Annotated in this window: 42 protein-coding genes and 2 pseudogenes; 22 read left to right on the forward strand and 22 right to left on the reverse strand. The window is 60.1% G+C overall.

Annotation, left to right across the window (positions count from 1 at the left end):
• Window positions 1–198: 198 nt before the first annotated feature.
• Complete coding sequence (gene htpX, locus BB029_RS16355; protein WP_065939969.1) at window positions 199–1,086, forward strand: protease HtpX; 888 nt, start codon at window positions 199–201, stop codon at window positions 1,084–1,086.
• Window positions 1,087–1,140: 54 nt separating this feature from the next.
• On the opposite strand, the gene BB029_RS16360 is transcribed toward htpX, so the two are convergent.
• Window positions 1,141–1,797: a thiopurine S-methyltransferase gene (locus tag BB029_RS16360; RefSeq protein WP_065939970.1), complete on the reverse strand. Its 657-nt coding sequence runs from the start codon at window positions 1,795–1,797 to the stop codon at window positions 1,141–1,143.
• A gap of 105 nt (window positions 1,798–1,902) precedes the next feature.
• Between BB029_RS16360 and BB029_RS16365 the strand changes: the two genes are divergently transcribed.
• On the forward strand, window positions 1,903–2,670 hold the full coding sequence (locus BB029_RS16365; protein ID WP_065939971.1) for a class III extradiol ring-cleavage dioxygenase: 768 nt from the start codon (window positions 1,903–1,905) through the stop codon (window positions 2,668–2,670).
• 69 nt (window positions 2,671–2,739) lie between these two features.
• Here the strand turns inward: BB029_RS16365 and BB029_RS16370 are convergent, their stop codons facing one another.
• A complete protein-coding gene (locus BB029_RS16370; protein WP_017136163.1) occupies window positions 2,740–4,413 on the reverse strand; it encodes a DEAD/DEAH box helicase in 1,674 nt (557 codons plus the stop codon).
• Window positions 4,414–4,835: 422 nt separating this feature from the next.
• Here BB029_RS16370 and BB029_RS16375 point away from each other — a divergent pair, with 422 nt between their 5' ends.
• Window positions 4,836–5,627, forward strand: a complete 792-nt coding sequence (locus BB029_RS16375; protein WP_065924442.1) for a crotonase/enoyl-CoA hydratase family protein — start codon at window positions 4,836–4,838, stop codon at window positions 5,625–5,627.
• 1 nt (window position 5,628) lies between these two features.
• On the opposite strand, the gene BB029_RS16380 is transcribed toward BB029_RS16375, so the two are convergent.
• Window positions 5,629–6,384, reverse strand: a complete 756-nt coding sequence (locus BB029_RS16380) for a spermidine synthase (protein WP_065939972.1) — start codon at window positions 6,382–6,384, stop codon at window positions 5,629–5,631.
• A 124-nt stretch (window positions 6,385–6,508) separates the two neighbouring features.
• On the opposite strand from BB029_RS16380, the gene BB029_RS16385 reads away from it, so the two are divergent.
• The gene (locus BB029_RS16385; protein ID WP_027606994.1) at window positions 6,509–7,855 is read left to right on the forward strand and encodes a class II 3-deoxy-7-phosphoheptulonate synthase; all 1,347 of its coding nucleotides are present in this window, start codon (window positions 6,509–6,511) and stop codon (window positions 7,853–7,855) included.
• Between the two features lie 61 nt (window positions 7,856–7,916).
• Here BB029_RS16385 and BB029_RS16390 read toward each other — a convergent pair whose 3' ends face one another.
• Both BB029_RS16390 and BB029_RS16395 read right to left on the reverse strand, forming a co-directional pair.
• Complete coding sequence (locus BB029_RS16390; protein ID WP_065939973.1) at window positions 7,917–9,137, reverse strand: winged helix-turn-helix domain-containing protein; 1,221 nt, start codon at window positions 9,135–9,137, stop codon at window positions 7,917–7,919.
• A gap of 45 nt (window positions 9,138–9,182) precedes the next feature.
• The gene (locus BB029_RS16395; protein WP_065924439.1) at window positions 9,183–9,389 is read right to left on the reverse strand and encodes a DUF1127 domain-containing protein; all 207 of its coding nucleotides are present in this window, start codon (window positions 9,387–9,389) and stop codon (window positions 9,183–9,185) included.
• Window positions 9,390–9,459: 70 nt separating this feature from the next.
• Between BB029_RS16395 and BB029_RS16400 the strand changes: the two genes are divergently transcribed.
• Complete coding sequence (locus BB029_RS16400; RefSeq protein ID WP_043293698.1) at window positions 9,460–10,341, forward strand: LysR family transcriptional regulator; 882 nt, start codon at window positions 9,460–9,462, stop codon at window positions 10,339–10,341.
• Here BB029_RS16400 and BB029_RS16405 read toward each other — a convergent pair.
• Window positions 10,331–11,080, reverse strand: a complete 750-nt coding sequence (locus tag BB029_RS16405; RefSeq protein WP_027606990.1) for a sulfite exporter TauE/SafE family protein — start codon at window positions 11,078–11,080, stop codon at window positions 10,331–10,333. The two genes, BB029_RS16400 and BB029_RS16405, sit on opposite strands and share 11 nt — an antisense overlap.
• Before the next feature lie 108 nt (window positions 11,081–11,188).
• Here BB029_RS16405 and BB029_RS16410 point away from each other — a divergent pair, with 108 nt between their 5' ends.
• The 4 genes from BB029_RS16410 (at window position 11,189) to BB029_RS16425 (ending at window position 14,370) form a co-directional block, all read left to right on the forward strand.
• Window positions 11,189–12,139: a LysR family transcriptional regulator gene (locus BB029_RS16410; RefSeq protein WP_065924436.1), complete on the forward strand. Its 951-nt coding sequence runs from the start codon at window positions 11,189–11,191 to the stop codon at window positions 12,137–12,139.
• Between the two features lie 79 nt (window positions 12,140–12,218).
• Window positions 12,219–12,671 carry a MarR family winged helix-turn-helix transcriptional regulator gene (locus BB029_RS16415; RefSeq protein ID WP_065939974.1) on the forward strand — a complete coding sequence of 151 codons (453 nt, stop codon included), beginning with the start codon at window positions 12,219–12,221 and terminating at the stop codon, window positions 12,669–12,671.
• Window positions 12,672–12,906: 235 nt separating this feature from the next.
• Window positions 12,907–13,326 (forward strand): organic hydroperoxide resistance protein, encoded by a 420-nt coding sequence (locus BB029_RS16420; RefSeq protein ID WP_065939975.1) that lies wholly within the window; start codon window positions 12,907–12,909, stop codon window positions 13,324–13,326.
• Between the two features lie 27 nt (window positions 13,327–13,353).
• Window positions 13,354–14,370 (forward strand): alpha/beta hydrolase, encoded by a 1,017-nt coding sequence (locus tag BB029_RS16425; protein WP_065939976.1) that lies wholly within the window; start codon window positions 13,354–13,356, stop codon window positions 14,368–14,370.
• 64 nt (window positions 14,371–14,434) lie between these two features.
• Here BB029_RS16425 and BB029_RS16430 read toward each other — a convergent pair whose 3' ends face one another.
• Both BB029_RS16430 and earP read right to left on the reverse strand, forming a co-directional pair.
• Window positions 14,435–15,007 carry an elongation factor P gene (locus tag BB029_RS16430; protein ID WP_003172723.1) on the reverse strand — a complete coding sequence of 191 codons (573 nt, stop codon included), beginning with the start codon at window positions 15,005–15,007 and terminating at the stop codon, window positions 14,435–14,437.
• 48 nt (window positions 15,008–15,055) lie between these two features.
• Window positions 15,056–16,189, reverse strand: a complete 1,134-nt coding sequence (gene earP, locus BB029_RS16435) for an elongation factor P maturation arginine rhamnosyltransferase EarP (RefSeq protein ID WP_065939977.1) — start codon at window positions 16,187–16,189, stop codon at window positions 15,056–15,058.
• A gap of 132 nt (window positions 16,190–16,321) precedes the next feature.
• On the opposite strand from earP, the gene BB029_RS16440 reads away from it, so the two are divergent.
• Window positions 16,322–16,690 carry a hypothetical protein gene (locus tag BB029_RS16440; RefSeq protein WP_065939978.1) on the forward strand — a complete coding sequence of 123 codons (369 nt, stop codon included), beginning with the start codon at window positions 16,322–16,324 and terminating at the stop codon, window positions 16,688–16,690.
• Between the two features lie 5 nt (window positions 16,691–16,695).
• The gene (locus BB029_RS16445) at window positions 16,696–17,178 is read left to right on the forward strand and encodes a GreA/GreB family elongation factor (RefSeq protein ID WP_065940003.1); all 483 of its coding nucleotides are present in this window, start codon (window positions 16,696–16,698) and stop codon (window positions 17,176–17,178) included.
• 3 nt (window positions 17,179–17,181) lie between these two features.
• Here the strand turns inward: BB029_RS16445 and cysB are convergent, their stop codons facing one another.
• The 5 genes from cysB to BB029_RS16470 form a co-directional block, all read right to left on the reverse strand.
• On the reverse strand, window positions 17,182–18,156 hold the full coding sequence (cysB, locus tag BB029_RS16450) for an HTH-type transcriptional regulator CysB (protein ID WP_003189876.1): 975 nt from the start codon (window positions 18,154–18,156) through the stop codon (window positions 17,182–17,184).
• 104 nt (window positions 18,157–18,260) lie between these two features.
• On the reverse strand, window positions 18,261–18,761 hold the full coding sequence (locus tag BB029_RS16455) for a universal stress protein (RefSeq protein ID WP_027606982.1): 501 nt from the start codon (window positions 18,759–18,761) through the stop codon (window positions 18,261–18,263).
• 53 nt (window positions 18,762–18,814) lie between these two features.
• Window positions 18,815–19,732: a 5'-nucleotidase gene (locus BB029_RS16460; protein WP_065939979.1), complete on the reverse strand. Its 918-nt coding sequence runs from the start codon at window positions 19,730–19,732 to the stop codon at window positions 18,815–18,817.
• A gap of 15 nt (window positions 19,733–19,747) precedes the next feature.
• Entirely contained in the window at window positions 19,748–20,701 is a 954-nt protein-coding gene (locus BB029_RS16465; RefSeq protein ID WP_065939980.1) for a putative 2-dehydropantoate 2-reductase, read from the reverse strand.
• Entirely contained in the window at window positions 20,698–21,084 is a 387-nt protein-coding gene (locus BB029_RS16470; protein ID WP_027606979.1) for a co-chaperone YbbN, read from the reverse strand. Before BB029_RS16470 ends, BB029_RS16465 begins: the two co-directional genes overlap by 4 nt.
• Here BB029_RS16470 and BB029_RS16475 point away from each other — a divergent pair.
• On the forward strand, window positions 21,083–21,517 hold the full coding sequence (locus tag BB029_RS16475; protein ID WP_065939981.1) for a PilZ domain-containing protein: 435 nt from the start codon (window positions 21,083–21,085) through the stop codon (window positions 21,515–21,517). The genes BB029_RS16470 and BB029_RS16475 overlap by 2 nt on opposite strands.
• Window positions 21,518–21,647: 130 nt before the next feature.
• Window positions 21,648–22,724 carry a 3-deoxy-7-phosphoheptulonate synthase gene (locus BB029_RS16480; RefSeq protein WP_065939982.1) on the forward strand — a complete coding sequence of 359 codons (1,077 nt, stop codon included), beginning with the start codon at window positions 21,648–21,650 and terminating at the stop codon, window positions 22,722–22,724.
• 77 nt (window positions 22,725–22,801) lie between these two features.
• On the opposite strand, the gene BB029_RS16485 is transcribed toward BB029_RS16480, so the two are convergent.
• Window positions 22,802–23,083: a GNAT family N-acetyltransferase gene (locus tag BB029_RS16485; RefSeq protein WP_027606976.1), complete on the reverse strand. Its 282-nt coding sequence runs from the start codon at window positions 23,081–23,083 to the stop codon at window positions 22,802–22,804.
• Between the two features lie 611 nt (window positions 23,084–23,694).
• Between BB029_RS16485 and oprI the strand changes: the two genes are divergently transcribed.
• On the forward strand, window positions 23,695–23,946 hold the full coding sequence (oprI, locus tag BB029_RS16490) for an outer membrane lipoprotei OprI (protein ID WP_003172710.1): 252 nt from the start codon (window positions 23,695–23,697) through the stop codon (window positions 23,944–23,946).
• Window positions 23,947–24,084: 138 nt separating this feature from the next.
• Here oprI and BB029_RS16495 read toward each other — a convergent pair whose 3' ends face one another.
• From BB029_RS16495 to BB029_RS16505, 3 genes are all read right to left on the reverse strand, one after another.
• Entirely contained in the window at window positions 24,085–25,053 is a 969-nt protein-coding gene (locus tag BB029_RS16495; protein WP_027606975.1) for a L,D-transpeptidase family protein, read from the reverse strand.
• Between the two features lie 73 nt (window positions 25,054–25,126).
• Window positions 25,127–25,420 (reverse strand): hypothetical protein, encoded by a 294-nt coding sequence (locus BB029_RS16500; protein ID WP_003172705.1) that lies wholly within the window; start codon window positions 25,418–25,420, stop codon window positions 25,127–25,129.
• A gap of 58 nt (window positions 25,421–25,478) precedes the next feature.
• Window positions 25,479–26,084 carry an arylesterase gene (locus BB029_RS16505; RefSeq protein ID WP_065939983.1) on the reverse strand — a complete coding sequence of 202 codons (606 nt, stop codon included), beginning with the start codon at window positions 26,082–26,084 and terminating at the stop codon, window positions 25,479–25,481.
• 10 nt (window positions 26,085–26,094) lie between these two features.
• Here BB029_RS16505 and BB029_RS16510 point away from each other — a divergent pair, with 10 nt between their 5' ends.
• Window positions 26,095–26,778, forward strand: a complete 684-nt coding sequence (locus BB029_RS16510) for an ABC transporter ATP-binding protein (RefSeq protein WP_059397119.1) — start codon at window positions 26,095–26,097, stop codon at window positions 26,776–26,778.
• Window positions 26,778–29,288: an ABC transporter permease gene (locus BB029_RS16515; RefSeq protein ID WP_065939984.1), complete on the forward strand. Its 2,511-nt coding sequence runs from the start codon at window positions 26,778–26,780 to the stop codon at window positions 29,286–29,288. The genes BB029_RS16510 and BB029_RS16515 overlap by 1 nt, the downstream gene beginning before the upstream one ends.
• Before the next feature lie 45 nt (window positions 29,289–29,333).
• On the opposite strand, the gene greB is transcribed toward BB029_RS16515, so the two are convergent.
• Both greB and BB029_RS16525 read right to left on the reverse strand, forming a co-directional pair.
• Complete coding sequence (gene greB, locus BB029_RS16520) at window positions 29,334–29,807, reverse strand: transcription elongation factor GreB (protein WP_027606972.1); 474 nt, start codon at window positions 29,805–29,807, stop codon at window positions 29,334–29,336.
• Window positions 29,808–29,918: 111 nt separating this feature from the next.
• Complete coding sequence (locus BB029_RS16525) at window positions 29,919–30,881, reverse strand: hypothetical protein (RefSeq protein ID WP_065939985.1); 963 nt, start codon at window positions 30,879–30,881, stop codon at window positions 29,919–29,921.
• Between the two features lie 212 nt (window positions 30,882–31,093).
• On the opposite strand from BB029_RS16525, the gene BB029_RS16530 reads away from it, so the two are divergent.
• The 3 genes and pseudogenes from BB029_RS16530 to BB029_RS16540 all read left to right on the forward strand — a co-directional run bounded on the left by BB029_RS16530 (window position 31,094) and on the right by BB029_RS16540 (window position 34,503).
• Entirely contained in the window at window positions 31,094–32,020 is a 927-nt protein-coding gene (locus BB029_RS16530) for an ATP-binding cassette domain-containing protein (protein WP_065939986.1), read from the forward strand.
• Complete coding sequence (locus tag BB029_RS16535) at window positions 32,017–32,742, forward strand: ABC transporter permease (protein WP_065939987.1); 726 nt, start codon at window positions 32,017–32,019, stop codon at window positions 32,740–32,742. The genes BB029_RS16530 and BB029_RS16535 overlap by 4 nt, the downstream gene beginning before the upstream one ends.
• A gap of 15 nt (window positions 32,743–32,757) precedes the next feature.
• Window positions 32,758–34,503, forward strand: a pseudogene (locus BB029_RS16540) (Gldg family protein).
• Between the two features lie 4 nt (window positions 34,504–34,507).
• On the opposite strand, the gene BB029_RS16545 reads toward BB029_RS16540, so the two are convergent.
• The 3 genes from BB029_RS16545 to BB029_RS16555 form a co-directional block, all read right to left on the reverse strand.
• The gene (locus tag BB029_RS16545) at window positions 34,508–34,816 is read right to left on the reverse strand and encodes a hypothetical protein (protein ID WP_065924423.1); all 309 of its coding nucleotides are present in this window, start codon (window positions 34,814–34,816) and stop codon (window positions 34,508–34,510) included.
• A gap of 261 nt (window positions 34,817–35,077) precedes the next feature.
• A complete protein-coding gene (locus BB029_RS16550) occupies window positions 35,078–35,512 on the reverse strand; it encodes a DoxX family protein (RefSeq protein WP_027606966.1) in 435 nt (144 codons plus the stop codon).
• A 103-nt stretch (window positions 35,513–35,615) separates the two neighbouring features.
• A complete protein-coding gene (locus tag BB029_RS16555) occupies window positions 35,616–37,037 on the reverse strand; it encodes a transglycosylase SLT domain-containing protein (RefSeq protein ID WP_065939988.1) in 1,422 nt (473 codons plus the stop codon).
• Window positions 37,038–37,272: 235 nt separating this feature from the next.
• Between BB029_RS16555 and BB029_RS16560 the strand changes: the two genes are divergently transcribed.
• The 3 genes and pseudogenes from BB029_RS16560 to BB029_RS16570 form a co-directional block, all read left to right on the forward strand.
• Complete coding sequence (locus tag BB029_RS16560; protein WP_065939989.1) at window positions 37,273–38,079, forward strand: TatD family hydrolase; 807 nt, start codon at window positions 37,273–37,275, stop codon at window positions 38,077–38,079.
• 96 nt (window positions 38,080–38,175) lie between these two features.
• Window positions 38,176–39,657, forward strand: a complete 1,482-nt coding sequence (locus BB029_RS16565; RefSeq protein ID WP_065939990.1) for a methyl-accepting chemotaxis protein — start codon at window positions 38,176–38,178, stop codon at window positions 39,655–39,657.
• A gap of 198 nt (window positions 39,658–39,855) precedes the next feature.
• Window positions 39,856–43,266 (forward strand): annotated as a pseudogene (locus BB029_RS16570) (DUF6531 domain-containing protein); the annotation flags it as partial.

The raw sequence follows: 43,266 nt of genomic DNA on the forward strand, positions 1-43,266 counted from the left end.
AAGCCCCTGTAGTTACGGGGCCGCAAGGCAAAAAGTGGCTTTTCACGGGTAGTATTCATCATCGGAAAATCCCTTCAAGGCTCTACATTCAGGCTGTAGGACACAGTTTGAAATAGTCGCTCGGTTGAATCACCCCAAGCCGCACCTTATATACCCCGCAGTACGCGACATATTAAGCATGAGGAGAACTCTACAACCATGATGCGCATCCTGCTGTTCTTGGCCACCAACCTGGCGGTCGTGCTGATTGCCAGCATCACCCTGAGCCTTTTTGGCTTCAACGGGTTCATGGCGGCCAACGGGGTTGATCTGAACCTCAATCAGCTGCTGATTTTCTGTGCGGTCTTTGGTTTTGCCGGTTCGCTGTTCTCGCTGTTCATCTCCAAGTGGATGGCGAAGATGAGCACCAGCACCCAGGTCATCACTCAACCACGCACCCGCCATGAACAATGGCTGATGCAGACCGTGGAGCAGTTGTCTCAGGAAGCAGGTATAAAAATGCCCGAGGTCGGGATTTTCCCTGCTTACGAGGCCAACGCCTTTGCGACGGGCTGGAACAAGAACGACGCCCTTGTGGCGGTCAGCCAAGGGCTGCTCGAGCGATTCTCTCCCGATGAGGTGAAGGCGGTCCTCGCGCACGAGATCGGCCACGTAGCCAACGGCGACATGATTACCCTTGCGCTGGTGCAGGGCGTGGTGAACACCTTCGTGATGTTCTTTGCGCGGATCATCGGCAACTTTGTCGACAAGGTGATCTTCAAGAACGAAGGCGGCCGCGGGATCGCCTACTTCGTAGCGACCATCTTTGCCGAAGTGGTACTGGGCTTCCTGGCCAGCGCGATTGTGATGTGGTTCTCGCGCAAACGAGAGTTCCGTGCAGACGAAGCCGGCGCACGCCTGGCTGGCACCAGTGCAATGATCAGTGCGCTGCAGCGCCTGCGCTCCGAACAGGGCCTGCCGGTGCATATGCCCGACAGCCTGACCGCCTTTGGCATCAACGGTGGTGTCAAGCAGGGCCTGGCTCGCATGTTCATGAGCCACCCGCCGCTGGAAGAGCGTATCGACGCGCTGCGTCGTCGGGGCTGATACCCGGTAATGCAAAAGGGGCGATTGGATCGCCCCTTTTTTTGTGCGCGGGTTTTACACCTTGATGAGTCGATAAACGCGCTCTTCAAGGCACGTAACACCGTCCTGCACGAACTTCCAGCTCTCACCCAGGATATCCTGGGCTTCGAGCACCTCCAGGCTCCACTGCAAACCCAGCAGCACCCTCACCTCATCATCCGGCACCGCAAAGGGCGGGCCGGCTTTTTGCGTCTGGTCGTAGTCCAGGGTGATCAGCAACCCCTGGCAGCCTGGCCGCAGCAGGCTATTCAACTGCTCGGTGTACTGCGCACGCATCAACGGCGGCAGGGCGATCAGTGCGGCACGGTCGTAGAGCGCAGTGCAGTCGGCCAGTGCCCCGGCGTCCAAGGCAAAGAAATCGCCGCACCATATTTCGATCAAATCAGCCTGGTACACCTTGAACACGCCGTGCCGAGTGATGCGCGGCTTCAGGTTCTGCTCGCCGAAAAAGGCTTCCACGGCCTGCTCCGACAGTTCAACGCCGAGTACGTGATAGCCGTTGCTGGCCAGCCACATCAGGTCCAGGCTTTTACCACACAGCGGCACCAGCACCTTGGCGCCCTGGGCAAGGCCCAGCGCAGGCCAATACCGCAACAGGTAAGGATTGACCTCGGGCAGGTGAAAGCCGATCTGATTGCGCGCCCAGCGCTCCTGCCAAAATTTGGGCTCCATGGAATCACCTCCGAAAATTCGATCAAAAACCGCTAAAACTTATATTAGATTTAGATCAATGATCTGATTGAAGATGGGCCCATGTTAACCCTCAGGACCTTCCTTATGTTGCCCAGCCTGTTTATCTCCCACGGATCGCCCATGCTTGCCCTGCAACCCGGCGCCAGCGGCCCCGCCCTGAAGCGCCTGGCCGCTGAACTGCCACGGCCGAAGGCAATTGTGGTGGTGTCGGCACATTGGGAAAGCCAGGAACTGCTGGTCAGCGGCAGTGCTGCGCCCGAGACCTGGCACGACTTCGGCGGTTTCCCCCGGGAGCTGTTCGCCGTGCAGTACCCGGCACCGGGCGACCCGCAATTGGCCGGCGAAATTGTCGAACTGCTTCATGCCGACGGCTTGAATGCGCGAATCGATGAGCGCCGCCCTTTTGACCATGGCACCTGGGTGCCGCTCTCGCTGATGTACCCGGCAGCGGATATCCCAGTGGTGCAAGTCTCCTTGCCCAGTCACATGGGCCCTGCCCTGCAAACCCGCGTCGGGCATGCCTTGGCCAGCTTGCGCGAACAGGGCGTGCTGTTGATCGGCTCCGGCAGCATCACCCATAACCTGGGCGAGCTGAACTGGCAGGCCGGACCTGAGAGTATCGAGCCTTGGGCACGCGACTTCCGTGACTGGATGGTGGAGACACTCGCCGCCAACGACGAGGCGGCCTTGCATGATTACCGTCGCCAGGCGCCCCACGCCGTACGCAGCCATCCCAGCGACGAACATTTGTTGCCGCTGTACTTTGCGCGCGGCGCAGGGGGTGACTTCAGCGTTGCACACCAGGGGTTCACCATGGGCGCGCTGGGTATGGACATCTACCGCTTCGGTTAACCGCGGACAAAAAAAATCCCCGAACCAGTCGGGGATTTTTTATGTGCGATCAATCAGCCCGAGGGCGGATCAATCTTCGCGGTAGCGACGCAGCTTCAATTGCTTGCCGGCAACGCGGGTGTCTTTCAGCTTGGCCAGCAGTTTTTCCAGACCGTCTTCCGGCAGCTCCACCAGGGAGAAGCTGTCACGGACCTGGATGCGACCGATGGCTTCACGTGCCAGGCCACCCTCGTTGAGGATAGCGCCCAGCAGGTTCTTGGCAGCGATACCATCCCGCGCGCCCAGCGCGGTACGGCAACGGGCACGGCCTTCAGCCAATGGAACCGGAGCGCGACGCTCACGGTCACCACGGTCCGGACGGTCGCCGGTACGTTCTGGACGATCACCGCGTGGCGCGTTGTTCGGCACCAGTGGGCGCTCTTTCTCGATGGCTGCCAGGGTCAGGGCCTGACCGTTGGTAGCCTTGCGCAGCAGGGCTGCAGCCAGGGCACGCGGGGTGCAACCGATATCGGCGGTCAGGCGGTCCAGCAGGTCGCCGTGGGTCGATTCAGCGTCAGCCACCAGGGGCGACAGGCTGTTGGTCAGTTTCTTGATGCGGGCATCGAGAACGGCCTGGGCATCCGGCAGGCGGACTTCGGCGACTTTCTGACCGGTTACACGCTCGATCACTTGCAGCATGCGGCGCTCACGTGGCGTCACCAGCAGCAGTGCACGACCTTCGCGACCGGCACGGCCGGTACGGCCGATACGGTGAACGTAGGATTCCGGATCGTAAGGCATGTCAACGTTGAACACGTGGGTGATACGCGGAACGTCGAGACCACGGGCCGCTACGTCGGTCGCCACAACGATGTCCAGGCGGCCATCCTTGAGGGAGTCGATCACGCGCTCACGTTGGTTCTGGGCAATGTCACCGTTCAGCGCAGCGGCTTTGTAGCCTTTGGCTTCCAGGGCACTGGCCAGGTCCAGGGTCGCTTGCTTGGTACGCACGAACATGATCAGGGCATCGAAGTCTTCGACTTCCAGCAGGCTCAATACAGCCGAGGTCTTCTGGTCAGCGTGAACCAACAGGTGAGCCTGTTCGATCGCGGTAACGGTCTGAGTCTTGGTCTGGATCTTCACGTGTTGCGGATCGCGCAGATGGCGTTCGGCAATGGCACGGATCGACTGTGGCAGGGTAGCCGAGAACAGGACGGTCTGACGGGTCGGTGGCAGTGCCTTGAAGATGACTTCCAGGTCATCCATGAAGCCCAGCTTCAACATTTCGTCGGCTTCGTCCAGAACCAGGTGGTTCACGGTCGACAGGACTTTTTCGTCGCGACGCAGGTGGTCGCACAGACGGCCCGGGGTGGCCACGACGATCTGAGCGCCATTACGGATGGCTTTTAGTTGCGGGCCCATCGGCGCGCCGCCGTAGACGGCAACAACGGTAACGCCTGGCATTTGCTTGGCGTAGGTTTCAAAAGCGGTTGCTACTTGCAGCGCCAACTCACGCGTTGGCGCCAGGATCAGGGCTTGCGGCTCGCGCTTGGCAGGATCGATGCAGTGCAGGATAGGCAGGGCGAACGCGGCGGTTTTACCGGTACCGGTTTGCGCCTGGCCAATCATGTCCTGGCCGGCCATGATGATCGGGATCGATTGCTGCTGAATCGCCGAAGGTTCTTCGTAGCCGGTCGCGATGACGGCAGCGAGAATGTTCGGGTTAAGATTAAAAGCGGCGAAGCCGCCGGTTTCCTGGGTCATGGGTCTGCCTCTAAGTGCATCCGCAAAGACCCATGCTCCAAAGCTGCGCATGCCGTGTTGAGACTCAAGAGTCGCCCTGGCTGCTTTGTCGGCGGGGATTTGCGAAAACGAATGAATGAAAAAGATTCGTCAAGGGAGAGTCCGCTGTGCGGACGTGCAGCCGAAGCTGACTTCGGGGAATTGCGCTACCTAAACGCGGCCCGGTTAAAGGCCGGCGCGCACTATACCGGAAATACCTGAAAAAGGGAGCTTTTTTTATCGCCAGGCGCCGATAAACCGCGCTGCATCACAGTCTTTGCAGATAAGCGCGGCAGGGTCTATTTTTCAAAGGCCCGGCCCTGCTGGTCATAACGCTTAAACGGTTCACCTTGCATCGAGACCCTTTGGTCTGAAACCCTTCATTGCGCCCGAGGGAACACCCGATGAATCAAGCCAGCAGCAGCCGCGTCAGCCGTGAACTCCAGGGCCATGTCCTGCTGTTGGGCCTGGATCGGGTCGCCAAGCGCAACGCCTTTGACCTGGACTTGCTCAATGAGCTGAGCCTGGCTTATGGCGAATTTGATCGAAATGACGAAGCACGGGTGGCCGTAGTATTTGCCCACGGCGACCACTTCACCGCGGGCCTGGACCTGGCCAATGTCAGCGCCGTGATGGCTGGAGGCTGGCAACCGCCCCTGGGCGGTTGCGATCCCTGGGGCGTTTTCGCCGGCCCCAGGGTCAGCAAACCGGTGATCGTCGCGGCCCAGGGCTACTGCCTGACCATCGGTATCGAGTTGATGCTCGCGGCGGATATCAACCTGTGCGCGAGCAATACCCGCTTTGCGCAGATGGAAGTGCAACGTGGGATTTTTCCGTTTGGAGGCGCGACATTGCGCTTTCATCAGATCGCCGGCTGGGGCAACGCCATGCGCTGGCTGCTCACCGGCGATGAGTTCGACGCCCACGAAGCCCTGCGCCTGGGCCTGGTGCAGGAAGTCATGGCCAGTGAAGACCTGCTGCCCCGTGCCATCGAACTCGCCAGCCGCATCGCGCGCCAGGCGCCGCTTGGCGTCCAGGCCACCTTGATGTCGGCCCGCCTGGCACACATGGAAGGCGAAACCGTTGCCGCCGCCGCGCTGCCGCCGATGGTGGATAAATTGCTGAACAGCGAGGATGCCAAGGAAGGCGTGCGGGCGATGGTCGAGAAACGGCCAGGGGTGTTCAAGGGCATCTAGCTTATGTAGCCGGACGAATCGCCTTGATCAACGGCTGCAACGAATAGCCCAGACGCGGCGCCAACAACTCAGCCCGAGTAGAAAGCGCATCCAGATCCAGAGCCTGGTCCAGCTCCGAAGGCACCAACAGGATCACATTGCCCTCCTTCACCGGCAGTTCCCAATAATGCCGGTGGTACAAACCACGCAGCAGCGCCGCGCCCAAGGGTTTGCCATCATCGGTCGCCCACTGGTTGATCACCAGCCAACCGCCGGGGTTGAGTTTCTTCTGGCAGTTTTCCAGGAAGGTCCAGGCCAGGTGTCCGACGCCGGGACCGACATCCGTGTAGAGGTCGACGAAAATCAGGTCCGCCGATTCAGCGCTCTCCAACAATTCCAAGGCGTCGCCGATGCGGATATACAGGCGCGGATCATCATCCAGCCCCAGGTATTCGATGGCCAGGCGCGGCACATCGGGGCGCAGCTCGATGGCTTCGACATCCTCCAGCGGCAGGAACTTGAGGCACGCCTGTGTCAAGGTGCCAGCTCCCAGGCCGAGGAACAGTGCGCTCTCCGGCTGCTCATGGCACAACGCACCGATCAGCATCGCGCGGGTGTAGTCGTACTCCAGCCAGCTCGGGTCAGCGGTGAACACGCAGCTTTGCTCGATGGCGTCGCCAAACTCGAGAAACCGGTAATCGGCCACCTCGAGTACACGAATCATGCCGAAATCATCATGGACTTCGGCCAGCAGGCGCTCGACACGCTCCTCGCTCATCACTACTCCTAAAGGGTCTACCCCACGGCAAAGGCGCGATTGTCGGCCAACCGGCGGCAACAGGTCACGCACTAATTGCTGATAACATTGGCGCCCGACCGTCAACCACCCAATCGAGTTCATGATGAGCCAACCCTGGAGCCCCGACAGCTGGCGCGCCCTGCCAATCCAGCAACAACCCCAGTACCCGGACGCTGCGCACTTGTTGCAAGTGGAGCAGAGCCTGGCCAGCTATCCGCCGTTGGTGTTTGCCGGGGAAGCCCGCGAGTTGCGCCGTCAGTTTGCCGAGGTGACCCAGGGTCGCGCGTTCCTGCTGCAAGGTGGCGACTGCGCCGAGAGCTTTGCAGAGTTCTCCGCCGCAAAAATCCGCGACACCTTCAAGGTGCTGCTGCAGATGGCCATCGTGATGACCTTCGCTGCCGGCTGCCCGGTGGTGAAAGTCGGGCGCATGGCCGGCCAGTTCGCCAAGCCGCGCTCGGCCAACGATGAGACCCTCGACGGCATCACCCTGCCCGCCTACCGTGGCGACATCGTCAACGGCATCGGTTTCGACGAAAAAAGCCGCGTGCCGGACCCGGACCGCCTGCTGCAGTCCTACCACCAGTCCACCGCCACCCTCAACCTGCTGCGCGCCTTTGCCCAGGGCGGTTTTGCCGACCTGCACCAGGTGCACAAGTGGAACCTGGACTTTATCGCCAACTCCGCCCTCGCGGAAAAATACAGCCAGTTGGCCGACCGCATCGACGAAACCCTGGCCTTCATGCGCGCCTGCGGCATGGACAGCTCGCCACAGTTGCGCGAAACCAGCTTTTTCACCGCCCATGAAGCGCTGCTGCTCAACTACGAACAAGCCTTCGTGCGCCGCGACAGCCTGACCAACGACTACTACGACTGCTCGGCCCACATGCTGTGGATCGGCGACCGCACCCGTCAGTTGGATGGCGCCCATGTCGAATTCCTGCGCGGGGTGAACAACCCAATCGGCGTGAAGGTCGGCCCGAGCATGAACCCGGACGACCTGATCCGCCTGATCGACATCCTCAACCCCGACAACGACCCCGGCCGCCTCAACCTGATCGCGCGCATGGGCGCAGGCAAAGTCGGCGACCACCTGCCCAAGCTGATTCGCGCGGTGCAGCGCGAAGGCAAGCAGGTGCTGTGGAGCTCCGATCCGATGCACGGCAACACCATCAAGGCCAGCAGCGGCTACAAGACCCGCGACTTTGCGCAGATCCTCGGCGAGGTCAAGGAGTTCTTCCAGGTGCACCAGGCCGAGGGCACGTATGCCGGCGGGATTCATATCGAGATGACCGGGCAGAACGTCACCGAGTGCATCGGCGGCGCGCGGCCGATCACCGAAGATGGCTTGTCGGACCGTTACCACACCCACTGCGACCCAAGGATGAACGCCGATCAGTCGCTGGAGTTGGCGTTCCTGATTGCCGAAACGTTGAAGCAGGTCAAACGCTAGCAGACGTTTGGAAAATAGGGCTTGTTGTGGCAAGCCCGCTCGCCACGCAAGTACCTTCCTCCTACACGTGCAGCATGGCTAACCGCAACCGGTCGGCACTCGGCCGCTGGCAATTGAGCTGCACCTGTTCCAGCCCCAGCCAGTCGGCCATTTGCCGCAGGTTCAGGGCCAGCGCCTGCATCCCCTCATCATCCAGCCCCGGCTCCTCTTCGTGCACCCCATGCACGGCCAGGCGCCCGTTGGCGCGCTCGGCCCGCAGGTCGATACGTGCAGCGATCCGCTCGTTGTGCAAAAACGGCAGCACGTAGTAGCCGTACACCCGTTTGTGTTGCGGGGTGTAGATCTCCAGGCGGTAGCGGAAATCGAACAGGCGCTCGGTGCGGCTACGCTCCCAGACCAGCGAGTCGAAGGGCGACAGCAGTGCGCTGGCCGACACCTTGCGTGGCACTTTGGGCTCGGGCAGGCAGTATGCTGCCTGCTTCCAGCCTTGCACCTGGCACACCTGCAATTGCCCGTCCTCGACCAACTCCGCCAGGCGACTGCGACTGTCGGCGGGGTCAAGGCGGAAGTAGTCGCGCAGGTCTTTTTCGGTGCCTACACCCAGGGCGATGGCGCTGTGCAGCAACAGGCCACGCTGGGCCTCGGCCTCGGTCAATGGCGTCTGCTGGAGGATGTCAGCCGGGATGACGCGCTCGGGCAAGTCATACAGCCTCTCGAAACCACGCCTGCCGGCAACGGTCACCAGGCCGGCGGCGAACAGCCACTCCAGCGCATGCTTTTCATCGCTCCAGTCCCACCAGGGTCCGGCTCGCTCTTCGCGGGTCGACAAACTGCCCGCGCCCAGCGCGCCCTGCTGTTCGACAGTCTGCAAAACACGCTGGATCGTGGCCTGTTGCTCACGACCGAAGCGCGCCATCTGCGAATAGATGCCCCGTCCCTGCTGCGCCCGCTCCATACGCCAACGCATCAAGGGATACAACGCCATCGGCAGCAACGAGGCCTCGTGCCCCCAATACTCAAACAGCGAACGCCGCCGGCCCTGGCTCCAGGCCGCCTGTTCAAGCATCAACGGCGAGTAACCGCCCAGGCGGGAAAACAGCGGCAAGTAATGAGAGCGCACCAGCGCATTGACCGAGTCAATCTGCAACACGCCCAAGCGCTGGATCACGCGGTTGATGTGCGCAGCTTTTATCAGTACGGGCGCCTGGCGCCCGGAAAATCCCTGGGCCGCCAGCGCCATGCGCCGAGCTTGCTTGAGGGAAAAAGACAGGTCGGCGGCCATGAGGTTCTCCATGTGGGCTCGCCAACCACCCTACTGCATCCGGGGTCATTTTCGCAGCGGGTCTTGCCAGAAATGCAGATGGCGATCCTGCTCAACGTCGCCGCGATTGAGCCCGATGTCCTTGAGCGCATCATCGCTCAAGCTGGCCAGGACCTGACGCTCCCCATGCAGCGCCTGCCAACGGGCAATCCTGTGAAACAGCCCGGAAAACGGACGTTTTGCCATCAACACAAAGCCTCTTTGACCTTTCATCTTCTCGCCCTCCAATGGGGATGACGCGAGTGTGAGCCTGGCCTTATGATCAATCCAACGAATGTTTCTTATGCAATACATCTCGGAGATTGATCAATTGTCCGACTACCCGAGCATCGACACTGAAGTGCTGCGCACCTTCGTCGCCATCGCCGACCAGGGCGGTTTCACCCGCGCCGGTGAACGGGTCAACCGCACCCAATCGGCGGTGAGCATGCAGATGAAGCGCCTGGAAGAAGACGTGCTGCAGCGCAAACTGTTCGAGCGCGATGGCCGGCAAGTGCGGCTTACCCCCGAGGGCCAAGTGCTGCTGGGCTACGCGCGGCGCATCCTGAAATTGCACAGCGAAGTGTTCAACACCCTGCGCGAGCCGCATATGGTGGGGCTGGTACGCATCGGTACACCGGATGACTACGTGATGCGCTTCCTGCCGGGGATTCTCCAGCGGTTTTCCAAGGCATACCCGCTGATCCAGATTGAGATGCACTGTGAGGCGTCCACGGTGCTGATGCAGCGCCGGGACCTGGCCCTGACCGTGATCAGCCGAGAGCCCGGGAATGATGTCGGGGAACTGTTGCGTTCCGAACGCATGGTATGGGCCGCAGCACCGTGCTTTTGCGTAGACGAGCACGACGCCCTGCCCCTCGCGATTTCCGGTGCTGACTGCCTTTACACCCAGTGGGCCCTGGGGGCACTGGATTCGGTCGAGCGCAGTTATCGCCTCGCCTATCACAGCACCAATGGGGCGGCGATCCAGGCAGTCGTCAGCGCAGGCTTGGCGGCCATGGTCAGCATGGAAAGCCTGGTGACTGCAGACCTGCGCATACTCGGCAGCGAGGAAGGGTTACCGCCCTTGCCGTCAATGAACCTGCGTTTGCTGCGTAACCCCCTGATGGCCTCACCGATCACCGATTGCCTGGCCGAGTACATCCTCGAAGGCTTCAGACTTTAAAGGTCAGCATTACCGCACACAGCACCAGGAAGCCGCAGAACAGGCCGCGCAACAGCCTTTCCGGCAGGGCGTGGGCGACTTTCACGCCCCAACTGATACTGAGCAGGCCACCGACGGCCAGGGGGATGCCGATCAGCCAGTCCACTTCGTGGTGCCAGGCATAGGTGACCAGCGTCACCCCGGTACTGGGCAGGGCCAAGGCCAGGGACAAGCCCTGGGCGACCACCTGGGTGGTGCCGAACACACTGGTGAGTACCGGCGTGGCCACCACCGCGCCGCCCACTCCGAACAAACCGCCCATGGAACCGGACGCCGCGCCCAACACGCCAAGCCAGGGCCAGGAATAACGCATGTGTGCCGTCGGCGGTGCATTGCGCGTGAACATGCGCAGCAGGTTGTAAGCCGAGAGTGTCAGCAGGAACACGATAAAGCCGATGCGCATGGCGCCTGCGTCCAGCCCCACGGCCCAGATCGAGCCGAGCCAGGCAAAGCTGAAGCCCATGATGCCCAACGGCAGGGCGTGGCGCAGTTCGATGCGATTGCGCTGGTGGTAACGCCACAGGGCCAGCATCACGTTCGGCACCACCATCACCAGCGCCGTGCCTTGGGCAAGTTGTTGGTCCAGGCCGAACCATACGCCGAGGACCGGGATCGCAATCAGCCCACCGCCAATACCAAACAGGCCACCCACCGTGCCGAGGGCCACGCCCAATACCAGATACACCGCTAAATCCAACACCGCTCGCTACTCCACATTCCCAGGCCCTGCATGCTACGCAGTCGACCCTGGCGCGGAAACGCACAGCAACGCACAATGGCTATGCCAATCTCGCATAAGCGCGTATCGATGAATCCCAACACACTGACCGATCAACTGAGCCTGTTTCTCGATGTACTGGAAACCGGCAGCTTTTCCGCCGCAGCCCGTCGCCATCCGCTGACGCCCTCGGCGGTGGCGCGGCGCATCGACAGCCTGGAAAGCTCCGTGGGCAGCCGCCTGTTCCAGCGCAGCACTCACGCGGTGGTGCCGACCCCGGCGGGCCTGGCCTTCGCCGAGCGGGCACGACGGATTGTCAGCGAGCTGCAACTGGCGCGGGCGGAAGCGGTCTCCTTGAGCCATGCACCCGAGGGCTTGATCCGCGTGGACGCACCGGCAGCATTTGGGCGACGGCATCTGGCGCCCGTGATCGCCGACTTTCTGAATGTGTACCCGGGGCTGGATGTGCACCTGCATCTGATTGACAGCTTTGTCGATATGCAGGGCGCGCACTTGGGCAAGGTCGACTTGGTGCTGCGCGCCGGGCATATCGTCGATACCCGGCTGATCGCCACGCCCCTGGCCAGTATCGTGCGCATCGCCTGCGCCAGTCCGGCCTACCTGAAAAGCCGTGGCACCCCGGCCCACCCTCGCGAATTGAGCGAGCATGACGGCCTGGACTGGGACGGCCTGGCGCCGATGTTCGCGTGGCGCTTCGAGTTGGACGGGCGACGTGCAACGCATCGCCCGCGGCGCATCCGCATGAGCGCCAACAACGCTGAAGCGCTGTTATCGGGGGCTCTCGCCGGGCTGGGGATCGCCCACCTCCCCACCTGGCTGGCCAGTGAGTACCTGGTGCGCGGCGAGTTACTGCCACTGTTTTGCCAAGACGGCCTGCCCAACCCGGAGACCACCGGGATCTATGCACTGCGCCTGGAACAGCAGCCCAATGCGCGCAGCCGGTTGCTGCTGGAATATCTCAAGTCCCGATTCAGCCCCGTGCCGCCTTGGGATCTGGCGCTGCAAAGCGGACTGGTCTGACCACCCGGACAGAATTATCTGGCGCATTAAAGATTTGCCCGCTAGATTCCAGGCAGACACGCTTTTTTGAGGCACCACCATGAGCAAAAATCCCGCCCCGTGCGAATCCCTGTTGCTGGACAACCAACTGTGTTTCGCCCTGCACTCCACGTCGCTGCTGATGACCAAGGTCTACAAACCGCTGCTGCAAGCCCTCGGCCTGACGTACCCGCAGTATCTGGCCATGATGGTGCTGTGGGAAGAAGATGGTTTGACCGTCGGTGAAATCAGCAGCCGCCTGCTGACCGACCCGGGCTCCCTGACGCCACTGCTCAAGCGACTGGAAGCCGAAGGCCTGCTCAGCCGCACCCGCAGCCGTGAAGATGAGCGCGTGGTGGTGGTGGAACTGACCGACGCCGGGCGTGCCTTGCAGGAAAGAGCCATGGGTATTCCACAGTGCATTCTCGGCGCCAGCGGTTTGGAGCTGGACCAATTGCGCAAGCTGCAGGCTGACTTGCTTGCGTTGCGGGGCAACCTGCAGAACGCGATCTGAACACGGCAAAACACTCAACCTGTGGGAGGGGGCTTGCTCCCGATAACGGTTTATCAGTCGACGAATCTTTTGACTGAAACACCGCTATCGGGAGCAAGCCCCCTCCCACATTGGTTTGCAGCGACTGAAAAATATTTATACATTTATCTTGCGCGCTAAACATTAGCGCTATACATTTACCTCACCAACTACTTAGCGCGCAAAATTTTAGTGCTAAAACCAAGAGGACGACACCATGCAAACGCTCTATACCGCAGTAGCCACCGCCACCGGCGGCCGTGATGGTCGCGCTGTTTCCAGCGACAATATCCTCGACGTCAAACTCTCCACCCCCAAGGAATTGGGCGGCGCCGGCGGCCAGGCCACCAACCCGGAACAACTGTTTGCCGCCGGTTACTCGGCCTGCTTTATCGGCGCCCTGAAATTCGTCGCCAGCCAGACCAAACGCAAAATCCCGGATGATGCCTCGATCACTGCCCACGTCGGCATCGGCCAGATCCCTGGCGGTTTCGGCCTGGATATCGACCTGCACGTCAGCCTGCCAGGCCTGGCCGAGGACGATGCGCAAAGCCTGGTCGACGCTGCGCACCAAGTCTGCCCGTACTCCAACGCCACCCGTGGCAACGTCGAAGTGCGCCTGCACGTAACCGTCTAACCACTGCCGCTGTCACTGGAGAAGAACATGAACACATTTGCCAACGTGCTGACCGGCAGCCTGCTCGCCCTGTCCGTCACTCACGCGTTTGCCGCCAATGGCGACGTTGAACATACTACCCAGGCCTTCCTGGATGTGTTGAACGCCGGCACCGGCAAACCGATGGAACAACTGACACCCACGCAAGCCCGTGCCGTACTGACGGGTGCCCAGGCCGGTGTGAAGTTGACCCTGCCCAAGGCGGACGTGAGCCAGAAGACCATTCAGGTCGATGGCCAGCCGCTGGACCTGACCATCGTGCGGCCAGCCGGGGTCAAGGGCACATTGCCGGTGTTCATGTTCTTCCACGGCGGCGGCTGGGTGTTGGGGGATTACCCGACTCACGAGCGCCTGGTGCGCGATCTGGTGGTGGGTTCGGGGGCCGTGGCGGTCTTCGTCAACTACACGCCTTCACCGGAAGCCCGCTATCCGGTGGCGATCAACCAGGCCTACGGCGCAACCAAGTGGGTCGCCGAGCATGGCAAGGACATCAACGTCGACGGCAAACGCCTGGCGGTCGCGGGTAATAGTGTCGGCGGCAATATGGCAGCCGTCGTCAGCCTGATGGCCAAGGACAAGGGCACACCTGCGATCAAGTTCCAACTGCTGTTATGGCCGGTGACCGATGCCAACTTCGAGACGGCGTCCTACAACCAGTACGCCGAAGGGCACTTCCTCACCAGGAACATGATGAAGTGGTTCTGGGACAACTACACCACCGACGCCAACCAGCGGGCCGAGATCTACGCCTCGCCGCTGCGGGCGACCACGGATCAGCTCAAGGGCTTACCGCCCGCGCTGATTCAGACCGCCGGTGCCGATGTGTTGCGTGACGAAGGCGAAGCCTATGCGCGCAAGCTGGACCAGGCCGCGGTTCCCGTGACAGCCGTGCGCTATAACGGCATGATCCACGACTACGGTTTGCTCAATGTGGTCAACCAGGTACCAGCGGTGCGTTCGGCCTTGCTGCAGGCATCCGACGAGCTGAAGCAGCACCTGAAGTAAAAAGCGGCGCCCACGAAAAAGCCCGACGCTAGGTCGGGCTTTTTTCGTATCGGCGGGGCCAGAATTACTTCTTGGCGCGACCTTTGTACGAACCACCTTCGCGGGTGTCGATCTCGATCAGGTCGTCGATTTCGATGAAATCGGCAACTTGCAGTTCGGTACCGTTGCTCAGCTTGGCAGGCTTCATCACTTTGCCCGAAGTGTCACCGCGAGCGGAACCTTCGGTGTAGGCAACCTTACGCACGATAGTGGTCGGCAGCTCTACGGAAACCAGGCGCTCTTCGAAGAAAATAGCTTCGCAGACGTCTTCCATGCCTTCTTCGATGAACGGCAGAACAGCTTCGATATCTTCAGCGTTCAGCTCGTACATGGTGTAGTCGGTGGTGTCCATGAACGTGTAGGTGTCGCCGCTGATGAAGGACAGGGTCGCTTCCTTGCGGTCGAGGATCACGTCGTCCAGTTTGTCATCGGCGCTGTAGACGATCTCGGTCTTGTAACCGGTCAGCAGGTTCTTCAGCTTGGTCTTCATGATTGCGCTGTTACGACCAGACTTGGTGAACTCAGCTTTCTGAACCAGCCAAGGGTCGTTTTCGAGACGGATCACTGTACCGGGTTTCAGTTCTTTACCAGTTTTCATTGCGTATATCCGAAATTTGGATGGGATTACAAAAATCAAGGTCGCGTATCATATCCAACTTTCATAAAACTGTACCAGCGCCGTCGCAAGATCGGCCTGCAAGCCTTGTTCCAGACACCACGTCTGCGCGTGCTGAGTTAACTCAGGCCAGTGCGGCAGCAGCATTTTCCACGCGTATGCCATATCGCCATCAGTGTTCCAGGCTTGCCAGAGTTCGACCAGGGCAGCCTTCGCGACCGGTGACAGGGCGGCGGTGTACAGGTCCAGGAAGGCATCGAGCTTGTCCAGGTGGATGTCTTCGTCCTGACGATAGATGTGCCACAGCAGCGGCCGCCCGGCCCATTGGGCGCGCACGAACGAGTCTTCGCCGCGCACGGCGTTGAAGTCGCAACACCACAGCAGGCGGTCATATTGCTCCTGGCGCACAAACGGCAGCACCTGCACGGTCAGGGCGTTGCGTTGATGGACGTCCCCCACCGCCAGGCTTTCGACACCGAGCCAATGCTGCACATCACCGAGGATGCGCCCTTCCGGCACCAAGAGATGAGTGGTGTGCCCGTCGGTCGAGAGTGCATCCAGCCAACGGGCCAGCCCGGCGTTTTCGTAGGCGAACAACGAGATCAGCCGCGCACCCGGTGCCGGAAACACACCCAAGCCTTGCAGGAATTGCCGCTGTGCGGCGGCATCCTGCTGAAACGCCTGACGCTGTTCCAGCAACCCGGCCTCGCGTAACAGCCCGCCCGTACCGGGTCGGAACCCTGGGAAAAAGAAGTACTTCTGCACGCCCTTGAACTTCACCGACGGCAACCGATGACACCCCACTACCCAGTCTTCGGCACTGAGGTAATCCAGGTTCATCCACAACGGCGTACGTTCACGCACGGCCATGGCTTCCATGTAGTCAGGCGGCAACTGGCAGGCGAAGGCGGCGATCACCACATCGGCTGCCGGTGCGCTCGACCACACGGCCGGCCAATGGCGCACATCGACACCCTCTTGCCATTGCTGGTCAAGACGCACATCAATCTCGGGGCACATACGCTCGAAGGCGCGCAGGTCGTCGACCCACAAGCGCACCTCGCAGCCCTGCTCCGCCACCAATTGCCGGGCCAGGCGCCAGGTCACGCCGATGTCGCCATAGTTATCGACGACGCTGCAAAAAATATCCCAGCGGGCTTTCATTCCGGGCTCCAACGCTCAAAGGCTCGATTGTCCGCATAAATGCGCCGATGCAGAAGGCTTGATCGCGATTATTCTGCACAGTGGCTGTGCGACAATCGCCGCCATGCCGTTAATGCCTGCCAGGAGGCCATCATGTCCGATCGCTCGTTGTCGCTGCCCAAGCTCACGCTCGCCATTGCCCTGGGGGTGTGGCTGGGATTTATCGCCATTGCACTGACCACCTGGCTGGCGTCGCGCTATCTGTTCCCGCAGAGCCTGGCGCCTGTGGCCCAGGCCGTTGAGCAACTGGGTAAACCCGCACCGGTTGCGCCGGAGCCGCCGAACCGTATGTTCGAGCAGTACCAACAGAACCTGCAGAAGCAGGAACAACAGCAAGCCTTGGACCAGGCCCGCAACAACGCACGCAACCTGTCCAACCCCAAATGCCAGTTCTGGCTGCAGCAGGACCAGAACGCACCGAATGAAAAGACCCGGGCCAATGTCCTGCAATTCTGCGATTGATGACCATGAATAAACACGCCGTTCACCAGCTGATCCTGGAAAAACTCACCGTCGACCTCGACATCGCCCAGCGCGCCGCGCAGACCGCCTACGAAACCGCGACCCACGAAGAAAATATCGCCGAAAACAAATACGACACCCTCGGGCTGGAGGCGTCTTACCTGGCAGCCGGGCAAGCCAGGCGCGTCGAGGAAATCAAGCAGGCGCTGGCGCTGTGCCAGAACCTGCCACTGCGTGCGTACGATGATCAACGTGGCATAGAAGTCGGCACATTGCTGGGCCTGGAAGACGAAAACGGCCGCCAGCAGTGGCTGTTCCTGGCACCGGATGCGGCGGGTTTGAAGGTGGACGTGGTCGGGCAAGCGGTGACCGTCATCACCCCGCGTTCACCCTTGGGCAAAAGCCTGCTGGGCAAGTCCGAAGGTGATGAGGTGGAGATTCTGGTGGCAGGCGCCCGGCAACACTTTACGGTTACCGAGGCCAAATAACCCCTAATGGACGGGCAATTCCACGCCGTCGAACAGCTCTTCCAGTTCCTGCTTGTTGTGGCACTGGATTGCCTTGGCCATGACTTCGCGGGTCAGGTGCGGGGCGAACTTCTCGATGAAGTCGCACATGAAGCCCCGCAGGAAGGTGCCACGGCGGAAGCCGATCTTGGTCACACTGGACTCGAACAGCTCGCTGGCATCCAGCACCACCAGGTCTTTATCGAGGTTGGTATCGACGGCCATCTTGGCGACGATGCCCACGCCCAGGCCCAGGCGCACATAGGTCTTGATGACGTCGGCGTCGGCGGCGGTGAACACCACTTTCGGCGTCAGGCCACGATGGCTGAAGGCTTCGTCGAGCTTGGAGCGGCCGGTGAAACCGAAGACGTAGGTGACGATCGGGTATTCGGCCAGGGCTTCCAGGGTCAGCTTCGGCAACTTGGCCAATGGGTGGCCCTGGGGCACGACGACACAACGGTTCCAGCGGTAGCACGGCATCATCACCAGGTCACCGAACAGCTCCAGGGCTTCGGTGGCGATGGCGAAGTCGACGGTGCCGTCAGCGGCCATCTCGGCGATCTGCATCGGCGAGCCTTGATGCATGTGCAGCGCCACGTCCGGGTATTGCTTGATGAAATCGCGGATCACCGGCGGCAATGCGTAACGCGCCTGGGTGTGGGTCGTGGCAATCGACAAGGTGCCTTTCTTCTCGTTGGAGAATTCCTGGGCGATCTGCTTGATGCTCTCGACTTTGCGCAGGATCTCGCCGGCGGTGGTGATGATGCGTTCACCGGCCGGGGTGACACGGGTGAGGTGCTTGCCGCTGCGCGCGAACACTTCGACGCCCAGCTCGTCTTCGAGCAGGCGGATCTGCTTGCTGATACCGGGTTGGGAGGTGTAAAGGCTTTGAGCGGTAGCGGAAACGTTGAGGTCGTGGTGCGCCACTTCCCAGATGTAGCGCAGTTGTTGAAGCTTCATATGTGTCCCTCAAAGCAGATAGACGCCACGGGTATCAGCGACGGTATATAACTATATTAAAGGTTTGACGGATAAATCTAGAACTTTTTATCGTTTCTTACCCATCACACGTCATCACTGCGTCGACGCTGTAACGCAGGCACCAGGTAAACCGGCACGCTAGACAACTGCAGCACCCGTGCAGCGGTGCGCCCAAGCGGTGTGGCGGCCGCCGTGGCATGGCTGTGGCTGCCGACGATCAACAGGTCGACGGACAATTTGCGCAACTGCTCGAGTATCACTTCGCACGGGTCGCCCTGAATCACCCGTACCGAGCGAATCAGTTCAAGATCCTGGCCCTCATCCCCCAATTCTTCGCGAAAACTGTCCAGCACCCGTTGCTCGATGGTCGCCATGACAGTGCTCAGCCCCTGGCTCTGCCATTCACTCAAGGCCTTCTCATCAAGGTAGCTCTGCAACACCGATTCGGCGAACAACCCGATGGGCTCGACCACATGAATCACATCCAGGTCAGCCTTGAACGTCCGCGCCAGCGCCAGTGCATGTTGCATCACATACGGCGCGTACAGACCAAGGTCCGTGGCGTACAGCATCGAACGAATCATAAAACCTCCCGGACGGCCAGGATGGAGGAGATTGAATGAGCTTAGCAGCGCACCTAGGTCTCGGCCTGAATCCTCATCTCGTTACTGATGCCATGGGGCACATGCCCGGTGGCCACCACCTCCCTGGCTTTCTCACAGTGACCGGCCTGGTCATCGAAAAACACATCCGCGGCAAACGCCTCCAGGAAGGCGGACTTCTCCAGGCCGCCGAGAAACAGTGACTCATCCAGTCGGATGTCCCACTCACGCAAGGTCCGAATCACCCGTTCGTGCGAGGGTGCCGAACGAGCGGTGACCAAGGCTGTGCGGATCGGACAGGCCTCGTCTGGAAACTCACGCTGCAACAAGTTGAGTGCCGCCAGGAACCCCTTGAACGGGCCACCGTGCAAAGGCTGGCGTGCCGACTCGCGCTCGCTGGCCTGGAACGCCTCCAGCCCGCCGGCCTGATACACGCGCTCTGACTCATCGGAGAACAGCACCGCGTCACCGTCAAAGGCAATCCGCAGTTCCTCGCTGGACGCCCGGCGCGGACCGCCCGACAGAATCGTCGCGGCGGCAAAGCCCGCATCGAGGGCACTGCGTACATCTTCAGCATGGGTGGAAAGAAACAGATGGCAACCAAACGCAGCTAAATAAGGATAAGGACTACGCCCACCGACAAAGGCTGCTCGGGAAATATCCAGGCCGTAATGCTGGATGGAATTGAACACGCGCAAGCCGGTGTCGGCACTGTTGCGCGATACCAGTACCACCTCGACCCGAGCACGGCCCAGGCTGGCATTGAGGCTCAGCAGCTTCTTGACCAGCGGAAAGGCGTCACCGGGCTCGAGGATCTCTTCCTCGTGTTCGATCTGGTATTTACGGTAGGCCTCCACCCCTTGGGCCAGGTAGACCTTGTGGCTGTCGCTCAGGTCGAACAGCGCCCGCGAGGAAATCGCCAGCACCAGTTTGTCGCCCAATCCCTTTGCCATGGTACGTCCCCCGAATCAGCGGTTATGCCGATCAATAAAGCTCAAGGCCTGGTACAGCGCCTGCATTCGTGGCAATTCGCAACCCGCGGCCTTGGCGGCAGCGAGCGGTCGCGCATAGATCGCCGCCAGTTCCAGCGGGCGTTTATGTATATGGTCGTGGTACATGCTGGGCAGGTAATCGTCCATGGTTTCCGTCATGGCGAACATCTGCTCGGCGTAACTGCCGGGGATTTCATGACCGCAGGCATGGGCGCCCTGCACCACTTCGGCCATCAGCGCCTGGATCAGCTCACGGCTGGATTCGTCCGCCATCATTGCCGTGGTGCCAGTTCCCAACAGTACGGAGAGGCCATTGTAAGGTACGTTCCACACCAGCTTGTGCCAGCGGGCCTGATGCACATTGGCCATGGCCTGGGACTCGATGCCGGCCTTATGAAACAACGCGGCACCGGCTTCGACAATAGCCTTCTGGCGGGCCTCATCGTTGGCGGCCGTGCCGCTGTGGTAGCCCAGGTTGACCCGGCCCAACGCCTGATGCTCGACAACGCCAGGCGCGGAGCGGTGTACGCCGATGTAGCACAGCCCGCCCAGTAGATGCAGGGATGGCGGCAGGTGTTCACGCAGACTGTCTTCGACATCCAGGCCGTTTTGCAGCAACACCACTTTGGCGTCCGGCGCCGCGACCTGGGCGAGGGTCGGGGCCAGCTCGACATTGCCGGTGGACTTGGTGCCCACCAGCAACCAATCGCACGGCGGCATGTCGGCAGCACGGGCGTAGGCTTGCACCGGGTGCAGGTGCAGGTTGCCATGCACGCTGCTATTGACGCGCAGGCCGTGCTCGCTGACCGCTGCATATTCGCTGCGCAGCAGGAAGTGCACGTCGAAGCCAGCACGTGCCAGCATCACTCCATAGAAGCCACCAATGGCGCCGGTGCCGATAATGCCGATACGTGGCGACTGTACTGTCATGGCAGTTCCTCCGGAGTGCGGCTAAGTGCTTGGTCAATGGTTTCGGTCAGGTCAGAAAGCGTAAGACGTGTCTGTATTTGCCCGAGGAACTGACCCTCGCACACCACGAACAACGCCGGCAAATGAAAGATCTGGTAGCGTTCGACCGCACCGCCATTGTGCCCGGCATCCACCCAGCACACGCGGTCCACCGGCAAACGCCAGCCCGGCAACTGCTGGCGCGCCCAACGGCAACTGGAACACCCCACGCTGGTGAACACCACCAGCGAAATACCTGGCAATCCCAGCAATTGCTGGTCAATATCCAGGTCGGTCAATTCCAGTTCCTTCACTATACTGCTGCCACCGCCGTCAACTGGACGGTGCTCGGAGTCCGTGTACATGGGTCGTTTTTTACCTCACCCTGATGATGTCGCTGTCGAGTTAATCCAACGCCCCTCTCCTGCCGTCCCCCGCCAACGCCTGCACACTATCGGCCTGGGCGGCGTTGCCTGCAATTGGCCCCGCGCATGGCGCCAGGGCACGGCCGTTGACCTGCACATTCCCTCCCTGGGCGCCACGGCCCGCTATCCGGGGTATGTGGCGTGGTGTCGCAAGGTGGAAAACGGCTACCGCGTGGGCATTTCGTTTACCGATGAGCATGCGTTGTTCGGGGCGCGAATGGGTGAGCAAGCATGCCGGATAGAGCGCTACTGCCGCCAGCACGAAGATGCCGAGCCGACCCCGCAGCAACTCGAAGCCCTGGCCCGTGAGTGGGTGGCGCGCCATGCCGGCGAGTTCGCCCATGAGACGTTTGTGCGGCCAGCGCTGGATTAAAGCGGGCTTTGCCCATTGTCGCGGGCCCGTGTTACGCGCTAAGGTTCCTCCCCCCTGCATTCAAATCATGCTGTGCCCGCCGCACGGGGATGGCTGGCGGCCGGCACCCGTGACCCTGGCGAGTAACACGATGGCTGATTTACCGATCAATGACCTAAACGTCGAATCCAACGAGACCCTGATCACACCCGATCAGCTCAAGCGCGAAATCCCTCTGAGCGACGCTGCCCTGCAGACCGTCACCAAAGGCCGCGAAGTCATCCGTAACATTCTCGATGGCACCGACCACCGCCTCTTCGTCGTGATCGGGCCATGCTCGATCCACGACCTCAAGGCTGCCCACGAATACGCCGAACGCCTCAAAGTGCTGGCGGCGGAAGTGTCCGACACCTTGTACCTGGTGATGCGCGTGTATTTCGAGAAACCGCGTACCACCGTGGGCTGGAAAGGCTTGATCAACGACCCGTACCTGGACGACTCGTTCAAGATCCAGGACGGTTTGCACATCGGTCGTAAATTGCTGCTGGACCTGGCCGAAATGGGCCTGCCCACCGCCACCGAAGCCCTCGACCCGATCTCCCCGCAGTACCTGCAGGACCTGATCAGCTGGTCGGCCATCGGCGCGCGCACCACCGAGTCGCAGACCCACCGCGAAATGGCATCCGGCTTGTCTTCGGCCGTAGGCTTCAAGAATGGCACCGACGGCGGCCTGACCGTGGCGATCAACGCGCTGCAATCGGTCTCCAGCCCTCACCGTTTCCTGGGTATCAACCAGGAAGGCGGCGTCTCCATCGTCACCACCAAGGGCAATGCCTACGGTCACGTGGTGTTGCGCGGCGGCAATGGCAAGCCCAACTATGATTCGGTCAGCGTTGCGCTCTGCGAGCAGGCGCTGAACAAGGCCAGGATCAAGCCAAACATCATGGTCGACTGCAGCCACGCCAACTCCAACAAGGACCCGGCCCTGCAGCCGCTGGTAATGGAAAACGTTGCCAACCAGATCCTCGAAGGCAACCAGTCGATTATCGGCCTGATGGTCGAGAGCCACCTGAACTGGGGCTGCCAGGCGATTCCAAAGGACCTGGCCGACTTGCAGTACGGCGTGTCGATCACCGATGCCTGCATCGACTGGTCCGCCACCGAGAACACCCTGCGCAGCATGCACGCCAAGCTCAAGGACGTATTGCCGAAACGCAAACGCAGCTGAACCTGTATCTGAAGTGTGCGCACACAAAAACGCCGGGCTGAGCCCGGCGTTTTTCATGCTGCGTTTTATGGTGTGCGTTATAGCTTCGCGGCATGACGCTGGTGGCGCTCCATGTAGCGTTCGACATAGGAGCATGACGGGATCACCGTGTAGCCTTGCTCTTCGGCAAACTTCAAGGCTTCCTCGGTCAACGCAGCTGCAATGCCACGGCCGCGCAGTGCGTTGGGCACGAAGGTCCGATAGATGTCCAGGGTCTGCTTCCCGAGGTCCATATAGGTCAGATAGGCACGATGACCGTCCACATTGGTCTCGAACTGATGACCAGCCTGGTCATGGTGGATGGACAACGCCTCGCTCATCACTACTCCTCGCGGGTCTTGGATTCTGACCCCTACCTTACCGATGTTTTTCCGGCGAAGGAACATCTACGCCACCCCGTGCCGGTTTCGACAACGAGAAAACCTTGAGCGCTCACAACCAGCACGTAGGGAATAGTAGGCACCAATCCTGTAATTGCTCAAGGCGTACCCGTCATCCCTGCCGCTGGCGGATATAGAAAGGGCCTCGATCAACCGGTGATCCAAGGCCTGAACATTGCCGGCAGTTGAACCTTGAGACGAACAGACGCTCTTAAAGTCACCTCTACATGCACAAAAGATGCGGGGCGTGGTAAAGGCCAGCCAAACGAAAGTGTCAGCCTCGATATATAAAATTTCATCTATTTACAAGGCTTAACACATGCGGGCCGGCCCTCTCAGCCTGGATCCAATCTCCGTCAGACTGCAAAAAACTGTACGGTTTTTATACGAATGTCCAAAAGATTAGCCAAAATAGATTCGGCACAAGAATTTTTTTTGCTTCTTGCGCTACGTCAGTTTACTTACTACAAGTAATGGGTAGTATGTACGCCGGCTATTAGCTCACTCTGAGAAAGTAGCCATTTAATAGAAAGTCCTTGAAGGGGAACACGATGAACAACGTTCTGAAATTCTCTGCTCTGGCTCTGGCCGCAGTTCTGGCTACCGGTTGCAGCAGCGTCTCCAAAGAAACCGAAGCTCGTCTGACTGCAACTGAAGACGCAGCAGCTCGCTCCCAGGCCCGTGCAGACGAAGCCTACCGTAAAGCTGATGAAGCTCTGGCTGCTGCTCAAAAAGCACAACAGACTGCTGACGAAGCTAACGAGCGCGCTCTGCGTATGCTTGAAAAAGCTAGCCGCAAGTAATAATCCCTCGGGATTGTTATCAAGCCGATCCATTCTTGGGTCGGCTTTTTTATTGCCTGCGATTCGGACCAGACCCCCGCGCAATAAAAAGCCCGCCGCAGCGCAAGGCCGTGGCGGGCTCAGGAACGGGCCAGTCGCTTATTGCTGCAGGTCGATCGGCGCGCTGGAAGCTATCGGTGCAGCACCTGGCACACCGATCTCGGTGGGCAGGCCATCTTCGGCCGCGACCACATCACGCACCTGATCCCAGTTCACCCGCAGGTTATTGGCCAGGTCTTCACGCTTGAGCAAAGCGTTGATCACTGCCGTGTGCTTGTCGACCACCGATGGTGTGCCGTCGTCGTTCAGGGGCGTGTGCGCTTCGAGGTAGACCTTGCCGCCGCTGCTGCCGAATTTGTAGGCATCGTTGATGATCCGCACCGACGTCCCCACCGGGACCATGCCTGCCATTTCCAACACGTTGTTGTTGAACATGCGGAAGCAACCGTGGCTGGTACGGGTGCCGATGCCGAACTTCATGTTGGAACCGTGGATGAGATACCCCGGCGTCCCCAGGGTGAACTTGAACGGCCCCAGGGGATTGTCCGGGCCGGCCGGCACCACATTGGGCAGCGGGTCGCCGTTGGCGGCGTGTTCGGCCTTGATCGAGGCCGGCGGCGTCCAGGTCGGGTTCGGCGTCTTGGCGATGATGCTGGTGTGCGCAATGGGCGAGCCCCAGCCTTCACGACCAATCCCAAGCGGGAAGGTGTAGACCACGTCCTGTCCCTTGGGGAAATAGTAGAGCCGATACTCCGCCAGGTTGATCACGATGCCTTCACGGGGCCCCGGCGGCAGGATGAAGCGCGTCGGCAGGACGATCTCGGTCCCCGCCCCCGGCAACCAGGCATCGACGCCCGGATTGGCCGCGACCATTTCCGAATAGCCCAGGTCGTAGGTGGTACCCAGGTCGGCAAAGGTGTCTTCGTACTTGGCCTTGATCACCTGGACCTGCCCGACGATGTCTTCGCCGGGTGGAGGCAGGGGCAACTGCAAGGCGGCGGCAGGACCGGCCGCACACAAGGCAGCAAGAGACAGGCAGCAGGTGACGACGGAAAGGCGCGACAACATCCGGAAAATCCTTCGCAGAACGACGGGTAGGTAAAAATCGATTGTATACGTGAAGCGGGCTTCTAGCTGCCCCCTACAACTCGAAACGCAACTCGGGCCAGATCGGCGGCGTGCCACGCTTCTGCGACTCGAGGATCGCCCGGCACAAAGGACACAGGCGCTGGTCCTGGAAAATCGAACGGTCGACCAGGGACCAACGCGGCTGCGCCGGCAATAACGTACCGCACAGGGTGCGATCGATGGAGCCGCCCAGTTCCAATTGACGCGTCACCAGATGCACCCGCACTTCCTGGCAGGCGAACAGATCCAGCTGCTCGTCCGGCTCGATCAGTTGGTAGTTAAACAGGGACCAGGCAGGACGCGACATCGGGGGCTCCAGATCGGGGGGGCGCCACCTTAGCCGAAAGCCTGCCGGTAGAAAAGCGTCATAGCAGCGGTTTTAGCGTCGGCCAGACATTTTCCAGCAATTTGCCCTGAGCGCCGAGAGCCGGGTGAAGTTGATCAGCCTGCATCAGCTCCGGATGACCACCCACTCCTTCCAGGAAAAACGGTACCAGCGGGATGTTTTTTTCCTTGGCCAGCGTGCCAAAGACTTCGGCGAATGCCGTGGTGTATCGCGGACCATAATTGGGCGGCAACTGCATCCCCAATAACAACACCTTGGCACCGCCGGCCTTGGACTGATCAATCATCGACGCAAGATTTTGTTTCAATTGCGCCGGTGGCTGCCCACGCAAGCCATCGTTACCACCCAACTCGATCACCACCACGTCCGGCTTATGCTCTGCAAGCGCCGCCGGCAGGCGCGCCAGGCCTCCGGCACTGGTGTCGCCGCTGATGGAGGCATTGACCACTTTATCGTCGAAACCTTCCTTCTTGAGCCGTTGCTGCAGCAATGCGACCCACCCTTTGCTGGTATCCAGGCCGAAACCGGCACTGATACTATCGCCAACGATCAGGACTGTACCCGCCGCTGCGTTCTGGGCCATGCACATCAAGGCCAGGCCAGCACTCAAAAACCACATTCGCATCGGATTCTCCATGGGCGCAAGCATTCTCACCGCGCGGAACCTCAGCAAAGTGGTTCCCAGCGCGGAAGGTGAACTGACTATCCTGCACGAACTGAGCCTGGAACTGAACAAGGGCGATAGCCTGGCTATCGTCGGCAGCTCCGGTTCGGGTAAATCCACCCTCCTCGGCCTGCTCGCCGGCCTCGACCTGCCCAGCAGCGGTGAAGTCACCCTCGCCGGCCAGGCCCTCAGCGCCCTCGACGAAGACCAGCGCGCGCGCATCCGTGCCGAACACGTGGGCTTTGTGTTCCAGTCGTTCCAACTGCTCGACAGCCTCAATGCGCTGGAGAACGTCATGCTGCCGTTGGAGCTGGATGGCCGCAAGGACGCCCGCGAACGCGCCAGACACCTGCTGGAGCGCGTCGGCCTCGGCCAGCGCCTGACCCACTCACCACGCCAGCTTTCCGGAGGCGAACAGCAACGGGTGGCGATTGCCCGCGCCTTTGCCGCCGAACCGGACGTGCTGTTTGCCGATGAGCCGACCGGCAACCTCGACAGCCACACCGGTGAGCGCATCAGCGACCTGCTGTTCGAGCTCAATAAAGAAAGCGGCACGACCCTGGTGCTGGTTACCCATGACGAGCGCCTGGCTCATCGTTGCCGACGCCTGATCCGCCTTGAAGCCGGCCTGATGGTCGCCCCCCTGGAGCCTTGATGGCACGTTTGCCGCTGTTGCGCCTGTTCAGCCTTGCCCTGCGCCAATTACTGCGCGATGCCCGCGCCGGCGAATTGCGTGTGTTGTTCTTCGCCCTGTTGGTGGCCGTGGCGGCCAGTACCGCCATCGGTTATTTCGGCGCCCGCCTCAACGGCGCCATGCTGTTGCGCGCCACCGAGTTCCTCGGCGCCGACCTGGTACTCGAAGGCAGCTCACCGGCACGCCCCGAACAAATCAGATCCGGGACCGAACTGGGCCTGGATCACGCCCGTGTGGTTGAGTTTTCCAGCGTCATTGCCACCGACAATGGTATCCAGCTCTCCAGCATCAAGGCGGTCAACGAGCAGTATCCGCTACGCGGTGAGCTCAAGAGCGCAGCAGCCCCCTTTGGGGATGAAACCCCGGGCGGCGGGCCGAAACCCGGTGAAGCCTGGGTCGAATCGCGGCTGCTGACGGCACTGGACCTGAACGTCGGCGACAGTATCGATGTGGGCATGAAGACCTTGCGCCTGGCACGCGTACTGACCTACGAACCGGATCGCGCTGGCAACTTCTATAGCCTGACGCCCAGGGTAATGATCAACCTGGCGGACCTGGACGCCACCGGCGTGGTCCAGCCGGGCAGTCGCGTCAGCTACCGCGAGCTATGGCGTGGCCCGCAGGCCAGTACCGCGCTGCAAACCTATCGAGACCTGATCAAGCCGGGGCTCGCCGCCAACCAGCGTCTTCAGGACTCACGGGACGGCAACCAGCAGATCGGCGGCGCCCTGGGCAAAGCCGAACGCTACCTGAACATGGCCAGCCTGGTGGCCGTGCTGTTGGCCGGCGTGGCCGTGGCCCTGTCGGCCAACCGCTTTGCCACCCGCCGTTTCGACGCCAGTGCGTTGCTACGTTGTCTTGGGTTATCGCGACTCGAGGCCATGCTGCTGTTCAGCCTGCAATTGAGCGTACTGGGGTTACTGGCGAGCCTGGCCGGCGCCCTCCTCGGTTGGTTGGCACAGTTTGGCCTGTTCTATTTCCTGCACGACCTGTTGCCGGCGGATGTTCCACCGGGTGGACTGTTGCCGGCCATTGCCGGGATCGGCACCGGGCTGGTTGCTCTCGCGGGTTTCGCGCTGCCACCGTTGGCCGCCCTCGGTCGCGTACCGCCGCTGCGAGTACTGAGGCGCGACCTGCTGCCTATCCCGTCCAGCACCTGGATGGTCTACGGCGCCGCGTTGTTCGCCCTGGGCCTGATCATGTGGCGCCTGAGCCTCGACCTGGTGCTGACCTTCGCCCTGCTGGGCGGCGGCGTGGTCGCCGCGCTGGTTCTGGGTGGCTTGCTTCTGCTGCTGTTGCAGAGCCTGCGGCGCCTGTTGGCCCGTGCGTCCCTGCCGTGGCGCCTGGGCCTGGGCCAACTGCTGCGCCACCCGCTGGCGGCGGCGGGCCAGTCCCTGGCGTTCGGCCTGATCCTGTTGTCCATGGGCTTGATCGCCTTGCTGCGTGGCGAATTGCTGGACACCTGGCAAAACCAGCTGCCCAAGGACGCCCCCAACTATTTCGCCCTGAATATCCTGCCGGCCGATAAGGACGCCTTTGGCGCCCGTCTGCTGGAAGTGCAGGCGCAATCCGCGCCGCTGTACCCGGTCGTGCCAGGACGGTTGATCAGTATCAATGGCGAGCCGGTACAGGAAATAGTCAGCAAGGACTCCAGCGGTGACCGCGCCGTACAACGGGACCTGAGCCTGACCTGGGCCGCCGACCTGCCGCCGGGCAATACCCTGACCGAAGGCTCATGGTGGTCGCAACAACCCACCGATGGAATTCCAGGAGTCTCGGTAGAGGCCAAGGTCGCGCAGAGCCTCAAGCTCAAGTTGAACGATCACCTGGTGTTCACCATCGCCGGGGAAAACCGTGAGGCACGGGTTGCCAGCCTGCGAACCATCAACTGGGATAACTTCCAGCCGAACTTCTTCATGATTTTCCAACCGGGAACCTTGACGGACCTGCCGGCCACCTACCTGACCAGCTTCTACCTCGCGCCAGGGCATGATCAGCAGATCGTTGATCTGTCCCGCGCCTTCCCGGCGGTGACCATCCTGCAGGTCGAGGCGCTGCTGGAGCAACTGCGCAGCATCCTCGCCCAAGTGACCCTGGCGGTGGAGTACGTGTTGTTGTTTGTGCTGGCCGCTGGGATGGCGGTGCTGTTCTCCGGCCTGCAAGCCACCTTGGATGAGCGCATTCGCCAAGGTGCACTGCTGCGAGCACTGGGCGCGGAGCGCAAGCTGCTGGTCAAGGCACGGCGCATCGAGTTCGGCTTGCTGGGCGCAGTCAGCGGCTTGCTGGCGGCGCTGGGTACCGAGTTGGTGACGTGGGTGCTGTACCGCTATGCCTTCGACCTGGCCTGGCAACCGCACCCCTGGCTGTTGCTGCTGCCTGTGATCGGCGCCGTATTGATCGGCGGTGCCGGGGTGTTCGGCACACGCCGTGCGCTGAACGCCAGCCCGCTGACGGTATTGCGCGAGGGCTGAGCGGTCCATGACCCGCCTGCCTCACGGGGGGCGGGTCAACGTCGCTTACTTCACGTACTCGATAGCGGTGATCCACCAGCACACCTCACCTCCAGGGGTCTGCACGATGGCCTCATCGTCGACTTCCTTGCGCAGCAGCGCACGGGCCATCGGTGAATCGATGGAGATATAGTCCATCCGATCATAAATCTCGTCATAGCCGACGATACGGAAACGCTTGGTCTCGCCCTGCTCGTTTTCAATCTCGACCCAGGCGCCAAAAAACACCTTCCCTTCCTGCTCGGGCATGTATTCCACCACACGCATGTCTTCCAGGCGCTTGCGCAAGTAACGCACCCGCCGGTCGATTTCACGCAGCAGCTTCTTGTTGTACTGATAGTCGGCATTCTCGCTGCGATCCCCCAGGGAAGCAGCCCATGTCACCTTGCGCGTGGTATCCGGACGCTTTTCGCGCCACAGGTAATCCAACTCTTTCTTCAGCGCTTCATGACCTTCTTTGGTTATCAGCTTGGTACTCAAACGCATGCATCCCCAGGCAATGTCCATAGATGCCGATAGACCAGGAAATCACACCCTGGCGTCGGTTCGCTGGCAGATGATAAATGAACCCGAGAAAGTAGCCAGGCCGGTCTAACCATCCAAGGCCTGATCCAGTTCAAGCAGCACACCTCGCAGGCTCTGGCGCAAGCCCGATACTTGCGAGGTCATCACCTTCAGGGCCTCGGTTCGCTGACTGACTGCCAGGGACTGGTCATGCAGTTGGGCGGTGCGCTGCTCCAGATCCCGGACCCTTTCATCCAACTGGGTTTGCTCCTGCTGCAATCGGGCCTGCCATTGATCAAGCGCCGCTTCCCTCTCCACTGCAGCGAGTTTCTGTTGGGTCAGCTCCTGAGCGACACGAGCGAGGTTGTTCAACGTACTGCCCACTTCGGACAAAGTACCGTCATCCGCGGGTGCCGGCTGCGGCTGCGGCGCCGCGGGGCTTGGGACAACAGGTGCATCCTGAGCAATGGCCACAGGCGCATCAAACGACATCTCTCGGGGCTCTTCTACAACAGGTTCATGTACAGGCTCGGGGGACTTCCCCCCCCTGACAGGTGAACTCATTTTCGACGAGAAACGGATGGAAGGCACAATCAATGAAGCACTTTCGATTGCCGGCATCACTGGCGCAGACATTCCCCAGGTGATCACTTTCATCACCAGTGCCTTCTTGATGATCACCGAGTGATGTTCTTCGGGCCTTGCAGGCGGCAGCTTGCAGCCTTTCAAATCAATAAAATGATAAGGAACCTGAGTTTCGGTAACACCCGCCTTGGCGCCTGCCGCCACCGATGTAAGAATCTGCTTGAAGACATGCATTGCCACATGCAGGTCTTCCTTGGACTCGACACCGCTCAGAAAATACCGATCAAGTTTTTTGCGCAAGGCTGCGATATAAACTCTGGAACTCGCCGGCTCAACCTCTTCATCCAAGCTATAGACAAGGAAATTGGAGGCAATCTGACCTACAGCAAACCCACAGAGCAATGCACCGTTGACCGGAGCATCCTGACCGTCGCGTTCAAGAACAAGGGTACGTAGAAGCATCATGGTAATCGGGCCTCCTTACAAAATTCGAAAAGTCTCTATAACTTTCAGACATTCACTCAACAATTAAAGGTTAAAAACACAAAACAATTGTTTCAGCGACCTGCCTGGCGCGCACGTAGGACTTTTCCTATTAATGCAGAGCGGCGTTCCCAAAAACAGCTATTACTCGTACCCTCTTCAAACTCTCCTCTTCTACGACCACACCACGCTAAATGATCGAGATAATCAACCTGACAAAACATTTAAACAACAAAAAAATAATCAGCGATTTTTCATTCAGCGCAAATAAGCAGGAATGCCTGGGACTATTCGGAGAAAATCCTACAGTTAAAACAGCCCTTCTCGATGTAATATCGGGCTCAAGCACTCCTTCCAGCGGGCATATAAACATTCAAGGCTTCAGTACTAAAACCCACCCATTTAAAACAAAAAAACTCATAGGTTACCAACTGCATAGGAGTGTCAGTCATCCTACGATGTCGGTTAAAGAGTTCCTTGACTACATCGCAGCCATTCGCGGACTGCGCGGCACCGAAAAACGCGCTCAGGTAGAATATGCCGCTACACGGTTGGAGTTGTTGCCGGTGCTCAACGCGCCCCTCAAGGCTCTCTCCATGGGGTTGGAACGCAAAGTCGCCATTGCCCAGGCCATCCTGCACACCCCGGCATTGCTATTACTGGATGAACCGACCGAAGGGCTGGCATCTGATCAGAAATACAAACTCAGAAGCCTCATCCAGTCATTGACGCAGGAAATGACAGTGATCGTCGCTTCCCGACACAGCGATGAATTGTCCGAATTCTGTACGCGCGCGCTGGTTATCGCAGGCGATCGTCTGGTGGCCGATGCCCCCATGCCGGATTTGCAACGCGACTCTCGCCATTTCCAAGCGGTCACCCTCACCGCAGATGCCCCCTTGGATCTGCTGGCTCTCGCCGTACTGCCAGGGGTGGCAGGCATTGAAGAACATCGACACGCGCCCGGCACGGTGACGGTCCTGGCTATGCCGGGGCACACCATCTACCCCCATATCAATACGCTCATCGCCAATCGCCGCTGGAAAATCAACTCACTGAGCGTGGAGCCTGGTCGCCTCAGCGACGTAGTTCACCATCTGAGCCGAGAGATCCCCCGTTGAAACTACTGCCCGTCATTTTCAAGCGTCAACTCGCCCACTATGCCGGAACACCCGGCACTTATCTGAGCATTGCGATTTTTTCAGTACTGTCCGTGGCATTGGGGTTGCACATGAGTGCGTGGCCGGAACAGGACAGCAGTCACTTGCAGATTTTCTTCCAGCTACACCCCTGGCTCTATTTGTTGCTGATTCCTGTGCTGGCAGCACAACTCTGGGCGGACGAGTCCAATGCCGGCTTTCTCGACCTGATGAAAACATTGCCCATCACCACGTTTGAATGGGTTATTGGCAAATTTTTAGCAGCCTGGGTCGTGGCGGGTACCGCCCTAATGCTGACCTTCCCTCTCGTGATCATTGCCAACTACCTGGGCGTGGCGGACAACAGCATTATTGCCTCGCAATTTTTGTCGAGCTGGCTGCTGGCTGGCAGTTATCTCGCCGTCGGTTTTTTTATTTTCACACTGGTGCGCCAGCGCACAGTCCTTTTCATACTGACAGTGTTCTTAATGCTCATCGTCAGCGCGCTCTCTTATTTACTCGATACACTTGAACACCAAGCCCCAATTGTGGCGGTAGACAGCTTGGTTTCCCTCAGCCCTTTTTCGAGATACAGCGCTATCGACAACGGAAAGTTGACACTTCGCGACACGCTTTACTTCATCAGCATGATCTTAGCGTTTCTCGCAGCGACGACCGTAACTCTCAACTACAAACACAGCTGAGAAGGAAAGCCCTCCATGCGACCTACTCTGCGCACCGGCATGACACTCACTGTCATCCTGTTACTATTCCTGGCGTTTAACTTAGTTTGGGTAGGAAAGATTCCGGATATTCGATGGGATTTCTCACAAGGAAAAACTCATACCCTATCGCCTCAAGTACGACAGTTACTCGCGTCATTGGAAAGCCCTATGGATTTGTATTTTTTCAATGCCCATGACGCCCCTGAACGAAGCTACGCCTTGAAGCGCTATGGCAAGCGCATCGAAGACCGGTTGATGGAGTACGAAAAAGCAGCGAAAGGCATGATCAACCTGCACCTTATAGATCCCATGCCTTTTTCAGAAGACGCCTACAAAGCCAGGTTGTTTGGCCTCGACAACAATGGGGGATTCATGGGCCTGATCGGTACCCGAGCCGGCTACGGGGCACAACGTATCGAATCATTCAGCTTGGACCGTGAGCCATTGCTCGAATATGAAATCAGTCATTTGATCTACAAGTTGCAGCATCCGGAGCGCCCCGTTATCGGACTGCTATCAGGGGTGGCGATGGGAGAATCCTCTGGTCGATTGTTGAAACAACTGCAGCGACATTTCAATCTGGTTAACCTGGAAGCGGCCACCGACCCCGTACCGGAACAGGTCAAGACGCTCATGGTCGTGCATCCACAGGCGTTACCTGAGCAAGCGATGTATCAGATTGAACAGTTTGTCTTGAAGGGCGGTAAGTTGATGGCATTTATCGACCCCCTGAGCGAGCAAAGCTCGAACATCACATCCGCCAACAACCGACTGCCTGATTTGCTTGCCGCTTGGGGGATACAGATGCCAGCGGACAAATTTCTGCTGGACCACCGCTACGCGGCGTCGCTCCCCCTTGTGAACGGGAAGCTCACAGTGCAGCTTCCGGGCCGGTTGACCCTGCCCCGGCAGGCGATGAAGACAGACGACCCGAGCACCTGGAAATTGAATACCGTGACGGTATCGAGCAGCGGCGCGCTCTTTCGCCGTCAGAAAGGTCGCACCACCCTGACCCCTCTTCTATACAGCTCCGGGCAATCCGAGTTGCGGGAGACCAAGCGGCTTGCCTCAGCACCCGAGTTCGATTCAGCGGCCGATGAGGCCTCCAGCCAAGCGCAACGCCATGTGATTGCAGCCCGTATAGAGGGGCCTGCCTATTCAGCATTTCCCGATGGTATTGGAGGACAGCCGGCAGGTGTGCAAAAAGCGGCGCAGATCCATGTGGTGGTAGTCGCCGACACCGATTTGCTCACGGATCAAGTCAATAGCCCAGCGCCCGACGGCAACACGCTGTTTATCTTGAATACGCTGGATAACTTGTCCGCCGGTGATGTATTGACCACTATTCGCCCGCGCGCGCCGGCGCAACGATCGCCGAACAGGCTGGACCAGATGCGCGACAGCGCCGCACACGCTTACGCGCAGAAGGCGACTGAATTGGAACAACGCCTGCTACGAACAGAACAGGAATGGCAAATGCTGCGCCCAAAGCAGATCACACTCGGCTCCCAGACAGTAGACACCACCACCCAATTGGTTGCACTCAACAAGGAACGCCTGCGCTTACCAATGGAATTACATGCCTTGAGGGCCTAGGCATACGCGCAGGTACATCGCCTGGAGTTCGTCATAAAAATGGTTGTGACCTTGGCGATCCCCCTGACGCTATGCCTGGTTGCCTGGGTGGTTTTTCGCTGCAATCGACGGCGTCGACTACAGGCGGGAGTCGCGCTCTACTGAGCGTTCAACGCCTGGCAATCAGCCCCTGCCGGGCAATGCGGGTCAATTGTCGGATGACTTCCTGCGCGTCGCTGGCGCTGGGGGCCTGGATAACCGCAAGATCGAAGCTGTTATTCGCAAACCGGGCAAGAGAATCGCCATCTTCCACAAACTGAATCAAGAATGCCGATGGCCGCCCGCTACGACGTGGCCACCCGTCCAGATAACGTAAGAGCGTAGGCTGATGCTTGCCGCCCAGGAGGATTTTTGGATTGCGCTGGGTGAGGTCCGCAGTGATCGGGGCCAGGCGTATCAGGGGGCGTAGTGCATTCATCGTGTCGTGTCTCTGCCTCAAAAGTCTGCGGGCAGGTGAGAGGCAACACCGAACCAGCGCTTTAGCGGTATTTCGAAGTTGCCTCCTCAGGGGAAAACAGGCTTCTGTCGGGTTCTATCAAGACCCAGTGGCGCCCCGCAATTAGCTGTTTAAATCGGCGCATGCGCAGCATCCTAGAGAAGCCGGTGGGGCGGTGTCAAGAATCCCGAGCAACGAAAAGGCCCACACAGTGGTGGGCCTTTTCAGAGTTTGGTGCCGCTGTCAGTTGGCGATGGCGCGGTCGGCAGACAGTTTGCCAGCACCTTCCAGCAGCACCGCCAGGGAGCCGCCCAGCAGGGCCAGTGCGAACTCATAACCGTTGTTGGCCATGAACAAGCCGTTATGGATATGCACCGAGAAGATCGCCACCAGCGACAGAATGGTCAGGCCCAATGCCGCCGGGCGTACCAGCAAACCGATGATCAGTGCCAGGCCGGCAAAGAACTCGGTTCCGCCCGACAGCAGCGCCATCAGGGTGCCCGGCGCCAGGCCAATGCTTTCCATCCACTGGGCGGTGCCCGCCAAGCCATAGCCGCCAAACCAACCGAAGAGTTTTTGCGAACCATGGGCGGCAAAGATGATGCCGACGACGATGCGCAGGATGGTCAGGCCGTAGCCGGCACGAGTGGACAGTACGCTTTTGATCATTGGGCTCATGGGGTGAATCCTTTTCAAAGTAGAGGTGGGTTGGCCGCTATACTAATCAGTTTAAGCAATGATAAAAGCCGAAAAAATGCCTGATTAACATCGAAAAAATAGATTATTTCCGTGAGGCGATTTTCGGTGCCGGCGGTTCCAGGGACTCTCGCTCCCGATCGAACGCCAAGTAGTACTTGTTGACGCTATTAACATAGCTGACGCCCCCCATCCCCACCTGCTCCATGGCGATGCGCTCCACCTGGAAGAACCATTGATTGGGGTTCAGTCCCCGACGCCTGGCCTCGGTGCGCATGCCCTGCACCCGCTCCGGCCCCATGTTGTACGCAGCCAATACGAAGGCCATGCGCTCGCGCTCGTTGAGCTTGGGGCTGGCGAAGAATTTGCGACGGATCAACGCCAGGTAACGCGCGCCGGCCTGCACATTGCTGTCGAGACTTTCGATGTTGTTGACGCCCACCCGCTGCGCCGCCGAAGGGGTGATCTGCATCAGGCCGGTAGGGCCGCCGCTGTTGCGCGCACCCGGGTCGAAAGCCGACTCCTTGAACGCCAGCGCAGCGAGGTTCAGCCAGTCCATGCCTTGCTCACGGGCGTGCCTTTGCAATACCGGGCGCAGTTTTTCCAGGCGCTGGCGGTCGACGCGGGCCAGCGGGTTGCGCACCTGGTAGAGGCGCCGATAGATGCGTTGGAATGCCACATCCTGGTCGGACGGCGTGCGATAGGTCTTGATAAATCGGTCAATACTGGCCCGCAGCATCGAGGCGTCCTGGCGCACAAACCAGTACTCGTCGCCCGGTTCGCTGATTGCCACTTGCTTGTCGAAGCGCAACTTGGGCAGGATCTTCGACCAGCGTTCGGCAATCGGCTTCTCGACGATAGTCAGGTGAAAAATACCCGCCTGGACCATCTCCAGCACATCCTCAACAGCGAGGGTCGGGTCTACCCATTCCACCTTGACCGGCGGCTGTTTGTGCAAGGCCAGTTTCTGGTTGACCTGGCTGATGGCATCCGCCGCCGCACTGCCCGTGGTCAGCGCCAGGGTACGTCCGGACAGTTGTTCCAGCTTGGTAAACCGCCGCTCACCCTTCACCCCCACCAGCCATAACGGCACACCGCTGGCGATCGGATCACTGGTGCTGATCTTGTGTGCGGCCTTCACATCCAGCAATTCACCGGGGGCCACCAGGTCGCCTTCGCCACGGGCCAATGCGCCGAGCAGTTGGTCCTTGGCCTTGGGAATGATCTTGAGGTTGATTTCCTGGCCATCACGGGCGTGGCCATTGAGGTATTGCTCGAACGCACGCAGGCGATGGTATTCGACACCAATGGCCTGGCCCTGGACTTCGCCGGAACTGTTACGGCTCTGGTTGACCAGTACACGCAGGGTGCGACTCGAGCGAATCTCCGCCAGATCGCGCACCTTGCCGGGCTTGGTCACTTCCAGTGGCCCGTCCAGACGTGCGAGCGCCGCTGCGGGCAGCAGCAGCGTCAGGCACAACATAAGCAACGCCGAGGGTCGGATCATCCGCTCTCCGGAAAGAATACTGGCCAACACCCTCGCGAAAAACGAGGTATTGGGGTCAGAAACAGAGCGCTTTAAGCGCTGGCAAGACGCGCAACGGTGGCACAGTGCAAGGCGTGCAGCCAGTCACGATGTCACTTGCGACGTTCAAAGACAGCTATAACTCGTTGTAGTTCTTAGTTTTTTTTATAAATCTACAGCTCTGATATGCTTTCCGGCCGCAGGCGGAGATAGCACCATGCAACTCATTGATATCGGCGTCAACCTGACCAACCCCAGTTTCGACGAGAAGCACCAGGCCGTTCTCGACCGCGCCTATGCCGCCGGGGTGCAACAATTGGTGCTCACCGGCACCAGCGTCGACGGCAGCGAACAAGCCTTGGAGCTGTGCGTCAACCTCGATGACAGCGGCCAGCGCCTGTTCAGCACGGCCGGCATCCACCCCCACTCCGCCAGCGATTGGAACGGCGATAGCGCCAGGCGCCTGCGCGGTTTACTCAGCGAAAGCCGCGTACGTGCTGTGGGCGAATGCGGCCTGGATTTCAATCGGGATTTCTCTCCGCGCCCGCAACAGGAAAAAGTCCTCGAAGAGCACTTGGCGCTGGCGGTTGAGCTCAAACTGCCGGTGTTTCTCCACGAGCGCGACGCCAACCAGCGCCTGCTGGAGATCCTCAAGGACTACCGCGACCACCTGAGCGCAGCCGTGGTGCATTGCTTCACCGGCGAACAACCGGCGCTGTTCAGCTACCTTGATCTCGATTTGCACATCGGCATTACAGGCTGGATCTGTGATGAACGCCGTGGGACGCACCTGCATCCGTTGGTCAGGGAAATTCCCCGTGGTCGTCTGATGCTGGAAAGCGATGCACCCTACCTGCTGCCGCGCACCCTGCGTCCAAAGCCGAAAAACGGCCGTAACGAACCCGCCTACCTACCGGAAGTGCTGCGCGAAGTCGCCCTGCACCGCAACGAAACGGCCGAGGACCTGGCTCAGCACAGCACCGCCTGTGCCCGCACGTTTTTTGGGCTGCCTGCCGTGGATTGATGCGGTGCATTGACCCATGTCAAAACCGCTTTTCTGAGTAGCGGCACAATAATGGCACCTTGCCAATGCTGTTTCCGCTATCAGAGAAAACCTTCCATGGGTGCCTGGCTTAGCAATATCTCGCTGAAATACAAATTCTGGGCCGTCAACGCGGTCGCCTTTATCACTACCCTGCTCCTGGTGCTGTATGCCGTGCATCTCGAACAGCAATCGCGCAGCCATGCGTCCCAGGCCTCGGCACAGGCCCAGGCGCAATTGCTCGGTGCCTGGCCGGCCGACAAGGCCCTGCCCAAGAGCGAGCACTGGCTGACGTTTGCCCGCGGCCAAGTCCCACAGCTGGCCGATCAGGATCTGTCAGCCCTGAGCAGCAATACGGGTTGGGTCGAACTCAACCCCATGCCGCTGTTCGGCGAAAACACGCTGATGGGCGCCGAAGTGATCGCCCGCCCTGATGGGCAATACATCGCCGTGCTCGCCCGCGCCCCCAGCCTGAGCCAGGTATTCAGTGAACGCTTCGCCAACTATGCCGTGGCGGTGCTGATCCTGATGCTGGCGATGCTCTGCGCCTCGCAATTGCTGATCCGCTTCCTGCTCAGCCAACTCAACACCCTAAAGGACGTGATGCTGCACGTGGAGAAAACCGGCGACCTGTCGGCCCGCGTGCCATTGGCCTGCAAGGATGAAGTCGGCCAGATGGCCAGCGCCTTCAATGCCATGCAAGCCGGTTATCAGCGCGTGGTCAGCACCGTGGCGCGCACCGCCAAGCTTCTGGACGAGGGTGCCGCTCGATTGGCCAGCAGCATGAACGAGGTACAACACGGCATGCTTGGCCAGCAAAGCGAGACCGACCAGGCCGCCACCGCCATCAACGAAATGACCGCCACCGTCTACCACATCGCCCAACATGCCGGCGCCACCCGCGACTTGTCCCAGTCCGCCGATACCCTCGCTGGCAGCGGTCAGGACGTGGTCACCCGCGTACAGCATTCAATCGCCGGCCTGTCTTCCGGCGTGCAACAGACCGCCGAAATGATCCAGAAACTGGCCGAAGACAGCCAGAAAATCAACAGCGTGGTCAGTGTGATCCACAGCATCGCCGAACAGACCAATCTGCTCGCCCTCAACGCCGCCATCGAAGCTGCTCGCGCCGGGGAAATGGGCCGTGGGTTTGCCGTGGTCGCCGACGAAGTGCGCAACCTGGCCAAGCGCGTGCAAAGCTCCACCGACGAAATCACCCGCATGGTCTCGGCGCTGCAGGCCGGCACCCGCGACGCGGTGGACTTCATGCAGGAAAGCTCGTTCAAGGCCGACGACTGCGTACAACAAGCCCTGGAAGCCGGCACGGCGCTCGCCGAAATCACCAGCGCCGTGGCGCAAATGCGTGAAAGCAACACCCAGATCGCCGTCGCCGCCGAACAGCAAAGCCACGTGGCCGAAGAGATGAACCGCGCAGTGGTGAGCATTCGTGATGTGACCGAGAACACCGTGCAACAGACGGTGGATTCGGCGACCACCAGCAATGAGCTGGCAACGTTGGCTGGTGAGTTGAGCAAGGCGATTGGGCAACTGAAGCTGTAGGGCTTCTCCACCTGTAATCCGACTCCTACGATCGACTCTGCGTTTACCCGAAGTTTTGGCGACCCCTCCTAGCCGTCCTGGCGAATAGCGCCGACTTCTTTACCTGACGAAGCCCTCCAAAGTCTCTCGCCTGATCATTCAGTGCGAGGGACCGCCGATGCACCTACCCGTTAATGCCCTGGTCGTCGGGGCTGCCTCTTGATTCCCGTCATTGCCAGCTTTGTCCTGGCCCCCATGGATGCCAAGGCACCGGACGTTGAGCGCGTCTTTCGTGACTTTCGCGGTTGCCTGAATACCTTTGATGAGTGGGCCGGAAGCTTCTGGAGCGCTTCGGCGCTGGAGGTTGAGCAGGTCTTCAAGGTCGGCGATGAGGTAGCGCTGGTCGCGCCGATCAATCGCTCAATCATCCCCAGCAGCACCGTCGCCACATGCCCGGCCAACGGCACCCTGACCCTGGTGCATATGTTTGAAAGCACGCGCTTCGTGCCCATCGGCAACACGCCGGTGATGCTGCAGCGCGTCGATCCCAATGGCGGCCCGTTGGGCGAGCCGATCCACAAGACCATCGGCCCCAGCGGCATCCTCGAAATCACCGAGTGTGATCGCAACCAGCCGTACCAAATCACCTTCTATCCCAACGTTTCCAAGGATCACGTCCAGGCGCTGTATGGGTCTTATCAGTCGGTGATCGCGGGGTTGGAAGGTCGCCTCCGGGACGAATGGACCACGACCTTCCAGCCCCAATGGGACGACTTCGCCAACGCCACGCCGCCCGAACGTAGCGCGATGCAAGGTTTGGCGTTTTCAAGCGGGATGGCCAAGGCGCTCTACAACCTGTGGGACAGCGTTACGCAGCTGTATGACTTGTTGGCGGACCTCAAGGCCAACAGCCAGAAGTTGTTGGCCTACATCTCCCAGACTGAACTCGATGAACTGCTGAGGCTGGGCAACGACGCCATCGCAAAGGGGCTGTTGGTGCTCAGCGATGAGCCGCTGCTGTTTATCTACCTGTCGGCCCTGGTCAGTTGGCTACACCTGCTGCCGCCGCCCGAGCTGTATGAAGTGCTGGGCGAGATCACCGGTGAGGTGCTGATCAATCTGTTTTTGATCTGGGCGACCCGTGGCATGGGCGTGCAGATTCGCCTGGGCGCTCAGGTGCTGGGACATATCAAATCCGGACGAGCGCGCAAGTGGCTGGAGAGGCTGGCTGATCAGTTGGTGGGGCCGACGTTGGACGCGCACGTCGAGGCGGTGAAGCCTTTGCTGCTCGGTGGCGCGGCGACAGCGATCAAGACCGTACCGGCTGTGCCGTTGAAGGCGGGGGAGCATGTGGTTTCGAACCCCGTGCCGGCGGTTCGCAACAAGACACAGAAGACCGTGTTGGTCAGGCAGGAGCCTGTCGATGATGTGCCGGTTTCAGGGAAGAACCCGAACGGGGATGCGGCAGCCCCTTCGGATAAGACCGTCACCAACGGCTGCCCGGTGTCGATGGTTACCGGGGAGGAATTGCTCACCCTCACCGACGGCACGTTGGATGGGATCTTGCCATTCGAGTGGACGCGGTTGTACCGCACCAGTGCGGTGGAAGTGGATGGCGGGTTGGGGTTTGGTTGGAGTCATTCGCTGGCGCATCGGCTGGTGGTGTCGGGCGATTCGGTGGTGTGGACGGACCATGAGAATCGCTCGATTGGGTTTCCACTGCCGACTGTTGCTCGACCTGCCATCACCAATAGTTTGGCCGAAGCGGCGATCTATTTAGGGTCTTCGCCGGATGAACTGGTGCTGGCCCAGGCATCACGGTTCTATCACTTTCGCGACGGGGTGTTGGTCTCCATCAGCGATGCGTATGACAACCGGCTGCGGATTTCCCGGGATTATTTGGGGCGCATCGAGCGGCTGGATAACGGCGTCGGGCGTTCGCTGTTCCTGCGCTATGCGTTCGGCCACATCGTGGCGGTGGACTATCAGGTTCAGCGCGCCAAGGGGCATGAACCCTTCGGAGTGGGTGACCGAGCAGAACGTTGTTTCCTACGCCTATGACGACCTGGGACGGTTGGTTTCGGCGACCAATGCGGTCGGCGAAAGCGAGGTTTATCGCTACGACGAGCAGCACTTGATTCTTGAGCGTGGGCTGGCCGGTGGGGCGAGTTTCTTTTGGGCGTGGGAACGGGCTGGCAAGGCCGCGCGATGTGTCCGGCATTGGGCCAGTTTTTCGCAGATGGATACGCGGTATGTGTGGGGGGACGACGGCAGTGTCACGCTGCATAACGCCGATGGTAGCCAGGAAGTGTACGTCCATGACGACCGGGCGCGGCTGGTGCAGCGGATTGATTCGGACGGTGCGCAGCACTTCAAATCCTACGATGCCAAAGGCCGGCTGACGGTTGAGCAGGATCCGCTGGGGGCGGTGACGGCGTATCAGTATGACGAAGCCGGACGCTTGGTGGCGTTGTTTCCGGGGGATGATGAGCCGACGTCCTACGAGCATGACAACGGGTTCGTACGGGTTGTAAGGCGGGGTCTGGCGGTCTGGAAGTACGAGCGTAACGACCAGGGCGATGTCATCCGCAAGACCGATCCCGATGGTCATGTTACGGATTACAGCTACGACCAATACGGGCAACTGGTTGGGGTTTGGTACCCGGATCACAGTTGTCAGCGGCTGGTGTGGAATGAGCGCGGACAGTTGCTTGAAGAGCAACTGCCCAATGGCGGGATCAAGCGTTATCGCTATGACGATCTTGGCCGGCAGGTGGCGCGCGAGGATGAGCATGGCGCGCTGACCCAGTATCAGTGGGACAGCGTGGGTCGGTTGGTTCGCGTCGTATTACCAGGCGGTGCATGTCGGGAATACAGCTACAACCCCTACGGCAAAATCACCGCCGAACGCGACGAACTGGGCCACGTCATCCGCTACGAATACGCCGACGGGTTGCACCTGATCAGTCGGCGTATCAACGCTGATGGCACTCAGGTCAAGTACCACTACGACAACGTGCGGTTACTGCTGACCGAGATCGAAAACGAAGTTGGCGAGACCTACCGGCTTGATTACCACCCCAATGGCCTGATCCAGCAGGAAACCGGCTTTGACGGGCAGCGCACCGCCTACGTCTACGACCTCAACGGCAACCTGCAGGAAAAGACCGAATACGGTGACGACGGCAGTCAGCTCGTTACTCGCTACGAGCGCGATCACGCCGGACGCCTCGTACGAAAAACCCTGCCCGACGGCAGCCTTGTTGAATATGCCTACGACCGCCAGGGCAACCTCCTCAGCGTCGATGACGGCCACTGGGCGCTGGCCTACGAATACGACCGCCAAAACCGCCTCACCGCCGAACACCAGGGCTGGGGCACCTTGCGCTACGGCTACGACGCCTGCGGCCAGCTTCAATACCTGCGCCTGCCCGATAACAACCGGCTGGTTTTTAATCACGCGAAAGGCGGCCACCTCGCCACCGTCGAATTAAACGGCGCGCTGCTGACCTCTCATCTGTTCAAAGCCGGCCAGGAACACCAACGCCAACAAGGCCAACTCCTCAGCCACTACCACTACGACGACCAACACCGCCTCCATGCCCACGCGATCACCCAGCAACAAGACCA

This window comes from Pseudomonas sp. S3E12 (genome assembly GCF_001702295.1).
Lineage (GTDB): Bacteria > Pseudomonadota > Gammaproteobacteria > Pseudomonadales > Pseudomonadaceae > Aquipseudomonas > Aquipseudomonas marginalis.

What these genes read in the sequence shown, in the direction of transcription:
- htpX (WP_065939969.1), top strand. Translation starts at nt 199, where the DNA reads ATGATGCGCATCCTGCTGTTCTTGGCCACCAACCTGGCGGTCGTGCTG.
- BB029_RS16360 (WP_065939970.1), bottom strand. Translation starts at nt 1,797, where the DNA reads ATGGAGCCCAAATTTTGGCAGGAGCGCTGGGCGCGCAATCAGATCGGC.
- BB029_RS16365 (WP_065939971.1), top strand. Translation starts at nt 1,903, where the DNA reads ATGTTGCCCAGCCTGTTTATCTCCCACGGATCGCCCATGCTTGCCCTG.
- BB029_RS16370 (WP_017136163.1), bottom strand. Translation starts at nt 4,413, where the DNA reads ATGACCCAGGAAACCGGCGGCTTCGCCGCTTTTAATCTTAACCCGAAC.
- BB029_RS16375 (WP_065924442.1), top strand. Translation starts at nt 4,836, where the DNA reads ATGAATCAAGCCAGCAGCAGCCGCGTCAGCCGTGAACTCCAGGGCCAT.
- BB029_RS16380 (WP_065939972.1), bottom strand. Translation starts at nt 6,384, where the DNA reads ATGAGCGAGGAGCGTGTCGAGCGCCTGCTGGCCGAAGTCCATGATGAT.
- BB029_RS16385 (WP_027606994.1), top strand. Translation starts at nt 6,509, where the DNA reads ATGAGCCAACCCTGGAGCCCCGACAGCTGGCGCGCCCTGCCAATCCAG.
- BB029_RS16390 (WP_065939973.1), bottom strand. Translation starts at nt 9,137, where the DNA reads ATGGCCGCCGACCTGTCTTTTTCCCTCAAGCAAGCTCGGCGCATGGCG.
- BB029_RS16395 (WP_065924439.1), bottom strand. Translation starts at nt 9,389, where the DNA reads ATGAAAGGTCAAAGAGGCTTTGTGTTGATGGCAAAACGTCCGTTTTCC.
- BB029_RS16400 (WP_043293698.1), top strand. Translation starts at nt 9,460, where the DNA reads ATGCAATACATCTCGGAGATTGATCAATTGTCCGACTACCCGAGCATC.
- BB029_RS16410 (WP_065924436.1), top strand. Translation starts at nt 11,189, where the DNA reads ATGAATCCCAACACACTGACCGATCAACTGAGCCTGTTTCTCGATGTA.
- BB029_RS16415 (WP_065939974.1), top strand. Translation starts at nt 12,219, where the DNA reads ATGAGCAAAAATCCCGCCCCGTGCGAATCCCTGTTGCTGGACAACCAA.
- BB029_RS16420 (WP_065939975.1), top strand. Translation starts at nt 12,907, where the DNA reads ATGCAAACGCTCTATACCGCAGTAGCCACCGCCACCGGCGGCCGTGAT.
- BB029_RS16425 (WP_065939976.1), top strand. Translation starts at nt 13,354, where the DNA reads ATGAACACATTTGCCAACGTGCTGACCGGCAGCCTGCTCGCCCTGTCC.
- BB029_RS16430 (WP_003172723.1), bottom strand. Translation starts at nt 15,007, where the DNA reads ATGAAAACTGGTAAAGAACTGAAACCCGGTACAGTGATCCGTCTCGAA.
- earP (WP_065939977.1), bottom strand. Translation starts at nt 16,189, where the DNA reads ATGAAAGCCCGCTGGGATATTTTTTGCAGCGTCGTCGATAACTATGGC.
- BB029_RS16440 (WP_065939978.1), top strand. Translation starts at nt 16,322, where the DNA reads ATGTCCGATCGCTCGTTGTCGCTGCCCAAGCTCACGCTCGCCATTGCC.
- BB029_RS16445 (WP_065940003.1), top strand. Translation starts at nt 16,696, where the DNA reads ATGAATAAACACGCCGTTCACCAGCTGATCCTGGAAAAACTCACCGTC.
- cysB (WP_003189876.1), bottom strand. Translation starts at nt 18,156, where the DNA reads ATGAAGCTTCAACAACTGCGCTACATCTGGGAAGTGGCGCACCACGAC.
- BB029_RS16455 (WP_027606982.1), bottom strand. Translation starts at nt 18,761, where the DNA reads ATGATTCGTTCGATGCTGTACGCCACGGACCTTGGTCTGTACGCGCCG.
- BB029_RS16460 (WP_065939979.1), bottom strand. Translation starts at nt 19,732, where the DNA reads ATGGCAAAGGGATTGGGCGACAAACTGGTGCTGGCGATTTCCTCGCGG.
- BB029_RS16465 (WP_065939980.1), bottom strand. Translation starts at nt 20,701, where the DNA reads ATGACAGTACAGTCGCCACGTATCGGCATTATCGGCACCGGCGCCATT.
- BB029_RS16475 (WP_065939981.1), top strand. Translation starts at nt 21,083, where the DNA reads ATGGGTCGTTTTTTACCTCACCCTGATGATGTCGCTGTCGAGTTAATC.
- BB029_RS16470 (WP_027606979.1), bottom strand. Translation starts at nt 21,084, where the DNA reads ATGTACACGGACTCCGAGCACCGTCCAGTTGACGGCGGTGGCAGCAGT.
- BB029_RS16480 (WP_065939982.1), top strand. Translation starts at nt 21,648, where the DNA reads ATGGCTGATTTACCGATCAATGACCTAAACGTCGAATCCAACGAGACC.
- BB029_RS16485 (WP_027606976.1), bottom strand. Translation starts at nt 23,083, where the DNA reads ATGAGCGAGGCGTTGTCCATCCACCATGACCAGGCTGGTCATCAGTTC.
- oprI (WP_003172710.1), top strand. Translation starts at nt 23,695, where the DNA reads ATGAACAACGTTCTGAAATTCTCTGCTCTGGCTCTGGCCGCAGTTCTG.
- BB029_RS16495 (WP_027606975.1), bottom strand. Translation starts at nt 25,053, where the DNA reads ATGTTGTCGCGCCTTTCCGTCGTCACCTGCTGCCTGTCTCTTGCTGCC.
- BB029_RS16500 (WP_003172705.1), bottom strand. Translation starts at nt 25,420, where the DNA reads ATGTCGCGTCCTGCCTGGTCCCTGTTTAACTACCAACTGATCGAGCCG.
- BB029_RS16505 (WP_065939983.1), bottom strand. Translation starts at nt 26,084, where the DNA reads ATGCGAATGTGGTTTTTGAGTGCTGGCCTGGCCTTGATGTGCATGGCC.
- BB029_RS16510 (WP_059397119.1), top strand. Translation starts at nt 26,095, where the DNA reads ATGGGCGCAAGCATTCTCACCGCGCGGAACCTCAGCAAAGTGGTTCCC.
- BB029_RS16515 (WP_065939984.1), top strand. Translation starts at nt 26,778, where the DNA reads ATGGCACGTTTGCCGCTGTTGCGCCTGTTCAGCCTTGCCCTGCGCCAA.
- BB029_RS16525 (WP_065939985.1), bottom strand. Translation starts at nt 30,881, where the DNA reads ATGATGCTTCTACGTACCCTTGTTCTTGAACGCGACGGTCAGGATGCT.
- BB029_RS16530 (WP_065939986.1), top strand. Translation starts at nt 31,094, where the DNA reads ATGATCGAGATAATCAACCTGACAAAACATTTAAACAACAAAAAAATA.
- BB029_RS16545 (WP_065924423.1), bottom strand. Translation starts at nt 34,816, where the DNA reads ATGAATGCACTACGCCCCCTGATACGCCTGGCCCCGATCACTGCGGAC.
- BB029_RS16550 (WP_027606966.1), bottom strand. Translation starts at nt 35,512, where the DNA reads ATGAGCCCAATGATCAAAAGCGTACTGTCCACTCGTGCCGGCTACGGC.
- BB029_RS16555 (WP_065939988.1), bottom strand. Translation starts at nt 37,037, where the DNA reads ATGATCCGACCCTCGGCGTTGCTTATGTTGTGCCTGACGCTGCTGCTG.
- BB029_RS16560 (WP_065939989.1), top strand. Translation starts at nt 37,273, where the DNA reads ATGCAACTCATTGATATCGGCGTCAACCTGACCAACCCCAGTTTCGAC.
- BB029_RS16565 (WP_065939990.1), top strand. Translation starts at nt 38,176, where the DNA reads ATGGGTGCCTGGCTTAGCAATATCTCGCTGAAATACAAATTCTGGGCC.